This is a genomic window from Methylobacterium sp. CM6257 (assembly GCF_054611515.1).
This window is the reverse complement of the sequence record NZ_CM137735.1, coordinates 6758656-6813318: the sequence shown is the minus strand read 5'-3', so window position 1 is coordinate 6813318 and position 54663 is coordinate 6758656. Positions and strand designations below refer to the sequence as shown.

Genomic DNA, 54663 nt, shown 5'->3' with positions numbered 1-54663 from the left:
CTCCTGCAAGGCGACCTTGTGAACCTGATCGGCAGGTTCGACCAAGCGCCCCGCAGCGGCCCCGTCGACATCGGAAACCTCACGTCTCAACTTGCGCTTCTCAGAGTAGAAGCTGTTCCGCATAATCGTGAAGGTCCACGCCTTCAGGTTGGTGCCCGCACGATAGTGATCCTGGCTCTGCCAAGCCCTGAGAAACGTCTCTTGGACGAGATCGTCTGCCTGGTCCGCCCTCTGGGTGATCGAATGTGCAAACCGTCTCAGGTCGGGAAGCAGGCGCAGGAGGTCGTCGCGGAACCTGTCCGGACTCAGCACCTGCGGCCGGTCCGAAGACGCCTCAAGCTGGGATACGAGCGTCAGGAGTCGTCTCGGCAGCTGCGCGCGAAGGCTCGGCGCGTACAGGCTGCGCAGGCAGGCACCGATGGTGCCGTGGAGTGCGCGCGGAAGGGGCGGGCGGTTGTCGGCCCTGATGGAGCGCGACGTTGAAATCCCATCATCGCCCCGTGGCGACCGAGTACCCGGACGGAACGGCATGCGGTGCTCGATCCCGATCTAGCCAGCTGGGGCCATACAGCGAGTCCATAATAAGTATTTACTGTACGACCATCAAGGCCTGCGACGCCGCGGCAAGCTCGGTGACTGGACGCGCGAATGTCTGGCGCCGGTCATCAATACCTCGCCTCGGCTGGCGGGCCGCTTGCAAACGCGACCGGATCATCGAGGCCGGGGCAAGCCGCCGCTGAGCGTCTCGCATTCCAGCGCGCTGGGCTCAGCAGGGCATGGCGCGCAGTCAGAGGACCGCCAAGCCACCCTCCTGATGCGCTACGGACCCGAGATGATTGCGAAGCCTCCGAGCAGGTGGGCCGCCGGAACGTGGCCTGGAATCAGGGGCGACCCGACCGGCCGATGTGCGCGCCTCACCCTGTGAGCGCCTGCAGACTCGTGTCGATCTCACCAACCTCCTGCGCGGCGACGATCATGCTGGACGAGATCTCCTGTGTGACGGCGCTCTGCTCTTCGACAGCCGAGGCGGTCGCCGTGACCATCTCGCGAACCGAGCCGATCGCCTGCACGATCGACGTCAGGGCACCCACGACCTCGTCTGAAATCCCCTGCATCCCCAGGATGTCCTGAGCGATCCGCCCGGTCGCTTGCGTCACCTGGGTGGACAGGTTCTTCACCTCGCCTGCCACGACAGCGAAGCCGCGTCCGGCTTCTCCCGCCCGGGCTGCCTCGATCGTGGCGTTGAGCGCGAGCAGGTTGATCTGCTGACCGACGCTTTGAATGAGCTGCACGACCCCGCTCATCGAACGCGCCGCATCGTGGAGCTTCGCGGTCAGGCCGTCTGCGTGGGTGGCCTGATCGTGAATGGCGTCGGCGTCCGACCGGGAGCGAGCCAGGCTCTGCGCTATCTCACCGATGGACGCGCTCAGCTCCTCGGCGGCCGACGCCACGGTCTGCACGTTCATCAGGGTGCGACCCGAGGCATCCGCCGCGGCCCGCTGCGCGGCCGTCTTGGCGGTGATGTCGGTGGCGTATTTTACGACCTTGAACGGCCTGCCATCCGCATCGAGGATCGGGTTGTAACTGGCCTGGATCCAGATGGGTCGACCACCCTTGCCGATCCGCTTGAACACGCCTGCCTGAAACTCGCCGCGCCGCAGCGCCTGCCAGAGCTGCTGGTATTCGGACGAGGCCGCATGATCCGGCTCGACGAAGGTCCGATGGTGTTTGCCGCGGATCTCGTCGAAGCGGTAGCCAATCACGCTCAGAAAGTTCTCGTTGGCGTCCAGCACGGTGCCGTCGAGCCCGAAGTGGATAACGCCCTGCGAGCGGTTGATGGCCGCGATCTGTCCCGCCACGTCAGCGCGACGCAGCTTCTCGTGCGTGATATCGGTGGCGAACTTCACAACCTTACAGGCCTTGCCCTGGTCATCGCAGATCGGGTTGTAGATGGCCTGCAGCCAGATCTCCCGACCGCCCTTGGCGATGCGCTTGTACTCGGCGCCTTGGAACTCGCCACGCGCCAGGCCGGCCCAGAAGTCGCGGTAGGCTTGGCTCTCGCGCTCCGCGGGATCGACAAAAAGGCTGTGATGGCGGCCTCGGATCTCCTCAAGGGTGTAGCCCACCACACTGAGGAAATTTGTGTTTGCAGCGAGGATTGTGCCATCGACGGCAAACTCGATGGAGGCCCGCGAGCGCTCGATGGCACTGAGTATCGCGTCCTGTTCGACGCTGCGCTGCTGATGCGCGGTCACGTCGGTCGCGAGCTGGACGACCTTGGTGACACGACCAGCGCGGTCGCGCACCGGGCAGTAACTGACCTGTAGCCAGATTGTGGCGCCCTGTTTGGTCAGATGGCGGGCGCAGGCTTCCCGATCTTCGCCGCGCGTCACGGCATCCCAGAGCTCACGGTACTCTCGGCTGTCCCGGTCCCCAGGAGGCAGGACCCCGCCAGCTGGAAGCCCTCTCAGCTCTTCCAACGTATAGCTGAGCAGATCGAGATAGCGGGCGTTCGCGCTCAGAATGGTACCGGCGAGGGTCAGCTCCGCGACCCCCTGCGCGCGGGCCATGGCATCGCGCACGGCGCGATCGCCGCGAGAGAACAACGACATTCATCATCCCAAGAGCGGCGTTGCCATTGATACCACGTCCCGTCTGGTCGCCGGGACCGGAGAGCCGCGCTGCCGCTTGGCGGTCTGCTGTTGCGCAAAATGGCCAACCAGCTCTTAAAATTCCTCTAATGCCATCGACCGACAATATATGTTGTTTTATTTTCGTAGCAGCTGCACCCCGGGAGCGGCAGTATCGTGGCCAATAAATACTATATCATTCGCCTCAAGAGCAGATTTTAGCGCCGATATGGTGGCGTCGCTGCTAGGAAGCCGACAATCTTCCGCCTCAAATCGCTTGATTGTGTTCGGCGAGAGCGCCGCCTCCACGGCAAGCCTGCTGACCGACCAGCCCAACAAGGCTCGCGCAGCGCGCACCTGGATTCCCGTGATCAGGGGCGGTGGCGCGAGATCACCCTTGGCCGCTTCTGCGCTCACCGAAGCCTTCCCTGGAGTCGTGACAAGGTCCCGCAACCAGAACTCGTCGACCACAACCTGCGCCAATCGCGCGAGAAGCTGCGCTTCCTTTGTGCTGAACGTGCGTGGCTTCGTGTCGATGATGCACAGGGAGCCGAGCCTTACTCCCGGCAGCAGGGTGAGCGGCGCGCCCGCATAGAAGCGGATGAACGGGTGTCCCGTGACGAGGGGGTTGGATGCGAATGCGGCCTCAGCCTGTGCGTCGGGCACAACAAACACGCTGTCGTGCAGAACCGTGTAGTTGCAGAACGCCAGTTCGCGTGGCGTGCTCTGTGCGTCCAAGCCGCACTTGGCCTTGAACCACTGCCGCTCGTCATCGAGCAGGGAGATCAGGGCGATCGGCGCGTTGAAGAGCTTCTGGGCCGCGCGCACGATGCGGTCAAAGGCCGGCTCAGGCGGCGTATCCATGATCTGCAGCCGGTCGAGTGCAGCTGCGCGCTGGCATGCGTTCCGCCGCGGTGGAACAGACATGGGTTGGGCTTGTGTCATAATCCGGATTGGTCACCCCGCCCTGAGCGATGGCTCCGTGCCGGAGGCCATCAACTGAGCGCGAATGGTGAGACGCGGCAACCGGCGGTGTGGCGCCTGCCCCACCGCGCGCCATCAACTATTCTAAGTTTACACGCCTGGGGGTGAAATGGCCGAGGCCGCATGGCAGCAATGCAGGGTTGGGCTTCGGTTGGGACCGACATCATCCGAATCGTCGGAGACAAGGCGAGCCCGAAGGCTGCCGTCACTGGCGCAAGCCCATCAGCCGCGCTCGGCGTTCGTGGTTCTATACGGGAATGGCGCGCCCGAAAGGATTCGAACCTCTGACCCCCAGATTCGTAGTCTGGTGCTCTATCCAGCTGAGCTACGGGCGCCTGACACGTCGGCGGGGTCTTGGCCCGCCGGTGTGAAGGGGCTTCTAGAGGCTCGGATCGGGCTTGGCAAGACACCCCCGGCAACGACTTCATCAATCCGCGCGGAGAGCCAGAGACGGAGCGGCTACCGTGTCTGCGCGCTCGCCTGGACGCGCTCTTCCGCGGCCCGGATCGCGTCCGGGGTGCCCACGTGGAGCCACTGGCCGTCGAGGCGCATGCCGAACAGCCGGCCCGCCGCAATCGCCCGGTCGAACAGGAGATTGAGCGAGAAGGCGCCCTCCGGCGTGTCGGCGAACAGGGCCGGGGTCAGGATCGCCACACCCGCGTAGATGAAGGGCGCGACTTCGCGCTCGCCCCGGCGTTCCAGGCGTCCGTCGGGGTCCATCACGAAGTCGCCCGCACCGTCGTAGCCGAGGCTGGTGGCGGTCGGCGCCACCAGCAGCAGGCAATCCATCCGGCTCTCGTCCCAGGTGTCGATCAGCCGGCGCAGGTTGGAGGCCGGCCCTTCGAGCCAGAACGAGTCCGAGTTCAGCACCACGAAGGCTTGGTCGCCCAGCAAGGGCAGCGCCTTGCGGATGCCCCCGCCCGTCTCCAGCAGCGCCGCGCGCTCGTCGGAGAGGACAATCGCCGGCCCGCCTGTCCTGCGGGCGAGATGCCCCTCGATCAGGTCGGCGAGATAGTGGACGTTGACCACAGCCGTGCCGACCCCCGCCTCGGCGGCCCGGTCGAGGGCGTGGTCGAGGAGGGCTTTGCCGGCCACCTCCACAAGGGGTTTGGGCACCGTGGCGGTCACCGGCCGCATGCGCTTGCCCAGGCCCGCAGCCAGAACGAAGGCGCGGCTCACGGCGGGGGCAGGCTCGCTCATGCGGTCAGGGATCCGTGGTCAGGGTTCGGGAGCGGGGGCGACGAGGCCAGGCAGGTGTTCCGCGTGCCAGGCGCGCAGACCGGCCAGCGCCGGATGGGCGAGATTGCGGGTGAGATAGCCCTCGATCCGCGGCAGATGGGCCAGATAGCCGGGCTTGCCGTCGCGCCGGTCGAGTCGGGCGAAGATACCGAGGATCTTGGTGGCGCGCTGGGCGGCGAGCAGCGCGTAGGCGGTGGCGAAGGCGCCGACATCGAAGGCCGGGTCCCGGCCCCGGCGCTCGCGGGCGTAGAGGCCGAGCAGCCGCAACTCGAACTCGGCGCTGGCATCGACCCGCGCATCCTGCAGCAGGGAGGCGACGTCGTAGGCCGGGTGGCCCATCACGGCATCCTGAAAGTCGATCAGACCGACCCGCTCCAGCCCGTCGCGCTCGGGCAACCAGATCAGGTTGGGCGAGTGGTAGTCGCGCAGGGTCCAAGTGGGCCGGTCCGGCACCGCTCCCTGCAGAGCTGCCCGCCACAGATCCACGAACTCCGCCCGCGCCGCATCGGACAGCGTGACATTTCGGATCGCGGGGGCGTACCATTCGGGCATCAGCTCCGCCTCGAACAGCAGCGCCTCCATGTCGTAGGCGGGCAGGACATGCTCGATCCCGTCCGCTACCGGCAAGACCGAGGGCAACGGCGTGGCGTGGAGCTTGGCGAGCAGGCGCACGGCCTCAGAATAGCGCTCAGGTCGCGGAGCGCCGGCCTCGACCACCGGCTCGCTGCCGAGATCCTCCAGGATCAGCAGGCCCTCGGAGAGATCCTCGCCGTAAATCTTCGGCGCCGAGAAGCCCAGCGCCCGCAGCCCCCGGTCGAGGGCCACGAAGGCGTGGACGCTCTCAGCCAGATGCACGATCGCACTGTAGGGTTTGCCGTCGCGCACCGGCGGCCCGTCGGGCCGGGGCGGCGCGATCATCAGCACGGCGCTGGTGCCGTCGGGCTTCGTCAGGCGCTCGTAGGCGCGGGACGAGGCATCCCCCTGCATCAGCGTGCGCTCGGCGAGATCCCAGCCGCTGCGGTCGAGGAGCCGGCGCACCGCCCGGGCCCGATCAAGGCGGGCGCGCATGCCGCCAGTGCCGTCGATCCGGGCAAGCCGCGCACCGGGGCCGAATTCCGCCCGCAGAGACAGGTCGATGGTGAGCACCGGGCCGTCGCGGGGCGGCATCCGGTCGGGCCATTCCACCAGCGTGATCGCCCCCTCGGCCATCTCGTCGAAGCCGAGTTCCACCAATTCGTCGGGATCGCGCAGCCGGTAGAGGTCGGCGTGGACGATCGCGCGACCGTCGCGGGCCGTGTAAGGCTGGATCAGCGTGAAGGTCGGGCTCGGCACCTCCAGAACCGGGTCGCCTGCCAGTTCCCGGATGATCGCCCGGGCGAGCGTCGTCTTGCCGCCGCCGAGCCCCCCCGACAACGCCACGACGTCGCCCGGGAGCAAGAACTCGGACAGGAACAGGCCGAGATCCTCGGTGGCCGTCTCCTCCGGAAGCACGAATTCCCAGGGGCCCGGCAGCGCGGATGCGCCCGCCCCCCCGCTGGCCTTCTGCTCGTCCCGATCGTCCCCGCCCAAAGCCCGCCTCCGAGACCAGAGGGCGCATGGTCCGGAAACACGCCACGGATGCAAGCGTTTCCAGCCGCGGTTGTGCGCTTCCCGGCCGTCCGGTGCACCGAAACCACGCTCGCGGAGCCCTTCAGCCGTCGCCCGGGAGGCTCAGGCCGAGGCGACGGTGGCGAAGACCGGCGGCGCGCAGCACCACGCCCAGGCATCCCAGGCGGCCCGGGCAAGGACCTCCGGCCGCGCCATCGGACGGCCGGCATGCTGATGGCCCCGGCCGAAGGCGCAATCATCGCGGCCAGGGCTTGCGCCTCGGCGCGCCGGTCTTGAGGAGCCTCCGAGATCGCCGCTGCAGTGGCGGCGCGCGGCACCCGTCATCAGCGACTTCGCGGCCTCCGGAGCGCGGCGGCGTTCGAACCGGCTCAGCCGCGCGGAATCCCGTGCGCCTTGATGCGCGAGGCGAGCGTCGTCGGGCGCACGCCGAGCATCTCGGCCGCGCCTCCGGGCCCGGAGATCCGGCCGCCTGCCAGCGCCAGGGCCGAGACGATCTCGGCGCGGTCGCGGGCACGGCGCTCGGCCTCCGTGGGCGGGCGACCGCCGGGATCGACAGCTGTGGCAACCGGGTCGGCACCCGGGACCGGCTCCCCGTCCGGCAGATCGAGGCGCAGCCGCCCCCGGGCGCTGAGGATCACGGCCCGCTCGATCACGTTCTCCAGCTCGCGGACGTTGCCGGGCCAGCCATAGCGGCAGAGGCGGCGGACATCGCCCTCCGACAGGCGCGGCTCCGGGACGTTGAGGCGGCGCGCGGCCACCTTCAGAAGGTGCTGAGCGATGGGCGGGATGTCCTCGGCACGCTCGCGCAGAGGCCGCGCCTGGATCGGGAAGACGTTGAGGCGGAAATAGAGATCCTCGCGGAAGCGCCCGCCACGGACCTCCGCGCGCAGGTCCCGGTTGGTGGCCGCCACCACCCGCACGTCGACTGCGCGGGTGCGCGCCTCGCCGACCCGCTCGAAGGAGCGCTCCTGCAGCACGCGCAGGAGCTTGCCCTGGAGATCGAGGGGGATCTCGCCGACCTCGTCGAGGAACAGCGTGCCACCGTCGGCGAGTTCGAATCGGCCAACCCGGTCGCGGAGCGCCCCGGTGAAACTGCCCTTGGCGTGGCCGAAGAACTCGCTCTCGAACAGCTCGCGCGGGATCGCCGCACAGTTCACCCGGATCATCGGGCGAGCGCTACGCCGGCTCGACTCGTGGATCGCCCGGGCGATCAGCTCCTTGCCGGTGCCGGATTCGCCGGTGATCAGCACGGTGGCGTCCGTCCCGGCCACGAGCTCGACCTGCCGAAGGGTCGCCGCGATGGCCGGCGAGCGGCCGATGATGCCCTGGTGCTGGCGCTCGGCCCGGATTTCCTCCTTCAGGTACGCATTCTCCAGCTCGAGGCGCTCCCGGAGGGAATCGACCTCCGCAAGCGCGCTCGTCAGGCGGGCCTCGGCCTCCCGGCGCTGGCTGATGTCGCGGAACACGATGACGGCGCCGAGCAGGCGCCCCCGGTCGCGGATCGGCGTCGAGGTGTACTCGACCGGGAAGGAGGTCCCGTCGGCGCGCCAGAAGACCTCGTGATCGACCTGGTGCACGGTCCCGTCCCGGAACGCCGCGTAGATCGGGCAGTCGCGATGGGGGTAGCGGCTGCCGTCCGGGCGGGTGTGGTGCACGGCGGCGTGCATGTCCCGGCCGACGAGGTCGGCGGCCTCGCAGCCGAGCATGCGCGCGGCGGCCGGGTTGACGAAGGTGGTCACGCCCTCCGCGTTGACGCCGTAGATCCCCTCCCCGGCCGCGCGCAGGATCAGCTGGTTGCCCCGCTCGATGTCGCGGAAGATGCGCTCCACGCGCTGCCACTCGGAGAGGCCCGCGCGCATGTGGGCCTCAGCCTCGCCGTCGACCTGGCGGCGGTGGAGCGTGTCCGGGTCCGCCAGGGTCACGAGGAGGCGCATCGCGTCGCCCGGGAGCGGGAAGGCCGCGACCTCGACCCGCAGGTCGCGGCCGGCCGCGTCGCGCGGCGACAGCGTCCGCGTCCACCAATGCCCCCTGGCCAGAGCGGCCTCGGTGAAGACCGTGAGCGCCGGGAGCTGGCCCGGGAACAGCGCGCTCGCCCGCGCGCCGCGCAGCGCCGGGCGCCCGTAGCCGAGGAGACGCACCGCCGCCGGATTGGCGTCCGCGACGCGGTCCTCCTCGGGCGCCAGGACCAGCATGGGATCGGGGCTCGCCTCGAAGACCGGCCCGAACGTGCCGGCCGCCCCAGGCTCACGAAATGTCATCATCCGCTCACGATATCTCGTTTCCGGCGAAATGTCGTGAGCGCCGCGGGTGGCGCCAACCTATTGCCCAGTCGCGCGATTTATCCGGGACCCCGGCTGGCATACCCCTTGCCGAGATAGACTGTCCGCCTGTCGGCCGGCGCCGCTCCCGAAGGCACGCCGCGACGATGCCCGGCGGATGTCCGCGTCCGGACGCGACCGTCCCCCCCTCACCGGTCGCGATCCGGACGCGCACCTCGCATCGGGTGGGTGGGGCCGCGGAGCGCGCGGCCTCACCGGGCCCATCGCAGATCGAACTCCGGGAGCCGACGATGAAGCGCGAAGACCTCACCGAGAAGCTGCTCGACATCAAGCGCGAGAAGGGCTGGAGCTGGAAGCACATCCACGAGGCGATCGGTGGCCTGTCGCCGTTCCTGATCACCGCGGCCTGCCTGGGCCAGATGAAGCTGCCGAAGGCCCAGGCCAAGCGGGCGGCCGAGCTCTTCGGCCTCACCGCCGCGGAGGAGCGGATGCTCAACGAGCCGCCCTACCGCGGCTCGATCCCGTCGATGCCGCCCACCGACCCGCTGATCTACCGGTTCTACGAGCTGGTGATGGTCTACGGCACGACCTTCAAGGAGCTGATCCAGGAGGAGTTCGGCGACGGCATCATGTCGGCGATCGACTTCAACATGGACATGGCTCGCGAGGCCAACAACAAGGGCGACCGCGTGCGGCTGACCATGTCGGGCAAGTTCCTGCCCTACAAGTACTACGGCAACGACGACGACACCCCGGAATACGGCCTCAAGGAGGGGTGAGCGTCGAAGAGGGCCCGACACTCCGGAACGCACTCTCAACCTGAGACGACGGGCGATCGGAGATCGCCCGGCCTCGAAGGAGCCCTCCGGAAGGCGCGCGATCCCTGGAGGGCTCCTTCGAGGGCTTCGCTCCGCTTCGCCACCTCAGGATGAGGGCGTGGACCGGACAGGCCGCAGGCCGATCCGTCCCGGAGAAGCGGCCGCGCCGGGCCGCAATCCACGCGTTGCGACCGGATCCCGTTTCAGGCCGTCGCCGGCCGGCCCTCCGGCTCCAGGTAATCCTGCACCGGCTGCGCCGGGCCGCCGCGCATCAGCACGTAAAGGAACGGCACCAGCAGCAGGGTCGCGGGCGTCGCGAAGGCGATGCCGCCCATCACGGCGCGGGCGAGCGCGGCGTTCTGCTCGCCGCCCTCGCCGGTGCCGAGCGCCATCGGGACCAACCCTAAGAACATCGCCGAGGCGGTCATCAGCACCGGCCGCAGCCGCGTCTCGCCCGCCGTGATCGCGGCCTCCAGAGCGCCGCAGCCCGTCGCCTCCCGGTGCTCCTTGGCGAAGGTGACGAGCAGGATCGAATTCGCCGAGGCGATGCCCACCGACATGATCGCCCCGAAGATCGACGGGATCGAGAAGGTCGTGCCGGTGACGAACAGCGCGAAGGTGATGCCGCAGAACGCCATCGGCAGGGCGGCGATCACCACGAACGGGTCGCCCCAGCTCTGATAGTTCACCGCCATCAGCAGGTAGACGGCGATCAGCGCGATGCCGAGGCCGATCTCCAGGCGGAAGAAGGCCGAGCGCATGTTCTCGATCTGCCCGCGGACCGTGATCTTGTCGGGCGCCTCCAGGTTCTTCTGCTCGTCCTGGACGATCGCGTCGATCTCGCGGGCGACCGAGCCCAGGTCCCGGTCCTGCACCGAGGCGTAGATGTCGAAGGTCGGCTGGATGTTGACGTGGCTGATCATGGTCTGCGTCGGCACGCGCCGCAGGTCCGCGAGGCTGGAGAGCAGGGTCAGCACGCCGGGGCCGGAGCCGGAGGTCGCGGCGGCGCGCACGAACATCGGCGTGTTGCGCAGGTCGGTGAGCGAGCTGTTGCGGTATTCGGGCGTCTGCACCCAGAGCTGGTAGGGAATGCCGGTCTTCGGATCGGGCCAGAAGTTCGGCGTGACCTGGTAGCTGCCGGACAGCGAGATGTTCATGTTCTGCGCCACCTGCTGCTCGGTGAGCCCGAGTTCGGAGGCGAGGCGCCGGTCGACGTCGACGTAGAATTGCGGCGCGTTGACGATCTGCTGCAGGTGCACGTCGACGAGGCCCTTCGTGTGCTTCAGCCGCTGGACGATGCGCTGGGCGACCTCGAGGTCTTTCTCCTTGTGCCGGCCGGAGACCTGCACGTCGATCGGCGTGATGACGCCGAAGTTCAGGATCTGGGTGATCATGTCGGCGGGCTGGAAATACACGGTCACGTCGGGGAAGCGCTTCATCAGCACGGCGCGCAGGCGCTTCGTGTAGCCCGCCACCGAGCCGTGCCCCTCCTTCAGGCTGATGAGCATCTGCCCGTCATTGTAGGAGACGAACGAGCCGTCCGAGAACGCGAAGTTGTAGTTGCTGGACGGCAGGCCGATGTTCTGGAGGATCTGGTCGACCTCACATGCCGGGATCACCTCGCGGACGGTGTCCTCGACCTCGGCGAAGACCTGCCGGGCGGTCTCGATGCGCATGCCGGTGCGCGTGCGCAGATGCATGGTCATCTGGCTCGCCTCGATCTGCGGGAAGTAGTCCTGGCCGACGAAGACGAACAGCACGCCGGTCATGCCGAGCACGCCGCCGACGGCGCCCAGGGTGACGATGCGGTGGCGCAGCACCGCGTGGAGCAGGCCGACATAGCCGCGGTGGAACCGCGCGAAGCCGCGCTCGAAGGCGCCGTGGATCCGGCCGGCAAGCCGCAGCGCGGGGGCGCCGACGAGGCCAACGGCCCTGGCGATCCGGCCCCGCCGGGGGGCCTCGTGCTGCGCCCGGTGCGCGTCCCGGTCCTTGGCGTGCTTCTGCCGGTATTCCGGCGCCACGATCACGTCGATCATGAGCGGCACCAGGGTCCGCGACAGCAGGTAGGAGGTCAGCATCGCGAACACCACCGCGAGCGCCTGCGGGGTGAACAGGTATTTCGGCGTGTCGGTGAGCGCGAACACCGCGGTGAACGCCGCGCAGATCGCCAGCGTCGAGATCAGCGCCGGCTTGGCGATGCCGGCGGCGCCGTGGACCACGCTCTCGCGGAATTCCTCGCCCTCCTCGAACAGCCGGTAGGTGTTCTCGATCGCCACCGTGGCGTCGTCCACCAGGATGCCGACCGCGAGCGCGAGGCCGCCCAGCGTCATCACGTTGATGGTCTCGCCGAGCGCCGCCAGCACGGCGAGCGAGGTCATGACGCAGAGCGGGATCGAGATCAGCACGATGATCGTCGAGCGCCAGGAGCCGAGGAACAGCAGGATGGCGAGGCCCGTCAGGGCCGCCGCGGTCAGCGCCTCGTGCAGCACGCCCTCGATGGCGTTCGAGACGAAGACCGACTGGTCGAACAGCGGCTTGATCGACAGCCCCTCGGGCGCGGCGGCGCGGATCGTCGGCATCGCCGCCTTGACGTTGTTGACCACGTTGAGGGTCGAGGCGTTGCCGTTCTTGATGATCTGCATCAGCACGGCCTGCTGGCCGTCGGCGCTGACCACGTTGACCTGCGGCGGGCCGCCGTCGCGGACATAGGCGACGTCGCGCACCAGCACGGGCTGGCCGGCCACCACCTTGATCGGCGCGAGGTTCAGGGTCTCGATCGACGGCGGGGTGGCGTTGAGCTGGACCGGGTATTGCTGCTCGCCGATCTTGGCGAGCCCGGACGGCACGGTCAGGTTCTGGGCCGTCATGGCGTTGGTGACGTCGAGCGGCGTCAGGCCGAGCGCCTGGAGGGCGTTGAGGTCGAGGTCGACCATGATCTGCCGGGGCGCGCCACCGAAGGGCGACGGCAGGGTCGAGCCGGGCACCTGCGCGAGCGTCTGGCGGATCCGGTACTGGGCGTAGTCGTAGACCTCGTTGAGGCTCTGCTTGGCCGAGGTCAGGGCGAGCTGGATCACCGGCACCGAGGAGGCGGAGTAGCGCACGATCACCGGCGGCTGCGTGCCGGGAGGCATCACGGCGCGGATCGAGTTGGTCGAGGAGACCACCTGGGCGATGGCGAGATCGAGGCTGACGGTGGGCTCGAAGTAGATCCGCTGCACCGCCGTGCCCTGGAGCGTCGTCGACTCCATGCGGCGGATGTTGTTGACGTTGTTGGAGATGCCGTACTCGGCGTAGGTCGTGATGCGCTGTTCCATCTCCGGCGCCGAGAGGCCGGTATAGGTCCAGACCACGACGACGACCGGGATGTCGACGACCGGCAGCACGTCCTTGGGCGTGACGAGGATGGCGCCGACGCCGCCGAGCATCATCAGCACCGCGAGCACGTAGGTCGTGATCCGGAACTTGAGCGCGTAGAGGACGAGGCCCATGCGGTCTCCGCCGGCCGGCCACGGGCCGGCAACTCCGCGTTGTGTACCGGTTCACCGGCTAAACCCGGACTGTTTCGCTATCACGTCCGGTCAGGCAAGGGGCGGGCCGCGACGCCGCAGGGCGGGGGCTTTGTCGCGCACGGGTCCATCAACCCCACCGGGACCTCAGGATGAGGTCGGGAACGGGACAGGCGTCCATCGGGCGGTCGGCGCGGCCGGGCGTGTGCGCTTCATCAGGCACTCGGGGTGTTCCCACCCGCGTCCTCATCCTGAGGTGCCCGCGCCAGCGGGTCGCGAAGGAGGGTTCCAGGGAGCGCGCAGCTGGCTGGACGGCTCCTTCGAGGCGGCCGCTGCGCGCCCGCACCTCAGGATGAGGGCGCGGGTCGGAAAAGCCGGCGCGGTGTTGCCGCGCCCGCCGGAGCGGCGCGGCCCCGGCCTGTCACCGCAGCAGCGCGCACTTGTCGACCTGCAGCGCCGCCGCGATCTCGTCGAGCGCCTTGTGTTCGACCGCGCTGATGCCGTCGAAATCGGCCACGTCGGCGCCGATCAGGAAGACGTCCTGGCGCTGCTCGATCGGCCGCTCCGCGATGGCGCCGACGAGGCGCAGGTTCTCCAGGCGCCCGGCCCGGGTCTTGGCCCGGGCGATGGCCTCGTAGAGCTCCTGTTCGACCCGGAGGGTGTCGTAAGATTTCTCGAGGATCGGGTTGGCGCGGATGCCGGTGATCGCCGATTCGATCTCCTCCTCGGCCACGTCACCGTCGGCCACGATGACGTTGGCCGCCGACGAGACTGCCGCCTGCAGGAAGACCGCGTCGCCCGCATACGACATGATCGTGCGGCCGAACCGAAGGATGGCGTCCTGGAAAATGCTCATGCCGACCTCCCGTCGGGTCGGAAATGGCAGACATTGTGGCCGCCGAGTCAAGATGCGGCCGAGCTTGGCTCGGGGATGCCGGTCTCAAGTGGCAGGCTCGTGGCCCGGCCAGTCCCGCCCGAGATGGGCCGCCACGCGGGCCGGATCGTCGCCGACCGCCTTCACGGCGGCCTCGACCTGCTCCACCGGGACCATGAACCGGCGCGCCCAGTAGGCCCGCTCCCAGGCATGGGCGACGTTCACGGCCCTGGGTTCGATCGGATCCTGCAGGCTCTCGTCTGTCATAGGCCCTCCGCGTCTCACCAGGGCCGGCCGGCCCTCCGGCGTGGAGAACGCCGGCCGGGCCGGATCGGGTCCGCGTTCAGTCTCCGCGTAGCCGCCTTCGCGGCGCCCTTCAGCAGCAGCGGAACCCCGAGGTGTTGCCGACCCCGAAGCGGGCGTTCTCCCGGTTGCGGAAGAACTCGACCTCGGTCATCGGCGCCCGGTCGGGATGGGTGCGGCGGACATGCTCGGCATAGGCCGCGTAATCCCCCTGCCCCACCATAAGCCGGGCGCCGTCGCAGACGCATTTGGACAGGGTCCGGATCCGGTCCCGCAGGTTCGACGACTGCAGCATGGGACCTCCTACTCCGCCGCGACCATGCGCGGCTCCGTCTCCAGGGCGGTCCAGCGATCCGCGCGCCACGCCTTCAGGCAGGCGGCGATGCCGAAGCCCGCGATGGCGACGACGAGGCCGATGAACAAAGCCGCCAGCGCCGCATCGATCCGGTCGTTGAGGATGATCTGCCCCATCTGGTCGGCGTTCTTGGCCGGCGCCAGCACCTTCCCCTCCGCAGCGGCGGCCGCGTAGCGCTGGGCATGGGCCAGAAACCCGATCTTCGGATCGGCGGAGAAGATCTTCTGCCAGCCGGCCGTGAGGGTGCAGATGCACAGCCACGCGGTGGGGATGATGGTCACGAACGCGTAGCGCTCGCGCTTCATCTTGAAGATCACCACCGTGCAGAGCGTCAGGGCCACCGCGGCCAGCATCTGGTTCGAGATGCCGAAGAGCGGCCACAGGGTGTTGATGCCGCCGAGCGGGTCGGTCACGCCCTGGTAGAGGAAGTAGCCCCAGGCGCCCACCGAGATGGCGGTCGCCGCGATGCTCGGCCCCCAGGCCGTCGTGTGCTTGAACGCCGGCACCGCCAGCCCGACGAGATCCTGCACCATGAACCGGCAGGCGCGGGTGCCCGCGTCCACCGCCGTGAGGATGAACAGGGCCTCGAACAGGATCGCGAAGTGGTACCAGAAGGCCATCATCGCCTTGCCGCCCACGGCCGAGGAGATGATGTGGGCCATGCCGACCGCCAGCGTCGGGGCGCCGCCCGCGCGGGAGATGATCGTGTGCTCGCCGACGTCGGCGGCGGTCTGGGTGATGATTTCGGGCGTCGTGGTGAAGCCGAGCTTGGTCACCGCGGCGGCCGCGGTCTCCGGCGTCGTGCCGACCAGGGCGGCGGGCGAGTTCATGGTGAAGTAGACGCCCGGGTCGATCACGCAGGCCGAGACCAGCGCCATGATCGCCACGAAGGATTCCATCAGCATGCCGCCGTAGCCGATGAAGCGGGCATCCGCCTCGCTGGCGATGAGCTTCGGGGTGGTGCCCGACGAGATCAGGGCATGGAAGCCCGAGACCGAGCCGCACGCGATGGTGATGAACAGGAACGGGAACAGGCTGCCCGCCCAGACCGGGCCGGTGCCGTCGACGAACTTGGTGATCGCCGGCATCTGCATGTGCGGCGCCACGAAGGCGATGCCGAGCGCCAGCCCGACGATGGTGCCGATCTTGAGGAAGGTCGACAGGTAGTCGCGCGGGGCGAGCAGCAGCCAGACCGGCAGGATCGAGGCGACGAAGCCGTAGCCGATCAGCATCCAGCAGAGCTGCGGGCCCGTGAAGGTGAAGGCCGGTCCCCAGACCGGGCTCGCCGCCACCGAGCCGCCGGCGACGATGGCCAGCATCAGCAGGACGAAGCCGAGGATCGAGACCTCACCGATCTTGCCCGGCCGGATGTAGCGGGAATAGACGCCCATCAGCATGGCGATCGGGATCGTCGACATCACCGTGAAGGTGCCCCAGGGGCTCTCGGCGAGCGCCTTGACGACGATGAGCGCCAGCACGGCGAGCAGGATCACCATGATCAGGAAGGTGCCGAACAGGGCGATGATGCCCGGCACGGTGCCGAGCTCGGCCCGGATCAGCTCGCCGAGCGACCGGCCGTCCCGGCGCATCGACACGAACAGGACCATGAAGTCCTGGACCGCGCCGGCCAGCACCACGCCGGCCAGGATCCAGAGCATGCCGGGCAGGTAGCCCATCTGGGCGGCAAGCACCGGGCCGACCAGCGGGCCCGCGCCCGCGATCGCCGCGAAATGGTGGCCGAACAGGACGCCGCGATTGGTCGGCACGTAGTCGAGCCCGTCATTGTGACGCACCGCCGGCGTCACACGCCGCGGGTCGAGCCGCATCACTTTGTCGGCGATGAACTTTGCATAGTAGCGATAGGCGATGAGGTAGACGCAGACGGAGGCGACCACGATCCAGAGGGCGTTGATGGTCTCGCCCCGCTGGCTCGCCACGATCGCCAGCGCCGCGGCGCCGAGCGCCCCCACGAGGGCCCAGGGCCCATGCCTGCCGATCGCCGTACCCATGTTCTCCTCCCAGAACGCCGCCTCTGGCTCGGGCGGCTCTTCAGCCGCCGGCCGGAATTCGTGGATCCCATGCGACAGGTCCAGTTTATCCTATCGGCCTCCCGTTGACGCAAGCGATCTGAGCTGTGATGCAGCGCTCCGGACCGCACGATGACCGCAGCGTGTAACAGCGGACATTCGTCACGGACCTGTTCTCTTTGCCGGGCCGGACCATGGAAACCCGACGCCGCTCGCCGCTGATGTGGCTCCTGCTGCTGCCCTTCCTGGGGCTCCTGTGGGTTCCATTCTACAACCAGCACGATCCGATGCTGTTCGGGTTCCCGTTCTTCTACTGGTACCAGCTGGCCTGGGTGCCGCTGACCTCGCTGATCCTCTACGTCGTCTACCGGGCCGTGCGCGATGACCGCTGATCTCGATATCCCGGCCCTGTCGGTCTTCGTCTTCTTCTTCCTGCTCGTGACCGTGATGGGCTTTGTCGCCGCCCGCTGGCGCCGGCCCGAGACGCTCGCCCATCTCGACGAGTGGGGCCTGGGCGGCCGCAAGTTCGGCACTTGGATCACGTGGTTCCTGATCGGCGGCGACTTCTACACCGCCTATACGGTCATCGCCGTGCCGGCGCTGGTCTACGCGGTGGGCGCCTACGGGTTCTTTGCCCTGCCCTACACGATCATCGTCTACCCGTTCGTCTTCGCGGTGATGCCGGTCCTGTGGCAGGCCGCCAAGGACAAGGGCTACGTCACGGCCGGCGACGTCGTGTACGGCACCTACGGCTCGCGGAGCCTGGAGCTCGCCGTTGCGCTGACCGGCGTGATCGCCACCATGCCCTACATCGCGCTCCAGCTCATCGGCATGGAGGTGGCGATCAAGGCGTTGGGGCTGCACGGCGAGATCCCGCTGATCATCGCCTTCCTGGTGCTGGCCTTTTACACCTACTCGTCGGGCCTGCGGGCACCGGCGCTCATCGCCTTCGTCAAGGACATCATGATCTACGTCGTGGTGCTGGTGGCGGTGGCGATCGTGCCGTCGAAGCTCGGCGGCTACGGCGCGGTGTTCGACGCGGCCGACGCCGCCTTCAAGGCGAAGGGCTCAGGCGGCATCCTGCTCAGCCCGGCCCAGATCCTGCCCTACGCGTCGCTCGCGCTGGGCTCGGCGCTCGCGGCCTTCATGTACCCGCACACCCTGACCGGGATCTTCGCCTCGTCGGGCGGCAACACGATCCGCAAGAACGCGGTGCTGCTGCCGGCCTACACGCTGCTGCTCGGGCTCCTGGCACTGCTCGGCTACATGGGCCACGCCGCGGGCCTCAAGGTGACGAGCAACAACGATGTCGTCCCGGCCCTGTTCAAGACCCTGTTCCCGAGCTGGTTCGCGGGCTTCGCCTTCGCGGCGATCGCCATCGGCGCCCTGGTGCCGGCCGCGGTGATGTCGATCGGCGCGGCCAACCTGTTCTCGCGCAACGTCTGGAAGGCCTACGTCAACCCGAACGTGACCCCGTCCGGCGAGGCGCAGGTCGCCAAGATCACCTCGATGCTGGTCAAGATCGGCGCGCTGGTGGCCATCCTGGTCCTGCCGACGCAGTTCGCCCTCGACCTGCAGCTGCTCGGCGGCCTGTGGATCCTGCAGACTCTGCCGGCCCTGATCTTCGGGCTCTACGTCTCGTGGTTCCGCGCGCCGGCGCTGCTGGCCGGCTGGGGGGTAGGCTTCATCGCCGGCAGCATCATTGCGTGGTCGGACGGCCTGAAGCCCCTGCACACCCTCGCCTTCGGCGACACGAAGCTCACGCTCTATACGGGCCTCCTGGCCCTCGCGGTGAACATCGTCGTGGCCGTGGTCGTGAACGCGGCGCTGGCCCTCGGCCGCCCGGCCCCGGCGACCGCGGCCGGCCGCTGAGCCACGGTTTGGGATTGCGCCGGAGCGATCCGGCGCGCGTGAGGAGAGCACAATGGCGAAGGTCGCATTCCTGGGTCTCGGCGTGATGGGCGGCCCGATGGCCGGCCACCTCGCCAAGAAGGGTGGCCACGACGTCACCGTCTACAACCGCACCACCCCCAAGGCCGAGGCCTGGGTGAAGACCTATGGCGGCGCCCATGCGCCCACGCCCCGGCAGGCCGCCGAGGGCGCCGAGATCGTGTTCGCCTGCGTGGGCAACGACGACGACCTGCGCAGCGTCGTGCTGGGCGACGACGGGGCGCTGGCCGGCATGAAGCCCGGCGCGGTGTTCGTGGACCACACCACGGCGTCGGCCGAGGTCGCCCGGGAGCTGGCCGCAGCGGCCGAGGCCAAGGGGCTCGGCTTCATCGACGCCCCGGTCTCCGGCGGCCAGGCCGGCGCCGAGAACGGCGTGCTCACCGTGATGTGCGGCGGCGATCCGGCGACCTACGCCAAGGTCGAGGGTGCGATCGGGTCCTTCGCCCGCGCCTGCCGCCTCATGGGCCCGGCAGGCTCCGGCCAGCTCACCAAGATGGTCAACCAGATCTGCATAGCCGGCCTGGTCCAGGGCCTGTCGGAAGGCGTCCACTTTGCCAAGCGCGCCGGGCTCGACGTGGAGGCGGTGCTCGACGTGATCTCCAAGGGCGCCGCCGGCTCCTGGCAGATGGAGAACCGCGGCAAGACCATGAACCAGGGCAAGTTCGACTTCGGCTTCGCGGTCGACTGGATGCGCAAGGATCTGGGCATCCTGCTGGACGAGGCCCGCCGCAACGGCGCCAAGCTCCCGGTCTCGGCGCTCGTGGACCAGTTCTACGCCGAGGTGCAGGCCATGGGCGGCGGCCGCTGGGACACGTCCAGCCTCGTGGCGCGGCTGGAACGCTGAGAGGCAAGGGCTTCCGAGACACGACCTGCCCCTCTCCCGTGCGGGAGAGGGAACCCGCGCCAGTCGCGGCAACAAGTGAGCCTGATCCGCCCGACGGATCGGGCAATCCCATCAAGGCAGGGCGGCGCCCTCCGCGGCCTCTGGATCGAGCCAGCGCCACTCCATCCCCATCTGGTGGCGGAACCACGTGAACTGGCGCTTGGCATAGGCCCGGGTATCCGCCTGTCCCCGGGCGATGGCCGCCTCCAGGTCGATCGCACCGTCGAGATAGGCGATCAGGCCCGGCACGCCGTGGGCGCGCATCACCGGCAGCATCGGGTCGAGTCTTCGCGCGCGCAGGCGGGCGACCTCATCCAGCGCGCCCTCCGCGATCATGGCCCGGAAGCGGGCGTCGATGCGGGCGCGCAGCACCGCGCGGTCGGGCGCGAGGAAGATTTTCTTGAGGGCCCAGCCCGCCAGCGGGCCGGGAACGGGATCGCCGTAGAAGCTGGCGATCGGCCGCCCCGTCGCGCGAAAAATCTCCAGGGCGCGCATCACCCGCATCCGGTCGCTCGGGCGCAGGCGGGTCGCCCCCTCCGGGTCGCAGCGGGCGAGGTCGGCGTGCAGCGCCTCGGTCGGGCGCCCCTCGGCCTCGGCACGGACCTGCGCGCGCACCGCCTCCGGCACCGGTGGCAGCTCCGAAAAGCCCTGCTCCAGCGCCCGGAAATACAGGCCGGTGCCGCCGACGAAGACCGGCAGCCGCCCGTCGAGCGTCCCCAGCAGCGTCGCGGCATCGCGCGCGAACTGCCCGACGGAGTAGTTCACGGCGCCGTCGACATGGCCGTAGAGCCGGTGGGGCACCCGCGCCTCCTCCTCCGGGTCGGGCCGGGCGGTGAGGCGCCGCAGATCCGCGTAGATCTGCATGGAATCGGTGTTGATCACCACGCCGTCGTGGCGCAGCGCCAGCCGGGTGGCGAGCGCCGACTTGCCCGAGGCGGTGGGCCCTGCGATGAGGATCGCCGCCGGGCGCCCCCCGGCTTCCTCCCGGTCTGGCGGCAAGGCGTAACTCCACGATGCTGGTCGCGGTCCTGATAGCAAACCCGGATCGGCCGTCCATCACCGACGCGGTGCTGGCCGAGACGCGCGCCGTGCTGCGGACGGCGCACCAGCCGCGGATCCTGCACGGGGAGGTCGCGGCGGAGCTTCTGGTATCGGGCGAGCCCGCGGCCGCGGCCTCTCTCACGGAGAAGCTGCGCGCAGCGCTCGCAGGCGAGCCGATCGACCTCGCCGTGCTGCCCGCCGGCGCGCACCGGCGCAAGCGCCTGTTCCTGGCCGACATGGACTCGACCATGATCGAGCAGGAATGCATCGACGAGCTCGCCGGGACGCTCGGCCTCAAGGATCACGTCGCGGCGATCACCGAGCGGGCGATGCGCGGCGAGATCGCCTTCGAGCCGGCTCTGCGCGAGCGCGTGGCGCTCCTGAAGGACATCCCAGTCGGGGCGGTCGATGGTCTGATCGCCGAGCGCCTCAGCCTCACGCCGGGTGGTCCCACGCTGGTGCGGACGATGCGGGCGCACGGCGCCCATACCTGCCTGGTCTCGGGGGGATTCACCCTGTTCACTGGCCCGATCGCCGGAAAGATCGGCTTCCATGAGCATCGATCCAACGTGCTGGACATCGTGGGAGAGCGCCTCACCGGCACCGTGGCGGATCCGATCGTCGGCAAGGCCGAAAAGCGCGCGACGCTGATCGAGCTGCGGGAAACGCTTGGCCTCGGCCACGTGGACACGCTGGCGGTCGGCGACGGCGCGAACGACCTCGACATGCTGACCGAGGCCGGTCTCGGCGTGGCGTTCCGGGCGAAGCCCGCGGTGGCCGCTGCCGCCCATGTCCGGATCGAGCACGGGGACCTCACCGCGCTCCTGTACCTGCAGGGCTACGCAGCGGCGGAGTTCGTGGGGTGAACGACGGCCTTCAGTGCAGGATGCGGGTCAGGACGATGACCGCTCCGAGAACGGCCAGCGTCTGGAAGCCGAGAGCCGCACCGCCTCGCGGCACCAATGTGTCGGCCCGCGGCGCTCGCTCTGACTGCGCGAAGACCGCCGCTCCGCGTGGAGCGACGGCCGTCGATCTCGCGGGTGACGCGTCTCAGTCCAGCCCGATCGCCACGAAGCGCACGTCGCCCGTGGCGCCCGCGACCAGCAGCAGCACCGACTTGCGCCCCTCCTTCTTCAGGGCGTCGACGCGCTTGGTGACGTCGGCCGGGGTGCTCACCGCCTCCTGGCCGACCTCGACGATCACCTCGCCCGGCTGGATCCGCTTGTCGGCGGCGGTCGAGTTCGGATCGACCCGGGTGACGACCACGCCCTTCACCGTGTCCTTGATGGAGTATTTCCGGCGCAGCTCGTCGGTCATGCCGGAGAGGTTGAGACCGAGCGCCTGGCGGGTCGCGCTCTCGGGCTCGGGCTGGCGCAGATTGGCGAACTGCGGCTTGTCGCTGTCCTCCAGGCGGCCGAGGGTGACGGGCTTCGTCACCTCCTCGCCCTTGCGGACGACCACCACGTCGACCTTCTGGCCCACGGGCGTCGAGGCCACGATCCGCGGCAGGTCGCCGGAGGCCTTCACGGGGGCGCCGTTGAACTTGACGATGACGTCGCCGACCTCGATTCCCGCAGTCCTGGCCGGCCCCTTCTCGTCGACGCCGGCCACCAGGGCGCCCCGCGCCCCGCCCTTCAGGTTGAGCGCCTCGGCGGTGGCGTCGTCGACGTTCTGGATGCGGACGCCGAGCCAGCCGCGCCGGACCTCGCCGTAATCGCGGAGCTGGTCGATCACGGGCTTCGCCGTGCCCGAAGGAACCGCGAAGCCGATGCCCACGGAGCCGCCGGTGGGCGACAGGATCGCGGTGTTGATGCCGATCACCTCGCCGTCCATGTTGAACAGCGGACCGCCCGAGTTGCCCTTGTTGATGGCCGCGTCGGTCTGGATGTAGTTGTCGTAGGGTCCCGACTCGATGTTCCGGCCCCGGGCCGAGACGATGCCGGCCGAGACCGAGCCGCCGAGCCCGAACGGGTTGCCGATGGCGATGACCCAGTCGCCGGGCCGCATCTTGTCGGAATCGCCGAACGGCACCGCCTTGAGCGGGTGATCGGCCGTCGGCTTCACCCGCAGCACGGCGAGGTCGATCTTCGAATCCTTGCCGACGATCTCGGCCTTCAACTTGGTGCCGTCGTGCAGGATGACCTGGATGTCGTTGGCGTCGCCGATGACGTGGTTGTTGGTCACCACGATGCCCGAGGCGTCGATGATGAAGCCGGAGCCCAGGGAGTTCGACTTGCGCTGCTGGCGCGGCATGTCGTTGTCGCCACCCTTGCCGCCGCGACGGTTGAAGAACTCCTCGAACAGGTCTTCGAACGGCGTGCCCGGCGGCACCTGCGGCATGGTGCGGCTGCCGCGGGCCTCGACCGTCGTCGAGGCGGAGATGTTCACCACCGCGTCAGTGACCTGCTCGGCGAGGTCGGCGAGAGAGGCCGGCCCCTTGGCGAAGGCCGGAACCGGCAGGGTCGCGGTCGCCACGGAGGCGCCGACGAGGATCGCCGCCATGAACGCACGGGCGCGGGAGCGTGGCTGCGCCGTGGCGCGGCCGATGGGCGCCGCTGGGGCGCTCGCGACGGGGTACATGATCGACCTCTTCAGAACGCGTTTCCGGCCCCGCAGGCCGCCGACCGGGGATCGGCAGCCCGCAGGTTTTCTCGCAAGGTAGTCCCCGGGCGCCGGGGCGCCAACACGCGCCCGGTCAGGGCGCCGCCCCGGCCGTGGACCCGGTGGTGGCGCTCGGATCGGCGGGCCCGCGGGGTGCACGCGGCGCCGAGGCGGCCGCCTTGCCCTGCGGATCGCTGAAGTAGCGGAAGAAGTCCGAGCTGGGGCTGATCACCAGCCGCGTGTCGGAGCCCTTCAGCCCAGCCTCGTAGGCCTGCATGGAGCGGTAGAAGCTGAAGAAGTCCGCATCCTTGCCGAACGCGTCGGCGAGAATCCGGTTCTTGTCGGCGTCGCCCTGGCCGCGCAGCTGCTCGGATTTCTGGGTCGCCTCGGCGAGAATCACCGTCACCTCGCGATCGGCCTTGGCGCGGATCGTGGCAGCGATCTGGTCGCCGTTGGCGCGGATATCGGCTGCCTCGCGCTCGCGCTCGGTCTTCATCCGCCGGTAGACCGCAGCCGAGTTCTGCGCGGGAAGGTCGACGCGGGTCATGCGCAGGTCGACGATCTCGATGCCAAGCGCCTTGGCCTGCCGGTTCACGTCCTCCTGGATCTGGTGCATCAGCTGGCCGCGCTCGGTCTTCACGATGGCGTCGCGGGTCGAGCGGGCAAGCACGTTGCGCAGGCTGGAATTGGTGAAGCTCGCGAGCCTTTGGTTGGCCAGCCCGATATTGCCCACCGCCTGGTAGAAGCGCAGCGGATCGAGGATCCGGTAGCGGGCGAACGCGTCCACCTCCAGGTTCTGCCGGTCGGCGGTGAGCACCGTCTGCACCGGCAGGTCGAGGTCGAGCACGCGCTTGTCGAAGATCACGACGTTCTCGGCGAACGGGATCTTGAAGTAGAGGCCGGGCTTGTCCTCGCCGGTGGCGTTGAGCACGGCGCGCACGCGGCCAAACTGCAGCACCAGCGCCTGCTGCATCTGGCCGACGGTGAAGATGGAGGCGTAGAGCCCGATCGCGACGATCGCCGCGATCACGATCAGGCCGGTGCGGAGCGCCTGTTTCATCGGCCGGCTCCCGTCTGGTTCTGGGCGCGGGCGCCGAACTCGGAGAGCGGCAGGACCGGCAGCACGCCGGCCGCCGCGGCCGAACCGGGCTGCGTCCCGTTCTGATCGATGATCACCTTGTTCACGGAGCCCAGAACCTTCTCCATCGTCTCCAGGAAGATCCGCTCGCGGCTGACGGCGGGGGCGGCCTTGTAGGAGGCGTAGACCTCGCTGAAGCGCGCCGCCTGGCCGGTGGCGTCGGCGGTCGCCTTGGTCCGGTAGGCCTCGGCTGCCTGGACGATCTGGGACGCCTTGCCCCGCGCCTGCGGCACCTCGCGACTGGCGTAGGTCTTGGCCTCGTTCTGCGCCGTGTCGGCGTCCTGCTGGGCGGCGTTCACGTCGATGAAGGCGGGGCGCACCTCCGGCGGCGGGTTGACCGAGACGAGCTGCACCACCTCGATGCGCACGCCGGCGCCGTACTCGTCGAGCGCCTTCTGGACCATCTCCTTCACCTCCTGGGCGATGCTCGACTGCTCGTTGGTGAGGATCGCCTGGATGTTGCGGCGGCCGATCACCTCACGCATCGCGCTCTCGGAGATCGCCTTGATGGTGCCCTCCGGGTTCTGGAGGTTGAACACGAAGTCGGAGGCCTTCAGCGGGTTGACCCGCCACTGCACCTCGAAGTCGAGATCCACGATATTCTCGTCGCCGGTGAGCATCAGGCTCTCGTCCGGCACGTCGCGGTTGCGGCCCTGGCCGCCGGGGCCGGCGCGGAAACCGATCTGGATCGAGTTCTGGGAGCCGACATCCGGCTTGACGACGCCGCCGATCGGATAGGGGAAGTTGTAGCGCAGGCCCTCGCCCTTGGTGCCGACATAGCGGCCGAAGATCGTCTCGATGCCGACCTGACGGGGGTAGACGGTGTAGAATCCGGTGGCGAGCCAGACCGCGACGGCGAGCGCCGCGATCACCGCGGCGCTGCGGCCGCCGCCGACGCCCGTCGAGCCGCCGCCGCCGTAGCCGCCGGAGCCCCCGCCGCCCGGGATCAGGCCGCGCAGGCGGTCCTGCCCGCGCCGGAGCAAGTCCTCAAGGTTCGGCGGGGTCTTGCCGCCGTTGCCCCAGGGGCCGCCACCGTTGCCGCCGGGCCGGCCCCAGGGCCCCCCGCCGCCGCTCTGATTGCTCCAAGGCATCCTAGCCGTCGTCTCCTGCCTGTCCGCGCCCGACCCACACCCCGGCCGGCGCTCCCTGCCTGAACGGCCACGCTCGGCCCCCTAGTCCCGTCCGTCCGGAACGGCCGCCCTGCGACACAGTCCGGTTGACGGGCTAAGCGCCTGCCCGCACGCATCTTCCCGCAGGATGCGGGCGCCCGCCGTGGGGATGCGCACCTTACAGGCACCTGCGGGCGTGTGCCCCATGCTGTCAAGGCTGGCAGGTGGGCACGCGCGGCGCGGAAGGCAAATGCGGCGGCGCGCCTCAGCGGACGCGCTCCCAATCGACGAACGCGAAGGCGTGCTCGTCGCGCGGACCGGCCGGATGCGGCTCGCGGAACGTCTCCCGGAAGCGCGCACGATCAAAAGCCGGGAACCGCACGTCGCCCTCCGGCTCCGCCTCGACCTCCGTCAGGTGGAGCCGGTCGGCCTGCGGAAGTGCGAGTGCGTAGATCTCGGCGCCGCCCACCACCATCAGCTCCGTCCCGGCCGCCGCCAGCGCGGCGTCCCAGTCGTGGACGGTCTCGGCGCCCTCCGCCCGGAAGCCGCGGTCCCGGGTGAGCACCAGGGTGCGACGCCCCGGCAAGGGCCGGCCGATCGAGTCCCAGGTCCGCCGGCCCATCAGCATCGGCTTGCCCATGGTCAGGGCCTTGAAGCGCTTGAGATCGCTCGAGAGATGCCAGGCCAGCCCGTTGTCGCGGCCGATCACGCCGTTGCGGGCGACTGCGGCGACCAGTGAGACGGTCGGGCTCATACCGCCACCGGGGCCGCGATGGCCGGGTGCGGGTCGTAACCCTCGACGGAGACGTCCTCGTACCGGAAGGCGAAGAGGTCGCGCACCGCGGGGTTCAGCCGCAGCCGCGGCAGCGGGCGCGGGGCGCGGGCCAGCAGGGCGCGCGTCTGCTCCAGGTGGTTCCGGTAGAGATGCGCGTCGCCGAAGGTGTGGACGAAATCGCCGACCCCGAGGCCGGTCACCTGGGCGATCATGTGGGTCAGGAGGGCGTAGCTCGCGATGTTGAAGGGCACGCCGAGGAAGGCGTCCGCCGAGCGCTGGTAGAGCTGGCAGGAGAGGCGCCCCTCGCTCACGTAGAACTGGAACAGGCAGTGGCAGGGGGCGAGCGCCATCCGGTCGAGGTCCGCCGGATTCCAGGCTGAGACGATCAGCCTGCGGGAATCGGGGTTGCGCCGGATCTCGTCCAGCACCCAGGCGATCTGGTCGACGGCGCCGCCCCCGGGCTTCGCCCAGGAGCGCCATTGCTTGCCGTAGACCGGGCCGAGATCGCCGTGTTCGTCGGCCCATTCGTCCCAGATTGTCACGCCGTTCGCCCGCAGGGCGGCCACGTTGGTGTCGCCCGCCAGGAACCAGAGCAGCTCGTGGATGATCGAGCGCAGGTGCAGCCGCTTCGTGGTGACCAGCGGGAAGCCGGCCGACAGGTCGAAGCGCATCTGGTGGCCGAACACCGAGAGCGTCCCGGTGCCGGTGCGGTCATCCTTGGCGGCACCCTCGTCGAGGATGCGCCGGAGCAGGTCGTGATAGGCGTCCATCGGGCACTCCTGCGCCCCAGAGTGGCGGCCGGCAAGTTCGCAGCCGGTATATGGCCCCCGCGGGCTCGCGTCTCGATGCGGGACGGGCGCGTGGCTCAGGCCGGCCAGAGCAGATAGGTCACGAGGGCGAGGTTCGACCAGCCGTGAAGCGCGATGCCGGGCCACAGCCGGCCGGTGCGCCAGCGCAGCCAGCCGAGCGCGACGGCCAGCGGCAGGAGCGAGACTGGCCTGGCGAGCCCCCAGGACGAGACATGGGCGGCCGCGAAGATGATCGCGGTGACCAGGATCGCCCCCGCGGGTCCCAGCGCCGCGTGGGCGCGGGCGAAGGCCTCGCCGCGCAGCAGCAGTTCCTCGGCCACGGGTGCCAGGATCGCCAGATAGGCGAGCCATGCCGCGACCGCGGCTTGGCTCATGAACGGGGACAGCCGCACATGCTGACCGAAGCTCGCCCCGAACATCTCCGCCGTCCCGGTGACCCAGGTGATGTGCAGCACCGGCCAGACCAGGAGAATCGCCAGGAGCGCGACCGGCCGCATCCCGTTCGGGCGCTCACGGTCGAGGGCGAGGCGGCGGCGCCACCCGGACCGGTCGCGCCACCACGCGCCGCCGAGCACGAGAAGGGCGAGGAAGACCTGGCGCAGGGCATCGACCGCGAAGGTCCGGTGGGCGAGTTCCACCGGGCCGAGGAACGGCCGCCGCTCGGGCGCCAGGAACGGGTCGATGCCGTCCCACAGGTCGAAGCCGACGCGCACGACCACGAGGGAGAGCAGGCTCGCGGCGCCCAGGTAGAGGACGACGAGGCCGACCAGGGCGCCCAGCCGCCAGATCACCGACCCGATCCGATCGGCAAGGCTCCGGTCGAGGAGAGTCCCGTCGAGAAGGGGCGCCCCGTCGGGCGCGATGGCGCGCGACTGCGCGCTTCCGGCAACAGCCTGGACCGGAGACTCGCCGTGCGGCAGCCGCGCGATACGATCGGGCTTCAAAACCGGACCGATCCCCTCTATATCTCGGGAGCCGGTCGCGAGGCCGGCTATGGCGATAAACGTTCTTCGCAATAAACCTATCGGACCCGGGGGCGGTACCCGGCGCCTCCACCCGAGCCCAGGACATGCTGCCGCAAGGTGCATGATCGGAACCTGGGCTTTGGCGGGGGCGAAATAGGATCGACGAGGGCGTAAAGGTTGAGCTTTCGCTCGGCATGGTTCCGCCGTTATCGGGCCATTGCAATAGTTGCCAACGACAACTTTGCTCCGGTGGCGGTGGCCGCGTAAGCGGTCCCCAATACCGACCTAAAGTCCTAGCGGGTAGCACCGCATAGGCGGGGTTCGGAGGCACCTGGCAACAGAAGCCTCCACTTCAATTCCTCGGTCCGGCCATCCGCGGCGGGGCGCCGGGCAGACCGGGCTAGAGCGCGACCGCAGATGGCAGACGACCTGATCCGCTACGACCTCCTGGTACAGGACGCCCTGCGCGGCGTGGTGCGCAAGGTGCTGACCGACGCGGCCCGAGAAGGGCTGATGGGCGAGCATCATTTCTACGTCTCGTTCCGGACGGAGGCGCCGGGGGTCAGGATGTCGCAGGCCCTGCGCGAGAAGTACCCGCAGGACATGACCATCGTCCTGCAGCACCAGTTCTGGGATCTTAACGTCACCGAGCACGCTTTCGAGGTCGGTCTGTCCTTCTCGGGCGTGCCGGAGCGGCTGCTGGTGCCGTTCGATGCACTCTCCGGCTTTTTCGACCCGTCCGTGCAGTTCGGCCTGAAATTCGATCTCAGCGAGGCCGGCGAGGCTCCCGAGGAGGCGAACGCCGCCCCGGCCAAGCCCGGCCCGCGCGGAGCGGGATCCGAGCCCGGGGAGGTCCGGCCGAAGGGCTCCGGACTCGCCGCGATCGGCTCGGGCACCCCGAAGGTGCTGCCGGCACCGGCGGCCCAAGGTGAGAAGTCCGGCGGCAAGCCGGACGAGAAGGCGCCCCGCCCCGCCGCCAAGAAGGAGGGCGAGGAGGGGAGCGCCGAGGTCGTGAGCCTGGACGCCTTCCGGAAGAAGAGCTGACAGGGCGGGGCCGTCAGCCCCGCACCTCGACCTCCATGCGCAGGCCGTGCTCCGGCCGCAGGGTCACGCGGTGGAGCGGCGTGACCGGCGGGTGATCGTCCGGCAGCCGGAATCGCACCGCCCGGACGATCTGCGCCAGCACGATCACCGCTTCCTGAATCGAGAAGCTGTGACCAATGCAGACCCGCGGCCCCGCCCCGAACGGCAGGTAGGCGAAACGCGGGATCGCGTCCCGGTGCTCGGGCAGGAATCGCTCGGGCACGAAGGCCTCCGGATCCTCCCAGAGCAGATGGTGCCGGTGCAGCACCCAGGGTGCCACCATCACCAGCGAGCCCCGCGGCACCTTAATCCGGCCGAACCGGTCGTCCCGGACCGCCTGCCGGCTGAGGAACGGGACCGGCGGGAACAGCCGCATCGCCTCCTCGATCGCCGCCCGGGTGAAGGGCAGGCGTTCCAGGGAGAAATCCCCCGGCCCGGCGGCGTCGACCTCGGCCTCGACCCGGGCCCGCGCGGCGGGATCCTGCGACAGGCAGTAGAGCGTCCAGGTCAGCGAATTGGCGGTCGTCTCGTGGCCGGCGGCGATGAAGGTCACGATATTGGCCTTCACGGCGAGGTCCGAGAGGCCGTTGCCCGTCTCGGGATCCTGCGCGGCCAGGAGCAGCGTGAGCAGGTCGCGCGGCGCCTCGCCCTGTTCCATCAGCGCCTTGCGCCGGGCGATCAGTTCGTCGACCACCTCGGCGAAGAACCGCCCCGCCGGCCGCGCCCGGAGGCGCCCGATCCGCGGCACGAAATCGGGCACGCCGAACACGTCGAGCGGATCGATCGGACCCACCGCCTCCAGGAAGCGGGTGATGGCGCGGCCCAGCGCATCGGGGTCGCTCGGCAAACCTTGCGTGAAGATCGTCCGCTCCAGCACGTCCAGGGTGACGCGGGTCATCTCCAGCGCCACGTCGACCTGCTTGCCGTCCCGGCGGAGGAGTCGCCGCCCCAGGCGGGCGCCGGCGGCGTTCATGGCCGCCGCGAAGCCCTGGACATTGCGCGCGCTGAAGATCGGCGCCAGCGTCCGGCGCTGGAGCCGCCACTCGTCCCCTTCGGCGCTGAGCAGGCCGTTGCCCAGTCCCGGCGCCAGGACACGGCGCTGGAGGTCGTCTTTGCGGTAGCCTTCGGCGTTCTCGATGAGCAGGTAGCGGATCAGCGCCGGGTCGCTCACCACGGTGATCCGGCCCATCGCGCCTTCGGCCGCCACGACCGGCAGCTTGAAATGCGCGTCCATCCAGGTGGTGATCGGGTTCTTCCGGGCCGCGCGCAGGAACGCGAACAGGCCCAGCGGCTCATGCAGCGGCGGCGGCACGGGCGGGCGGAACCGGGTGGCTGGCTCGGTCAGGTCGATCGTGGCGCTCATCGGCTCCTTCCGGCGGGAACAGAGCCCCGCCCTTGTCGGTGCGCCGGGGAAAACCGGCATCGCGATTCACCCGCGCCTCATTTAAGTAGGCACCGCACTGCACCAGACGTAGAGGCCACGATGTCGCCCACCGAGACCGGAACCGCCACCCGCACCGAGTCCGACACATTCGGGCCGATCGAGGTCCCGGCGCATCGCTACTGGGGTGCGCAGACCCAGCGCTCGATCCAGAACTTCAAGATCGGCACCGACCGGATGCCGGCGCCGCTGGTGCACGCGCTGGGCGTCGTGAAGCAGGCCGCCGCCCTGGTGAACAAGGATCTCGGCGCCCTCGATCCGAAGCTCGCGGACGCCATCGCGGCCTCGGCCGCCGAGGTCGTCGAGGGCCGCTACGATGACGAGTTCCCCCTGGTCATCTACCAGACCGGCTCGGGTACCCAGTCGAACATGAACGCCAACGAGGTCATCGCGAGCCTCGCCAACGAGCGGCTGGGCGGCCAGCGCGGCGGCAAGTCGCCGGTCCACCCGAACGACCATTGCAACCGCGGCCAATCCTCCAACGACACCTTCCCCACCGCCATGCACATCGCGGTGGCGCGGGAGATCCAGGGACGCCTGCTGCCGGCGCTGAGCCATCTGCACGCGGCGCTGGACGCCAAGGCCAAGGCGTTCGACTCGATCGTGAAGATCGGCCGCACCCACCTGCAGGACGCGACGCCAGTCTCGCTGGGCCAGGAATTCTCCGGCTACGCCGCGCAGGTTGCGCTCGGCGGATCGCGCGTCGCCGCGACCCTGCCGGGCGTGCTGGCTCTCGCCCAGGGCGGCACCGCGGTCGGCACCGGCCTCAACGCCCATCCGGAATTCGCCGAGCGCTTCGCCGCCAAGGTCGCCGAGCTGACGGGCCTCCCCTTCACCTCCGCCGAGAACAAGTTCGAGGCGCTCGCGACCCACGACGCGCTGGTATTCACGCAGGGCGCGCTCGCGGCGCTCGCCGCCGGCCTGTTCAAGATCGCCCAGGACATCCGCTTCCTCGGCTCGGGCCCGCGCTCCGGCCTCGGCGAGCTGTCGCTCCCCGAGAACGAGCCCGGCTCCTCGATCATGCCCGGCAAGGTCAATCCGACCCAGTGCGAGGCCCTGACGATGGTCTGCGCCCAGGTGATCGGAAACGGCACCACGGTGAGCTTCGCCGGCTCTCAGGGCAATTTCGAGCTCAACGTCTTCAAGCCGGTGATCGCCAATGCGGTGCTGCAGTCGGTCCGGCTGCTGGCTGACGCGGCGGTGAGCTTCACCGACAATTGCGTCGTCGGCATCAAGGCCAACGAGGACAAGATCGCCGACCTGATGAGCCGCTCGCTCATGCTGGTGACCGCGCTCGCCCCCTCCATCGGCTACGACAAGGCCGCCGAGATCGCCAAGACGGCGCACAAGAACGGCACGACCCTCAAGGAGGAGGCCCTGCGCCTCGGCTACGTCACCGCGGAGGAGTTCGAGCGCGTAGTCCGTCCGGAGACGATGCTGGCGCCGTCCGCTTGATTCTTTCGCAACTCGACCGGCGCGCGAGACCTGCGCCGGCCGTCGCTGCCGGGAGGCGATCCATGGCCGAGATCATCAACCTGCGCCAGGTCCGCAAGGCGAAGGCGCGGGCCGAGGCCGACGCGAAGGCCGAAACCAACCGGATCGCCTTCGGACAGCCGAAGAAGGCCAAAACGCTCCAGCAGCGCCGCAAGGCCCTGGAAGCCGAGCGCCACGAGGGCCACCGCCTCGAGCGGCGCGAACCGGATCCCGATCCGAACGCATGACCGCTTCCGCATGAGCGCGGGCATCACCAAACGCTCCGTGATGATCGCCGGCCACCGCACCAGCGTCTCCTTGGAAGATCCGTTCTGGGCGGCGCTGCGGGAGATCGCGGAGGCGCGGGGTCAGTCGGTCCAGGCGCTTGTCGGCGCGATCGATGCCGGGCGCGGCGGGCAGAACCTGTCCTCGGCGATCCGCGTGTTCGTCCTGGGTGCGGTGCGCGCGATCCCGGAAACGTGAGCGCGTCCGGCCTGTCCGCTCCCCCGCTTCTGCATAGGTTGTGACGGTCGCGTGACAAAACCACGCAGGAAGAGTCGCTCATGGCCAATCGCGAACCGCTGCTCAGACCCGTCCCGATCGCCGAGCTGCGCCCGACGCAGATGACGGTGGGCTACCGGGAGGTGGCGGAGAAGCGGCGGCGCTGGCGGGAATACGACGGCGAGAAGAAGAAGGCCTTCCTCGGCGCCCACATGATCCCGACGCTGCTCGGGCCGAAGAAGCACCACTACATCATCGATCACCACCACCTGTCCCGCGCCCTGCACGAGGAGGGGGTCGAGAGCGTTCTCGTCACCGTGGTGGCCGACCTTCATTATCTGGACAAGGAAGCGTTCTGGACGGTCTGCGATCACAAGTCCTGGGTGCATCCCTACGACGCCGAGGGCGTGCGCCAGAACTTCAAGGGCATCCCGAAATCGGTCGATGCCCTGGTGGACGACCCCTATCGCAGCCTCGCCGGCGAGTTGCGCCGGGCCGGCGGCTTCGCCAAGGACACGACGCCCTTCAGCGAGTTCCTGTGGGCCGATTTCCTGCGGCGGAACATCAAGGAGAAGCGCATCGAGACCGACTTCTCCGCCGCCCTGGAGAAGGCCATGGCGCTCGCCAAGTCCAAGGACGCCGAGTACCTGCCCGGCTGGTGCGGGCCGGTGACGCGCTGAGTCAGATCCCCCAGTAGGGCGCCGCGTCGTAGTAGCGGTGGATCTGCTCCTCCCAGGCTCCGTCGGCGGTGGGATCGGTGCCCTCTGGGGTGCGGGCGGGCGCGGCGCGCAGCTGCGCCTCCGTGATGTCGACCACGTAGGCGTCCTGCTGCGGCTCGAAGCGGAGCACCGACCAGGGAAGCGTGTAGAAATCCTCGCCGAGCCCCAGGAAACCGCCGAAGCTCATCACCGCGTAGGCGACGCGGCCGGAGGCCTTGTCGAGCATCAGCCGCTCGATCCGGCCGACGCGGGTCCCGTCCGGCCGGCGCACATCCGTCCCGATGACCCGGTCGCTGGCGATCAGGCGGCGGGGCTGCCTGGCTGCGGATTGTTCCACGGCGGGCTGACCGGTCGCCGTCATCGTCGCCTCCCGGGCCATCTTGGGCTATCTGCCTGAAAAACGCCCCGGCGCTGGGCGACGTTCCGGGCCGGGCCTGCCTGCCCTTTCCCTGCCGGACGAACAGCTCCCCGCATGCCGATGCCGCGCCTTGCCCAGAGCCTCGCGCTCGCCGCCCTGATCCTGCCCGCCGCCGCGCACGCCCAGGATCGCGGCAGCCTGAATCCGAAGCCCCTGCCGCCGCTGGAGCATCCGGACGCGCCCTCGACACCCGCCAAGGCGCTGTTCGGGCGCGTTACCCGCGCGGCCGCGGGTCCGGCCCGCATCTACGGCTTCTACGCCAAGGGCTGCTTTTCCGGGGGCGAGGCGCTGCCGCTGGACGGGCCGAACTGGCAGGTCATGCGCCCGTCCCGCAACCGGATGTGGGGCACGCCCTATCTCGTCCACTTCCTGGAGCGGTTGTCGCAGAAGGCCACCCGGGTCGGCTGGTCGGGCCTGCTCGTGGGGGACATGGCCCAGCCCCGGGGCGGCCCGATGATCACCGGCCACGCCTCACACCAGATCGGAATCGACGCCGACGTCTGGCTGACGCCGATGCCCGATCACCGCATGAGCCGGGCGGAGCGGGAGGAGACCTCGGCCACCGACATGGTCCGCCCCGACCGCCTCGACATCGACCCCGACGTCTGGACGCCCGCGCACCTGCAGCTGATCAAGCTCACGGCCGAGCAGCCGGAGGTGGAGCGCATCTTCGTGAACGCGGCAATCAAGAAGGCGCTCTGCCGCGAGGCCGGAGGCAACCACTGGCTGACCAAGGTCCGGCCGATGTACGGACACAACTACCACTACCATATCCGGCTGGCCTGCCCGGCCGGCCAGGAGGAGTGTCAGTCCCAGGCCCCGCCTCCCCCCGGGGATGGCTGCGACGATCTCGGTTACTGGTTCTCGGACAGGGTGCTCCACCCGAAGCCCCCGAAGGTGCCGCCGAAGCCGAAGCCCGCCATGACCATGGCGGCGCTGCCGGCCGCCTGCCGGGCGGTGCTGAAGGCACCCTGATCATCCCGGCGGGCGCTGTTCGGCGGGCCGGCGGAGTGTTAACGCCCCGGGATGCCCCGCTGGCTCTTCCTCCTCCTCGCCACAGCCCTCGCCCTCTCGGTGCTGGGCAGCGTGCTCATCGTGCTCCGCAGCCCGAACAGGACCCCGTCCCTGGGGGGCAACGCCCTCACCCCCGCGGCGCCGGGCGCGCAGAAGCGGCCCGGCGGCAATCCGTAACCGTCAGGCGGCGACGCCGGTCCCCACCGGGCAGCTGACGCCAGTGCCGCCCAGGCCGCAATAGCCGGCCGGATTCTTGGCGAGGTACTGCTGATGGTAGGCTTCCGCGAAGTAGAAGTGCTCCAGCGGCTTGATCTCCGTGGTGATGTCCGGAAAGCCGCGCGCGCGCAGCGCCTCGGCATAGGCCGCGCGCACCGCCCGGGCGGTGGCCTCCTGATCGGGGCCGTTCGTGTAGATTCCTGAGCGGTACTGCGTACCGACATCGTTGCCCTGGCGCATGCCCTGGGTTGGGTCGTGGCTCTCGAAGAAGGTCCGCAGCACCGTTTCGAGCGGCAGAACCGCGGGATCCAAGGCCACCAGCACCACCTCGTTGTGGCCGGTCTGGCCGGTGCAGACTTCCTCGTAGGTCGGGTTGGGCGTGTAGCCGCCGGCATAGCCCACCGCCGTGACGTACACGCCCTGCGGCAATTGCCAGAATCGGCGCTCGGCGCCCCAGAAGCAGCCCAGCCCGAGCACGATCGTCTCGGTGCCTGGCGGATAGGGACCCTTGAGCGGGTTGCCGTTGACGAAGTGCGTCTCGGCCGTCGGGATCGGCGTCGGGCGCCCCGGGAGGGCCTCGGCAGGGGTCGGCATCTCGGGGCGCTTGCGGAACGAAAACATCGGCTTGCCTTCCGGTCTCGGGGCTCGTCCCGAATATGGGGTCGGCGCCGCCGCCTAGAAAGCGGCCGGCGCCGCTCGGGCTGCTCCGACCGCACGAAACCGCGGAGCGGGACTGGACCTCGCGCGTGATTTCCGGCTTGTACGGCACGAGAATGCGGCCCGCGTGTCGCGGTGTGAGGGCTGAGCCGTATGGAGACGGGCTGGACCACCACGAGCCACGTGCTGGACAACCTGAAGGCGGAGTCCCACCCGGGCGATCCGTTCGCCGCCGCGGTGCGGGCGACGCGAATGCCGATGATCATCACGGACCCGCGCCAGTTCGACAACCCCATCGTCTTCGCCAACGACAGCTTCCTGAAGCTCACCGGCTACACGCGGCTGGAGGTGACCGGGCGCAACTGCCGCTTCCTGCAGGGGCCGGACACCGATCCGGCGGCCGTGGACCGGATCCGCGACGCGATCCGCCAGGAAGTCGATGTCCGGGTCGACCTGCTCAACTACCGCAGGGACGGCTCGACCTTTCACAACGCCCTCTATGTCGGGCCGGTGCGGGATGCCAAGGGCAAGGTGGTCTACTTCTTCGCCTCCCAGCTCGACGTGAGCGAGCACTACGCGCTCACGACCGAGATTGATCGGCTGAAGGGCGAACTCGCCGACGTGAGAGCCAAGCTCGCCGGCCGCTAGAATCCGACGCCGCGCGCCGGCCCGCGCTCAGGGTTTCGTCAGGAAGCCGATCGGCTCCCGGCCCGGCTGGCCGAGCCAGAGCAGGACCGCGCCGAGACCGAGCCCGATCAGCGAAGCCGGCGCCAGGGTGAGCGGCAGGCCCAGGATGTGCCAGAGCCAGGGCGCCGCCCCCTCCACGCTGCCCTGCAGGGCGCCGGCCTTGTCCTTGAACAGGGTGGCGATCACGTCGGAGAGCGGCGTCATCCGCAGGCCGTTATTGGCGATCGAGCGGGCGCCGTCATAGACCAGCGCGACGAAACCGCCGGCCATCAGCAGAAAGCCCAGGACGCGGGCCAGGAAGCGGAACATCGCGGGATCTTCTGAGCCATGCCTGCGCGCCCCTTGAGGGCGCCCGCCACGGGAGTATGGGTCCGGGCCGCCCGGTGCAAGCGCCCGCACCGCCCCGTTGCCGAGCCGGGGAGCCCGTGCCACAGGGTCGCCCGGCGGCGGCAGGCCGTCGGGGGACGGTCAGTCTTGCACGCGCGCGCGGAGAACCTCGGCCTCGTGATCTTCGATTGCGACGGCGTCCTGGTCGACAGCGAACCACTGAGCCTCGCCTGCCTCACGGCCGGGCTCAACCGGATCGGCGTGGATATCGACCTCGCGACCGTGCGGACGCGCTTCACCGGCACCTCCATGGTGTCGATCATGGCGCATATCGCCCGCGACTACGGCATCACGCCCCCCGCGGGCTTCGTCGAGGCGGTCAAGGCGGAGACCCTAGCGCTGTTCGACGCGGAGCTGAGAGCGATGCGCGGCGTCGCCGAGGCGGTCGCCGCCCTGGATCTGCCGATCTGCGTCGCGTCGAGCAGCGACCCGGTGCGGCTGCGCCATTCCCTGGGCCTGACCGGGCTGCTGCCTCTGTTCGGCGGCCACGTCTTCTCCGCGACGCAGGTGGAGCGGGGTAAGCCCTTCCCCGACCTGTTCCTGTTCGCCGCCGAGCGCATGGGCGCGGCGCCCGCCGCGTGCCTGGTGATCGAGGACAGCGTGCCCGGGGTCACGGCCGCCCGGAATGCCGGCATGCGGGTCGCGGGCTTCACCGGCGGCGGCCATTGGGGCCACGACCCCGCGGGCGCCGACCTCGTGCAGGCGGGCGCCGCCCGGATCTTCTCGGACTTCTCCGACCTCGCCGCGGTGATCGTCGGCGCCTGAACGATCCCGCCTCTCCGGGACGCGAACGGGATCGGCTTCCTGCCAAGCGGGGCTTGAAATTCGGAAGCCCGTTCCGTTGACGGGCCGGGGCCCCGCGTCCATCTTTGTGGGTGCCGGTGCGGCAGGCGACCCGAGTGCCCCCCCCGCTACGGCCGCGGTGATTTGAGAAGCGTAGCTTGCGCCGCGTCATCAAACGCTAAAGCACTGCGACGGCCATCGCGCCGCGCGGTCCTTCAGTCTGGAGGACGTCAATGTCGAGTCGACCAAGACCCTTTCGACATCTGCTCCTGAACGCGAACGGCTCCCAAGCCCAACGTTGGCGCTGTCGACGCTAGCCCGTCGATCTCCGCAGCCGTCATCGCGATCCGGCCCGGCTTCACGCCGGCCAAGGGAGTCCAAAGTCCCATGCACCGTCTCCACGCAGAACGCACGCCCGAAGACCGTCTGGAATCCATCCCGATCGCCTCTGACCCGCTGCCGGGCTCCGTCCCGTCGGTGGTCCGCGCGGAGCCGGCGCGGGTGATCGAGATCGGCGAGGTCACCGCCGGGATCGCCGTGCCGGAGGGGCGCGGCGTCCGGTTCTTCTCCTCGGCACGCGATTTCGATGGCCTCGACGGCGCGGTGTTTCGCACGGCCGAGCAGGCGGCCCGCGCCGCCCGCGAGCGTGTCCGCGCCCGGGCCCGGTCGGCCGCGTCCCGGCCGCAGCCGCGTCGCCGCCGCGCCTGAACCGGGCGCTACTTGCTGCACTCCTCGCGGGTTCGCTTCATCGCCTCCGCAAACCCGCCGAGCGCGTACTCGTCGCTCGTCGGGTGTCCGCGCAGCGATGTGGTCTTGATCACAAGCTTCGGGTTGCGGGCACTCATCTCCGAGACGACCCGGGCCTCCTCGGCCGGATTCTGCAGCCACGCGTTCCCGTCCTTGACCACCAGGCCGTAGCGGCTCGTACCGAGATTGAGGCTCGGATCGGTGGGCGCGGCCGCCGAGCCGGGCTTGATCTGGGACGCTGCGGGCTTCGACGGGAAGCCCAGCATCACCGCCACCTCGTTCTGGACGTTCTCGCCTTTGCGGACGCTCACGAACAGGTAGGCGGTGTCGCGCTTCAGAGTCTTGGGCGAGCGCGTCTGCGGCTGGGCGATGGCGTAGCAGAGCTTGTTGCGGCCATCGCCGTTCACGAACACGTTCCAGTCGCCGAAGATCGCCACCGGCGTGGCCTGCTGCATCCCGGGCGGCGTGGCCGACTTCTTCTCGGCGTGCTTCGCCCGCTCGCGCCCGTGCCGGCGCCCGCGCCTGGCCGGAGTCGCATCGCTGACACCCGCATCGGGCGCCGCCTCCTGCGCCTGGGCGGCCGTCGCAAACAGGCAGGGTCCGCCGACCAGCCCCCCGAGGAGAGCCGTGGCGAACCCGGATGCGAACAGGGCGAGGGCTCCGACAGGGAGCAGGCGGGAGACGCGGACCATCTTCACTTCCTGACGACGGGCGGCTCCGTCAGGAGCCGGACCGGGGTTCGGGATTAGTGAAGCTTGCGTAAAGCGTCGGCAAGATGGCGGCGCGGCCCCAGGCCGAATCCACGCCGGTCCGTTCAGACGGCCCGTGCTTCCGTCGCCAGAGTCGCGATCACCGCAGCCGGGACGGAGACGGGCTCCGACACGGCCGTCTGAAGGGCGACCGGGGCCGCGACGGCGTTCGGCTGGGACGGCGCGGCGCGCTTGCGGGGCGGGTCGTTATAGGGCGTGTTGTAGCCCTTGCGGACGGCGGCCCAGTACGAATCCCGCGTCAGGCCCGAACCGGTCAAAGCGGCGTCGATCATCGCCGTGGCCCGAGCCGCGAGCTCGGACACCTCCTCCGGCTTCAGCCAACTCTCGACAGGCATCATGGGAACTCCGATCCACACAGCCGAGCTTCTAACGGGCCGGACTTAGCCAGGGGGTGAACGCACCGGCCGATGGATGGTTGCAACGCACAATTCTGTGGCCAAGCCTGCGGCCACGTTGGCACCCGGCCCCGTCGGGCGGGGCCAAACTGTGGATAACGGCCGCGATGCCGATCAGGCGAGCCGCTCGATCCAAGCCTGCGCCTGGGCCCGGACCCTGTCGGGCGCGGTACCGCCGTAGCTGGTGCGGCTCGCCACCGAGTTCTCGACGCCCAGCACCGCGTAGACCGCGTCCGTGATGCGCGGCTCGGCCTCCTGCATCTCGGGCAGCGACAGCTCCTCCAGCCCCACCCCCTTGGCGGAGGCGACGCCCACGAGTCGGCCCGTGACGTGGTGCGCCTGCCGGAACGGCAGGCCGAGCTCGCGCACCAGCCAGTCGGCGAGGTCGGTGGCGGTGGCGTAGCCGGAGCCGGCGGCCCGGGCCAGCACCTCGGCGTTGGGCTCCAAGTCCCTCACCATGCCGGTCATGGCGGCGAGGCACAGGGAGAGCGCCTGAAGGGCGTCGAACGTGCCCTCCTTGTCCTCCTGCATGTCCTTCGAATAGGCGAGCGGCAGCCCCTTCATCACGATCAGCAGGCCGGTGAGCGCGCCGATGATCCGGCCGGATTTGGCCCGCACCAGCTCGGCGGCGTCAGGGTTGCGCTTCTGCGGCATGATCGACGAGCCGGTGGTGAACCCGTCCGACAGGCGGACGAAGTTGAACTGGGCCGAGGTCCAGACCACCAGCTCCTCGGCGAAGCGCGACAGGTGCACGGCGCAGATCGAGGCCGCCGCGAGCGCCTCCAGGGCGAAGTCGCGGTCGGCCACCGAATCCAGGGAGTTGGCGGTCGGCCGGTCGAAGCCGAGCGCCGCCGCGGTGGCGTGCCGGTCGATTGGGAAGGAGGTTCCGGCGAGCGCCGCGGCACCCAGCGGGCACTCGTTGAGCCGCGCCCGCGCGTCGCGGAAACGGCTCCGGTCGCGGGCCAGCATCTCGACATAGGCGAGGCAATGGTGGCCGAAGGTCACCGGCTGGGCCGACTGGAGGTGGGTGAAGCCCGGCATCACGGTGCCGGCATGCTGGAGCGCCTTGTCGGCCAGCGCCCGCTGCAGGTCGGCGGCCTGCTGGTCCAGGGAGTCGAGGGTGTCGCGCACCCAGAGCTTCATGTCGGTGGCGACCTGATCGTTGCGCGAGCGCGCCGTGTGCAGGCGGCCGGCGGCCGGGCCGACGATCTCGGTCAGCCGGCTCTCCACCGACATGTGGATGTCCTCGAGCTCGCGCTTGAACACGAAGCTGCCGGCCTCGATCTCGTCGCGCACGGACTTGAGCCCGGCCTCGATTGCGGCCACATCCTCCGCCGGCAGGATGCCGGCCTGGCCGAGCATCGCCACATGCGCCAGCGAGCCGCGGATGTCCTGGGGCGCAAGCCGCTTGTCGAACCCGATGGAGGCGTTGATCTCCTCCATGATCTCCGCCGGGCCGCTCGCGAAGCGGCCGCCCCACATCCGGTTGCTCATGTCGATCCTTCCGCGCCCTGACCGTTCCGAGGCTCGTGCCTGATGCCCGGCCGCACACCCATCCTGGCCGGCGCTGGCGTCGCCGCGCTCGCCGTCCTCGGCCTCGCCCTATACGGGAGCGGTCTCCTGCCCGGCAACACGGGTGGCACGCTCGGGCCCTGCGCCGGCTCCAAGCCGGCGCTGGCCCGGGTCGACGCGGCCGCGAAGGGCGAGGTCGCCGCCATGCAGGCGCCGTCGCAGGCGCGGCCCGCGCCCGACATCCGGTTCAAGGGGCCGGACGGTGCCGAGACCGGCCTCGCCGATCTCAAGGGCCGGCTGCTGCTGGTCAATCTCTGGGCGACATGGTGCGCCCCCTGCAAGGCCGAGATGCCGGCGCTCGATCGGCTCCAGGCACAGCTCGGCGGGTCTGATTTCGCCGTGGTGGCGATCAACGTCGATACCCGCAACCTCGAGAAGCCGCCGGAATGGCTGAAACAGGCCGGCATCCACGATCTCGCCTTCTATTCCGATCCCGGCGGGCGGGTCCTCCCGGTGGTCCAGCGGGACACCCAGTCGCCGGGCCTGCCGACCACGATGCTGGTCGACGCGCAGGGCTGCACCATCGGAGTGATGAAGGGGCCGGCCGCCTGGTCAAGCCCGGACGGGCTGGCGCTGATCCGCGCGGCGCTGGGGCGGACGTCGTAAGGGTTTCGGCCCCGGCCGCTTGCTCCAGCTCACGATGCGGGGCAAGCCCCCGCCGATGACGTCACCCCAGCCTTCCGACCGCGCACTGCCGATTCGGGTCCGGCGTCCCGTCTCGGTCATCCGGACCATGCTCGCCAGCGAGGCGGCGGGCGGGCTGATCCTGATGGGCGCGGCGGCTCTGGCGCTCGTGGTGGCCAACGGGCCCTTCGCCGAAGCCTACGCGCACGCTCTCCACGCCGAACTCGGGCCGATGAGCCTGCAGCATTGGATCAACGACGGCCTGATGGCCGGGTTCTTCCTGCTGGTCGGGCTGGAGATCAAGCGCGAGGCGCTCGACGGGCGGCTGCGCACCTGGCCCGACCGGGTGCTGCCGGGCTTCGCCGCCCTCGGCGGCATGGCGGTGCCGGCCGGGGTCTACGCGCTCGCCAATCTCGGCGCCCCGACCCTGCGGGGCTGGGCGATCCCGGCGGCCACCGACATCGCCTTCGCGCTGGGGGTCCTGGCGCTCCTCGGATCCCGCGTGCCGGTCTCCCTAAAGATCTTCCTCAGCGCGGTGGCCATCGTCGACGACCTCGGCGCTGTGGTGGTGATCGCCCTGTTCTACAGCTCCGGGCTCGACGCCACGATGCTGGGCCTCGCCGCCCTGGTGCTCGCCGCCCTCTACGGCCTGAACCGAACGGGCATCGCGTGGCTTCCGGCTTATGGGCTGCTCGGCCTCGTGCTCTGGGTCCTCGTGCTGCGCTCCGGGATCCACGCCACGATCGCGGGCGTGCTGCTGGCGCTCACGATCCCGATCCGCGTCAGCCCCGGCCGACCGGAGGACGCGCACTCGCCGCTCCACCGGCTGGAGCACGCCCTCGCGCCCTGGATCACCTACGGGGTGGTGCCGGTCTTCGGCTTCGCCAATGCCGGCGTGGACCTCTCCGGCCTGACGCCCGGAGCCCTGCTCCAGCCGGTGACGCTCGGCATCGCGGCGGGCCTGTTCCTCGGCAAGCAGGCCGGGGTGTTCGCGAGCCTGCGGCTGGCCATCGCGCTCGGGTGGGCCAAGCGCCCGGCCGGGGCCGGCTGGGGGCAGGTCTACGGCGTCGCGGTGCTCTGCGGCATCGGCTTCACCATGAGTCTGTTCATCGGCGGCCTCGCCTTCGCGGATCCGGAGCACGAGACCGCCGTCAAGCTCGGGGTGCTCGCGGGCTCGGCCCTGTCTGGGCTCGCCGGCGCGGCGATCCTCCTCCTCGCCAAACCTCGCGGCGCCGCAGCCTAGAGCCTGTTTGACCCCGGCTTCCCGACCCTCGCCTTCATCCTGAGGTGCCGCGCGGCAGCCTCGGAGGAGCCGTCCAGAGATCGCGCGGCTGGAGCCCTCCTTCGAGGCCTCCCCTGCGCTGCGGTGCCTCAGGATGAGGGTGAGACTGGGAGAACCGCCGTCTGCGGCGCGCGAGACGGCCCCGTCTCGCACGTCCCGGTATCCGCTGCGCGCGAAAATGCGCTACCCCGCTTCCGCATGCGCTTCTATCTCGGCCTCGCCACCACCTTCCACGACCCGGCCCTCGCCCTGGTCGGCCCCGACGGCACCCTGCTCTTCGCCGAGGCCGCCGAGCGCTTCCTCCAGTACAAGCGGGCGCCGAACTGCGAGCCGGACGCCCCGGCCCGGATGGCCACGCTGCTGAGGGACTATGTCCCGCCGGGCTCCGAGCTCGTCGTCGCCTCCACCTGGGGGCCGCAGTTCACCGACTTCCTGCGCGGCCAGGCTGGGACCGGGGCCTTCGACCTGATGGCGCTTTCTGCCCATACCACCGCGCTCAACCGCTCCTTCGTGCCCGAGCAGGCGGAACGGGTGTTCATCGCCGACCTCCACGGCGCGCAGGAGCGGGTCGGCCATGGAACGCTGCTCGCCCTCAACCAGGAGGCGCGGATTACCGGCGAAGCGCCGCGCGCGACCATCGCCGGGCAGCGGCGCTACCCGCACCATCTCTGCCACGCGGCCTACGGCCTCTGGGGCAGCCCGTTCGACGAGGCCACCGCCCTGGTGGTCGACGGGATGGGCGAGACCGGCGCGGCGGCGATCTACCGGCTGGCGGGCGGCCGGATCACGGAGCTGCGCCGCCATCGCGGGCGCGGGTCGCTGGGGTTCCTGTACGGGCTGATCACCGACCTCGCCGGCTTCGACCAGGTGAAGGGCGAGGAGTGGAAGATCATGGGGCTCGCCCCCTACGGCCGCCCCGACCCGGACCTCGCCGCGCTGCTCGGCCGGCTCTGCACGGTCGAGGGTGGGCGCCTGCACTACGCCGACGCGGAGACGGTCCGGGCGGTGGCCGCAGAGATCCGCGCATGCCGCCCCGCGGACGCCCTGGAGAACGGCTGGGCCGACCTCGCCCGCTGCGGCCAGGACTTGTTTTGCGGGCTGATGGACGTGCTGGTGTCGGAGGCCGCGGCGCTCGGCCCCTCCGAAAACCTCGTGCTTTGCGGCGGCTGCGGGCTGAATTCCTCCTACAACGGCCGGGTGCTCGGCCGCTCCGGGTTCACGCGGCTGCACGTGCCCTCGGCCCCGGCCGACGACGGCAACGCCGTGGGCGCCGCCTGGCTCGCCTACGCGGAGGACCATCCGGACTGGGCGGGGCCGCCTCCGGCGCGATGCCCGCTCACGCCCTATCTCGGCTCCCGGGTCTCGACGCTCCCGATGGAGCGCTTGGCCGAGCAGGAGCCCCGCGCGCGGCGTCTCGGCCACGCGGAGGTGACCCGCGCGGCAGCGCGGATCCTGGCCGAGGGCGGCCTCGTCGGCTGGGTGCAGGGCCGGGCCGAGTTCGGCCCGCGGGCGCTCGGCAACCGCTCGATCCTGGCCGATCCCCGCCCCGAGGGCGCCAAGGACGCGCTCAACGCCAAGGTGAAGTATCGGGAGGCGTTCCGGCCCTTCGCGCCCTCGATCCTGGCGGAGGCCGGGCCGGACTGGTTCGAGGACTACGCCGACAGCCCCTACATGGAGCGCACCCTGGTCTGGCGCGCGGCGGTCCGTGCCCGCGTGCCGGCCGTGGTCCACGCGGACGGTACCGGCCGGCTCCAGAGCGTCACGGCGGAGCGAAATCCGGCCTACGCGGCCCTGCTCGGCGCCTTCGCGGAGATCACCGGCGTTCCGATCCTGCTCAACACCAGCTTCAACGTGATGGGCAAGCCGATCCTCCACGGCGCGGAGGACGCGATCCTGATGTTCTACACCACAGGCCTCGATGCCCTCGTGGTCGAGGATTGGCTGGTGGTGAAATGACAAGCGCCGCGCCCCGGAGGGACACGGCGCCGATCTCGCAAGCTCCGCGACGGATTACTCGCAGACCTCGACGCGGCGGTAGGTGAACTCGCCGCCGCCGAGCCATTCCTTGCGGCGCTCGTAGTGGCAGATCGGGCCGCGGCGCTCGCGCACCACCACGGTCTCGGGCTCCTCGACCACCACGCGGCGCGGGCGGTACTCCGGCGGCGGAGGCGGGGGCGGGTTGGCGCCGTTGACCAGGGCGCTGCCCACCACGCCGCCGACGACGCCGGCCGCCAAGCCGCCGACGATAGCCCCCGTCTGGTCGCGGGCGGTGGCCGGGGCGACGGCCCCGAGCACCAGGGTCGCGGCGAGGGCGGCGGCCCCGGCGCGGATCATCGTGAAGGAACCGTTCAAGGACACGCGAAACATCTCCCGTTCGTGTTGGGGATGATCCAACACCGGGAGGATTAAAAATCCCCGAAGCGGCGCACCGTCATGGCGTGCCGGATACGGCCTCACGATGGTCCACGACAGGATCCTGCACCCCCGGGTGCTCGGGTCGTCCCACCCATCATCCCACCCCCGACCTCATCCTGAGGTGCTGGAGCGCAGCGGAGGCCTCGAAGGAGGCCTCCAGGGATCACGCGCCGTCCGGAGGACTCCTTTGAGGCTGCTGCGCAGCACCTCAGGATGAGGGCGAGGGTGGAACGGCCGTACTCCCGCGTCAAAGCCCGGCATCGCCATCGTGTCGTGGACCGTGCGCCCTCACGACGTCCGGAGCCCGCGAGCGGAGGCGTGCATGGCCCGCCTCCGCCGAACGGCTATTTCGCCTTGTCGGCGATGCCCTTCAGGCCAGCCTCATAGACGCCCGCGATGGCCTCTTCCGCCTTCGCATCGGGGGCGCCCTTGGCCTTGAACGTGCCCTTCCACGTCACCTTGGAGCCGTTGCCAGCCTTCGCGACCATGATCGTCGAGTGATAATCCGTGACGGGCAGCGGGCCTTCCAGGATCGTGTAGGTGTAGCCCATCGTCTTGTCGTCGCGGGACTCTTCCTCCTCGACGATCGTCCCGCCGCCCTTCAGGGTGAGCGTGCGGATCTCCTTGCCGCCCTTCTTGGACAGGACGCATTTCTCGATCACCGGATGCCAGTCGCCAATCCCGCAGAACCCGCCGATGGTCTTCCACACGGTTTCGGGTGAGGCGGCGACATCGACCGATTTGGTCACTTCGAGGGCCCAGGCCGGCCCGATCGCCCCGACGCAGATTGCGGCGGCCGCCAACAGCACACGCTTCATCAGACGCTCCCTAGCGCTCGACGCTCGATTCGCGGCGTACGAGTCAGGGCCAAACCAAGCGTGGCAATTGCAGGTTGCAAGATGGACTTTAGTCCAAATCGACTTTGCTCCAAGCTTGGCCGCGTGTCAGAGCAGCCCGTCGAGGCTCTCGACAACCACGGAGGGTGGGAGGTCGGGATACTCGTCCGGCAGCCCCTTGCGGTTGACCCAGGCGGTCCGGAACCCGAAGGCCCCTGCCCCCGCCACGTCCCAGCGGTTCGAGGAGCAGAACAGCACGTCCCCCTCCCCGACGGCCAGCCGGGTCAGGGCGATCCGGTAGGCGTCGGGATGCGTCTTGAACACCTGCGCGTCGTCCACCGAGAGGACCGCATCGAGGTGGTCGGCGAGGCCCGCGGAGGCCACGGCCCGGTCGACCATGGCGGCGTTGCCGTTGGTGAGGATCGCGGTGCGGATCCCGCGCTTGCGCAGGGCCGCCAGCACGCCCGGGACCTCCGGATAGGCGTCGAGGTCGCGGTAGGCGTCGAGGAGCCGCTCGCGCAGCCCGGGATCGACTTGCGGATGGACGGCCAGCGCGTAATCGAGGGCCCGGACGGTGAGATCCCAGAAGGCGGCGTAGCGGCCCATCAGCGACAGGGTCCAGCTGTATTCCAGCTGCTTGTTGCGCCAGACCTCGGAGAGATGGGCCGCGTCCGGTCCGACCGTCTCGGCGTAGCGCTGGACTGCGGCGTTCACATCGAACAGCGTGCCGTAGGCGTCGAACACCGCGGCCTTCACGCCCGCCAGTGGTCCCCTTGCGTCGGTCATGGCGCTCCTCACTGGGTGCTCTCGTCCGATCTGGGGCCGAGACGCGCCGCGGCGAGTCCGGCCCGTTCTCCTCAAGCCCGGCGCAGGCGCAGGCCGAACAGGTGCAGCAGGCCCACCAGCAGGCCACCGTAGACCACGGCCCCAGCCACCCCGAGAAGCGCCAGGACGACGAGTTCGCGCCCGTGCGGCAGGGCCGGCACCAGCGCCTGGGCGAGATCCTGGCCGTAGACGGCGACGCCGGCGAGCCCCAGGCAGGCGAGCAGGACGCCCGCGACGGTGAGGCCCAGGGTGCGTCCCGGCGCCGTCCAGTTCCGGCGCTTGGCCAGGACGAGCAGCAGCAGCAGGTTGACCCACTGGCTCACCGCGGTGGCGAGGGCCAATCCGGTGACGCCATAGGGGCCGGTGAGCCAGAGCTTCAGGGCGACGTTGACTAGGATCGCGGTGAGCGAAGCCCAGAGCGGGGTCTTGGTGTCCTGGCGGGCGTAGAAGCTCGCCACGGCACTGCGCACCAGCACCACGGCCGGGAGCGCGAAGCCGTAAGCCGCCAGCACTGCGGCGGCCCGGGCCGAATCCTCCGCGCTGAAGGCGCCACGCTGGAACAGCGCCGCCATAATCAGGCTCGGGATGGTCAGGAACGCCACGGTGAACGGCGCCGACAGCGCGAGTGAGAAGCCGGCCGCCCGGTTCTGCGCCGCGTGCGCGCCGGCGACATCCCCGGCGGCGATCCGCCGGCTCATCTCGGGCAGCAGCACGGTGCCGGCCGCGATGGCGATGACGCCGAAGGGCAGCTGGTAGAGCCGGTCGGCGTAGTAGAGCGCCGAGACCGCCCCGGTGGGCAGCCAGCTCGCGATGATCGTGTCGGCGAAGGCCGCGATCTGGAACCCCGCGGAGCCGATCACCGCCGGGCCGAGCACCGCGAAGAACCGCTTGAGGGCCGGGTCCGCACGCGGCACGGCGAGACCCGGCATCACGCGGGCCCGGCGGCATCCCCACCACAGCAATCCGAACTGGAGCACGCCCGAGACGGCGACGCCCCAGGCGGCCGCGTAGGCGGCGTTCGGGAACAGGAAGCTCAGGCCCAGGGCGGCCAGCATGGCGAGGTTGAGCAGCACCGGCGCCCCGGCGGCTACCGCGAAATGCCGGTGGGCGTTGAGGATGCCCGACAGCAGCGTCACCAGCGTCATGAACAGCAGGTACGGAAAGGTGATGCGGGTCAGCGCCACCGCGAGCCGGAAGCGCTCGCCATCCTCGGCAAAGCCGGGCGCGAGCGCGTGAACCACCCAGGGCATCGCCGGCAGGGCAAGGTTCAGCAGCACGAGCTGCACGATCAGCATCAGGGTGAAGACGCGGTCGGCGAAGCGGTGCGCCTCTCCGGGCGCGCCCGCCTCGGCGAGCCCCGCATAGGCCGGCACGAAGGCGGTGTTGAACGCGCCCTCGCCGAAGATCGCGCGGAAATGGTTCGGCAGCCGGAAGGCGACCACGAACGCGTCAGCCACCGGCCCGGCGCCCATCACGGCGGCCATCACCACGTCGCGGGCGAAGCCGGTGACGCGCGAGACCAGCGTCCAGCCGCCGACGGACAGGATGGAGCGGATCATGGGATTGCACGCCGCCCGGAGGAGCCCAGCCCACTCCGCAGGGAAGGCAGGGCGCGTCGTGGAAACGGTGCGGGTGTCGATCGACGGGAAATGGCCGGACCCTTTTGCACCGGGTCATCCGGCGACGGGCACATCAAGAGCCGGTTTCAGCGGCCACCTCAAGGGTGCCGCGGACACAGGGCCCGCGGCACCGGCGGAGATGCCTCAGCGGATCGCCTCGGCGTACATCTTCTCCACGTGCTCCCAATTCACGAGGTTCTCGATGAACGCCTTGAGGTAGTCGGGCCGGCGGTTACGGTAGTCGATGTAATAGGAGTGCTCCCACACGTCGACGCCGAGGATCGGCTTGGCGCCGTGGACCAGCGGGTTCTCGCCGTTCGGGGTCTTCATGATCACGAGCTTGCCGTCCTTGACGGCCAGCCACGCCCAGCCCGAACCGAACTGGCCGACGCCCGCCTGGATGAAGTCCGCCTTGAACTTCTCGGAGCCGCCGAGATCCTCGTCGATCTTCTTGGCCAGCGCGCCGGGGATGGCGCCGCCGCCGTTCGGCTTCATCCACTGCCAGAAGTGGATGTGATTGTAGTGCTGGCCGGCATTGTTGAAGAGCGGCTGATTCGTGTTGTAGGCGGCCTTGACGATCTCCTCGACGCTCTTGCCCTGGAGATCCGTACCCTCGAGCAGCTTGTTGCCCGTATCGACATAGGCCTTGTGGTGCTTGTCGTGGTGGAACTCGAGGGTTTCCTTCGACATGTACGGCCCGAGCGCGTCGTAGGCGTAGGGCAGTTCCGGCAGGGTGAAGGTCATCGCGTCTGTCTCCGCTTAAGCAGGGGGCGGCCTCGTCCCCGGCGGGGGCTCCCGAGTCGAGAGCCCGCTAGGTAAGTCGGTGGCCGCGGGACGGCAACGCCGTTCCGGGCCGGCTGCGCGCGAAGTTCGGGGGATATCGGTCCCGGGGCGGCGCGGCCGGGCCGGCGTGAGCCGCGTGCCGACAATCGAAATAACCCGGTATCCCGAACAATCTCGCTGCATGGTTTTGCAATATGACGGCAAGGCCTTACTGTGCGCGACGCCTTGTGAGCGCCGGCGATGAGCCGGCTCGTGCCAGAGAGAAACATGATCGCTGCGCTGTTCGCGCTCGCCGCCGCCATGATCATCGGGGGCTGCGCCGCCGTGATCCAGGGCTTCCCGTATGTGCGTCTGGAGAGCGGGCTCGCGATGGTGATCGCGGGTGCGGTGGCGGCCTCGTCGGGCGCGGTCCTGGCCGGGCTCGGCGTGCTGGCGCTCGTCGTCCGGCGGGTCGAGCGGGCGATCGAGCAGATCCCGGCGCCCGCCTCGCGGGACACCGCCGTCTCAGCCGCGCCGGCACCGGCACCGGCCGACGAGAGCCGGACCCGCTTGCCGCCGGTCCTGCCCGCCGCCCCTGCCTTCATCGTACCGCCTGTGGTCGAGCCGCCCTTCGATCCCGAGCGGCCCCGGATCGAGCCGAGCCTGGGGCTCCGGACGGAGACGGCCTCGATCCCGGCCGCGGAGCCGACGGGAACCGAGGCGCCGAAGCCAATCCGGACCGAGCCGGACCTGACGGTCCCGGCGCCGCCCGCCGTGGCGCAGGAGCCGAGCGTCCAGCCCGAGCCGGAAGCGCCGCAGCCCGCAGGCGGGATCTCTCCCGAGGACGATCTGTTCGCCGCCCCCGAGGCGGCTTCGGAGCCGAAGGAGGAGGCGCCGCCACTGCGTCCGAGCCTCGACACGGCGCCCGAGCCCGAGCCCGCCCCGGAGCCGGCCGCGCGCAACGTGGTCGGGCGCTACGCCTCGGGCGGCAACACCTACGTGATGTTCGAGGACGGCTCGATCGAGGCGGAGACGCCGCAGGGTCGCTTCACCTTTGCCTCGCTCGACGAGCTGAAGGCCTTCGTGGACGGCGGCGGCGAATCCGGGACCCGCGGCGCGGCCTGACGGCCGCCGGCCCGCGGATCATAGGAGCGGGTTGAGGCTGTCATTGCGCGGCGGGATCGGGGCCCGCATGGTCAGGGAGAAGCCTCCGGGCGCGTAGTCGGTCGTCACCTCAGCCTGGACCTGGGTGATCAGGACACGCTGCAGCAGGCGCGAGCCGAAACCCTGGCGGTTCGGCGGCTGGACCGGCGGGCCACCGGTCTCGCGCCAGGAAAAGCGCAGGAGCCCGGCCGGTCCGCCGGGCTCCAGGGACCATTCCACCGCCACCCGCCCGGTGCGGTTCGAGAGCGCCCCGTACTTGGCGGCGTTGGTGGTGAGTTCGTGGATCGCCATGCCGATCGGCACCGCGATCTCGGACGGGAGGTCGATCGCCGGCCCCTCCAGGCTGATGCGGCCCTCGGCGCCGCCCTCCACGGTGACTTCGGCGTAGGGCCTCAGCTCGTTGAGCAGGAGGTTCGCCAGCGAGGCCGTCTGCCACGTGTCCTCTGTGAGCACCGAATGGGTGTGGGCCAGGGATTTGATCCGCCCGACGAAGGCCTCGTAGAAGCTCTCGATGCTCGATGCCGTCCGCGCCGTGGAGCCCACGATGGCCTGGACGGTGGCCAGCGTGTTCTTCACCCGGTGGTGCAACTCGCGGATCAGCAGACTCTGGCGCTCCTCCGCCAAGCGCCGGTCGGTCACGTCCGCCACCACGCCGATCAGCCGGCGGGGCAGGCGGCCGGGCGCGTCCCGCTCGAACCGGCCGGCCATGTCGATCGTGCGCCAGGCCCCGTCCGACTTGCGCCGGATGCGGCCGCTGACGTGCAGGATCCAGTCCTCCCGCAACGCCTTCGAGATCGCCTGGCGGACCGCGGCGCGGTCATCCGGATGAAGGATGTCGTTGAGGAACTCGTCCTTGCCGATGGTGCCGTCTTCGGGCGCGTGCCCGAAGATCTCATACATGTACTCGTTCTCCCAGATCGCGTGGTCCTCGAGCATGTGCCACTCGAAGATGCCGAGCTTGGCGATCGTGGTCGCGACCCGCAGGCGCTGGTCGCGGGCCAGGATCTCGTCCCGCGCCTCCACCCGGGTGGTGATGTCCTGGATGACGCCGACCATGCTGGCGGGCCCGCCGTCGGGACCCGGAACGGCCTGACCCCGCACCCGCAGGATCACGGTGCGCCCCGCCACCATCGTGGGCGTGTCGAACTGATAGGGTTCGCCGGCTTCGGCCGCCTCGGCGATGATCGCGCTCAGACGCGCGAGTTCCACCTGCGACAGGCCGGTCTTGAGTTCCTCCCACGACACGGAGCGGCCCGGCGGCCGGCCCAGGATCCGCGCGGCGCGCCGCGACAGGGTGAGGAGACCCGTTGCCCGGTCCCAGCGCCACTCCCCGAGGCCGGCGGCCGCGAGCGCCTCGCGGTTCGCCTCGGAATGGGCCGCCGTGTCGACGTCCACGGGTTCGACCACCAGGGTCCGGCCGGCGCGCCGGACCCGCACGTCGAGGGCGTTCCCGTCCGCCCGGCGCCAGAACTGGAGGCCGTCCCGGAGGCCCTCCGGTCCTTCGTTCAGAAGCTCGGCGATCGCGCGGCCGGGCAGCGCGCCCGGCTCCCAGCCGACGAGATCGTGCAGGAAGCGGTTGGCGGCGACGATCTCGCTCTCGTCCGCCGACAGCACGACGAGGCCGATCGCGGCCTCGTCGAAGCCGGTGCGAAACGGGTCACCCGCCGCCGGGTCCTGCCCCACCCTCTCGTGCACTCGAACGAATCCTCGAACGCGCCGTGGCGCGCTCCCGCCGGAGATAGACCCCCTCCCCGGCGCGATCGGCAATCGCGACGGACGTTTACGATGGCGCCCGAGCGTGACTGTTGCAAGGCGTTCCCCGAAGGCTGCGGCGACCCGCTCCTCGGCGCCGGGAGCCCGCCTCGCCGGGACGACAGCCGGCCCGACGCCAGAGAGCGCCTCAAAACAAGAGCTTAGCGCGGCAGCCGTGCGAATTCCAGATAGGTCGGCCGCCGGCCCGCTTCCAGCGCCTTGGCCTCGTAGCGTGTGCCGGGCCAACCCGCGAAGGGCTGGATCCAATCCTGCGCGGTCCGGGCCGTCCATTCCAAGGTCGGGCAGCGGGCAGCCCGCGCCAACGTCCAGCCCGCGTAATCGTCGATATCGCTGGCGAACCGGAACAGGCCGCCATCCTTCAGGACCCGGCCGATCTCGGCGAGCGAGGCGTCCGACACGAAACGGCGCTTCCGCTGGCGCCGCTTGGGCCAGGGATCGGGATAAAGCAGGTAGACGCGGTCCAGGCAGGCATCCGGCAGCCGCGCCAGCAGCGCGGTCACGTCCTCGTCGCGGATGCGGATGTTGCGCAGGCCCCGCTCCTCGATCGCGGCGAGCAGCTTCACCACGCCGTTGACGAAGGGCTCAGCGCCGATGAAGCCGATACCGGGATGCGCCGCGGCCTGCGCCGCGAGGTGCTCCCCGCCCCCGAAGCCGATCTCCATCCAGACGGCGTCCGGCGGCCCCGGCATGGCCGGGAAGAGCGTGCGCGGATCGAGGGGCTGGCCATCCGGCGGCAGGGCGACCCGCAGGGCGGGCAGCATCTCGGCCAGCCGCCGCTCCTGCTGGCCGCGCAGGCGCTTGCCCTTGCGGCGCCCGAAGAAGGCGCGCTCCGGCTCATCGGCCGGGTGAGCGGAGCATCCGCTGGTATCAGACATGAGCACGGTGCGCTGTCGGCCACCGGCCCGCCGTTCGGGGATGAAGCGGGCGGGTGGACGACCTGTGTTCCGAAGGCCCGGACCCGCCGCGCGGGTCCGGGATGACGCGGCGCTGACGCGCCCTCAGGCGAGGGCCGACTTCAGCTTGTCGGCGAGGTCGGTGCGCTCCCAGGAGAAGCCGCCATCGGCCTCCGGGGCGCGGCCGAAATGGCCGTAAGCCGAGGTCCGCGCGTAGATCGGCTTGTTGAGGCCGAGCGCCGTGCGGATGCCGCGGGGCGAGAGGTCCATGGCATCCATCAGGACGGCCTCGAGCTTGGCCTCGTCCACGTTCCCGGTGCCGTGCAGGTCCACGTAGATCGAGAGGGGCTTCGACACGCCGATCGCGTAGGCGAGCTGGATCGTCGCCCGGCGGGCAAGGCCCGCGGCGACGACGTTCTTGGCCAGGTAGCGGGCCGCATAGGCCGCCGAGCGGTCGACCTTGGTCGGATCCTTGCCCGAGAAGGCACCACCGCCATGCGGCGCCGCGCCGCCGTAGGTATCCACGATGATCTTGCGGCCGGTCAGGCCGGCATCGCCGTCCGGGCCGCCGATCACGAACTTGCCGGTCGGGTTCACGTGCCAGGCGGTGCCCTCGTTCACCCAGCCCTCCGGGAGGGCCCTGCGGATGTAGGGCTCGACGATGGCGCGCACGTCGGCCGAATCGAGGGACTCGTCGAGGTGCTGGGTCGAGAGCACGATCTGCGTGACCTCGACCGGGCGGCCGTTCTCGTAGCGGACCGTCACCTGGCTCTTCGCGTCCGGGCCGAGCTTGGCAGCCTCGCCCTGCTTGGCCTTGCGGGCATCGGCGAGGTCCTTGAGGATCTTGTGCGCGTAGAAGATCGGCGCCGGCATCAGCTCGGGCGTCTCGTCGGCGGCGTAGCCGAACATGATCCCCTGGTCGCCCGCGCCCTCGTCCTTGTTGCCGGCCGCGTCCACGCCCTGGGCGATATCGGCCGACTGCGCATGCAGATGGATGGCGACGTCGTTGTTCTTCCAGTGGAAGCCCGACTGCTCGTAGCCGATGTCCTTCACGGCCTCGCGGGTCAGGGCCTCGAGATCCTTGAAGGTGACCGAGTCAGGCCCGCGCACCTCGCCGGCGATGACGATGCGGTTGGTGGTGGCGAGCGTCTCGACCCCGAGCCGCGCCTCCGGCATCACCGACAGGTACGCGTCGACCACGGTGTCCGAGATCCGGTCGCAGACCTTGTCCGGATGGCCTTCGGACACGGACTCGCTGGTGAAGAGGTAGTTGGAGCGCGGCATCGGACGGCCTCGATTCAAGAGGTACGCCGTCGCGATCGCGGCGTTTGACCCTTATGGGGCCGGGGTTCTGGCACCCGCTCGGACCACGGTCAAGGCGGATCACCGAACGAATCCGCTATAACGGACGATATGGATGAAAAAAAGGTCCGCCCGCGGCTGAGCCGCCGTCCTCTCTCAGCCGCCGAGCTTGCTCTCAAGGGCGCGGATCGCGTCGGCCACGTCGCGGCGCGCCTCCTCGGAGAAGTTCTCGGTGATGTGGCGCCCCACGGCCTCTGCCAGACCCTTAAGGCCGCCCTCGGCCAGGATGGACTGCTCCGGCTCGCTGAAGCCCGGAGCGATAAAGTCGTCGCTGCGCGGCATGCCTTTGAAGAAGTAATCCATCGGCACTCCGGTCATCCGGGAAAAGATGTCCAGGTGAACGGCGCTGAT

At 70.0% G+C, this 54663-nt stretch carries 53 protein-coding genes, 1 tRNA gene and 1 other RNA gene (2 of these 55 cut by a window edge); 20 read left to right on the top strand and 35 right to left on the bottom strand.

Features of this window, described 5'->3' with window-relative positions:
- From ACYCO6_RS33225 to ACYCO6_RS33195, 7 genes are all read right to left on the bottom strand, one after another.
- Positions 1–531, bottom strand: partial view of a sigma-70 family RNA polymerase sigma factor gene (locus ACYCO6_RS33225; protein ID WP_459767433.1) — the 5' portion only. It extends 177 nt beyond the left edge of the window; only the first 531 of its 708 coding nucleotides appear in the window; it begins with the start codon at positions 529–531; the stop codon falls past the left edge of the window.
- 383 nt (positions 532–914) lie between these two features.
- Positions 915–2612: a methyl-accepting chemotaxis protein gene (locus tag ACYCO6_RS33220; protein WP_459767431.1), complete on the bottom strand. Its 1698-nt coding sequence runs from the start codon at positions 2610–2612 to the stop codon at positions 915–917.
- 156 nt (positions 2613–2768) lie between these two features.
- Complete coding sequence (locus tag ACYCO6_RS33215; protein WP_459767429.1) at positions 2769–3557, bottom strand: GAF domain-containing protein; 789 nt, start codon at positions 3555–3557, stop codon at positions 2769–2771.
- Between the two features lie 315 nt (positions 3558–3872).
- Positions 3873–3949, bottom strand: a tRNA-Arg gene (locus tag ACYCO6_RS33210).
- Positions 3950–4073: 124 nt separating this feature from the next.
- Positions 4074–4814 carry a nucleotidyltransferase family protein gene (locus ACYCO6_RS33205; protein ID WP_459767427.1) on the bottom strand — a complete coding sequence of 247 codons (741 nt, stop codon included), beginning with the start codon at positions 4812–4814 and terminating at the stop codon, positions 4074–4076.
- Between the two features lie 18 nt (positions 4815–4832).
- Complete coding sequence (gene tsaE, locus ACYCO6_RS33200; RefSeq protein ID WP_459773833.1) at positions 4833–6365, bottom strand: tRNA (adenosine(37)-N6)-threonylcarbamoyltransferase complex ATPase subunit type 1 TsaE; 1533 nt, start codon at positions 6363–6365, stop codon at positions 4833–4835.
- Between the two features lie 464 nt (positions 6366–6829).
- Entirely contained in the window at positions 6830–8719 is a 1890-nt protein-coding gene (locus tag ACYCO6_RS33195; RefSeq protein ID WP_459773832.1) for a sigma-54 interaction domain-containing protein, read from the bottom strand.
- Positions 8720–9030: 311 nt separating this feature from the next.
- Here ACYCO6_RS33195 and cynS point away from each other — a divergent pair, with 311 nt between their 5' ends.
- Positions 9031–9519, top strand: a complete 489-nt coding sequence (cynS, locus tag ACYCO6_RS33190) for a cyanase (RefSeq protein ID WP_459767425.1) — start codon at positions 9031–9033, stop codon at positions 9517–9519.
- Positions 9520–9761: 242 nt separating this feature from the next.
- On the opposite strand, the gene ACYCO6_RS33185 is transcribed toward cynS, so the two are convergent.
- The 5 genes from ACYCO6_RS33185 to ACYCO6_RS33165 form a co-directional block, all read right to left on the bottom strand.
- Entirely contained in the window at positions 9762–13046 is a 3285-nt protein-coding gene (locus ACYCO6_RS33185) for an efflux RND transporter permease subunit (protein WP_459767423.1), read from the bottom strand.
- 439 nt (positions 13047–13485) lie between these two features.
- The gene (locus ACYCO6_RS33180; RefSeq protein ID WP_459767421.1) at positions 13486–13920 is read right to left on the bottom strand and encodes a tellurite resistance TerB family protein; all 435 of its coding nucleotides are present in this window, start codon (positions 13918–13920) and stop codon (positions 13486–13488) included.
- Between the two features lie 84 nt (positions 13921–14004).
- Positions 14005–14205, bottom strand: a complete 201-nt coding sequence (locus ACYCO6_RS33175; protein WP_459767419.1) for a DUF3606 domain-containing protein — start codon at positions 14203–14205, stop codon at positions 14005–14007.
- A gap of 109 nt (positions 14206–14314) precedes the next feature.
- The gene (locus ACYCO6_RS33170) at positions 14315–14536 is read right to left on the bottom strand and encodes a YbdD/YjiX family protein (RefSeq protein ID WP_459767417.1); all 222 of its coding nucleotides are present in this window, start codon (positions 14534–14536) and stop codon (positions 14315–14317) included.
- An 8-nt stretch (positions 14537–14544) separates the two neighbouring features.
- Positions 14545–16605, bottom strand: a complete 2061-nt coding sequence (locus ACYCO6_RS33165; protein WP_459767415.1) for a carbon starvation CstA family protein — start codon at positions 16603–16605, stop codon at positions 14545–14547.
- Positions 16606–16817: 212 nt separating this feature from the next.
- On the opposite strand from ACYCO6_RS33165, the gene ACYCO6_RS33160 reads away from it, so the two are divergent.
- Genes ACYCO6_RS33160 through ACYCO6_RS33150 form a run of 3 tightly spaced genes read left to right on the top strand, consistent with a single transcriptional unit; the run spans position 16818 to position 19417 of the window.
- A complete protein-coding gene (locus ACYCO6_RS33160; RefSeq protein ID WP_160536759.1) occupies positions 16818–17015 on the top strand; it encodes a DUF3311 domain-containing protein in 198 nt (65 codons plus the stop codon).
- The gene (mctP, locus tag ACYCO6_RS33155) at positions 17005–18495 is read left to right on the top strand and encodes a monocarboxylate uptake permease MctP (RefSeq protein WP_459767412.1); all 1491 of its coding nucleotides are present in this window, start codon (positions 17005–17007) and stop codon (positions 18493–18495) included. Before ACYCO6_RS33160 ends, mctP begins: the two co-directional genes overlap by 11 nt.
- Before the next feature lie 52 nt (positions 18496–18547).
- Positions 18548–19417 carry an NAD(P)-dependent oxidoreductase gene (locus tag ACYCO6_RS33150; protein ID WP_459767410.1) on the top strand — a complete coding sequence of 290 codons (870 nt, stop codon included), beginning with the start codon at positions 18548–18550 and terminating at the stop codon, positions 19415–19417.
- A gap of 111 nt (positions 19418–19528) precedes the next feature.
- Here ACYCO6_RS33150 and miaA read toward each other — a convergent pair whose 3' ends face one another.
- Positions 19529–20455: a tRNA (adenosine(37)-N6)-dimethylallyltransferase MiaA gene (gene miaA / locus ACYCO6_RS33145; protein ID WP_459767408.1), complete on the bottom strand. Its 927-nt coding sequence runs from the start codon at positions 20453–20455 to the stop codon at positions 19529–19531.
- Between the two features lie 14 nt (positions 20456–20469).
- On the opposite strand from miaA, the gene serB reads away from it, so the two are divergent.
- Complete coding sequence (serB, locus tag ACYCO6_RS33140) at positions 20470–21363, top strand: phosphoserine phosphatase SerB (RefSeq protein ID WP_459767406.1); 894 nt, start codon at positions 20470–20472, stop codon at positions 21361–21363.
- Positions 21364–21547: 184 nt separating this feature from the next.
- On the opposite strand, the gene ACYCO6_RS33135 is transcribed toward serB, so the two are convergent.
- The 6 genes from ACYCO6_RS33135 to ACYCO6_RS33110 form a co-directional block, all read right to left on the bottom strand.
- Positions 21548–23077 (bottom strand): DegQ family serine endoprotease, encoded by a 1530-nt coding sequence (locus ACYCO6_RS33135; protein ID WP_459767404.1) that lies wholly within the window; start codon positions 23075–23077, stop codon positions 21548–21550.
- Positions 23078–23192: 115 nt separating this feature from the next.
- Positions 23193–24158, bottom strand: coding sequence for a protease modulator HflC (gene hflC, locus ACYCO6_RS33130; protein WP_459767402.1), 966 nt, complete (start codon positions 24156–24158; stop codon positions 23193–23195).
- Complete coding sequence (gene hflK, locus ACYCO6_RS33125) at positions 24155–25327, bottom strand: FtsH protease activity modulator HflK (RefSeq protein ID WP_459767400.1); 1173 nt, start codon at positions 25325–25327, stop codon at positions 24155–24157. Before hflK ends, hflC begins: the two co-directional genes overlap by 4 nt.
- A gap of 283 nt (positions 25328–25610) precedes the next feature.
- Positions 25611–26099 (bottom strand): dihydrofolate reductase, encoded by a 489-nt coding sequence (locus tag ACYCO6_RS33120; protein ID WP_459767398.1) that lies wholly within the window; start codon positions 26097–26099, stop codon positions 25611–25613.
- Positions 26096–26890, bottom strand: coding sequence for a thymidylate synthase (locus ACYCO6_RS33115; RefSeq protein WP_459767396.1), 795 nt, complete (start codon positions 26888–26890; stop codon positions 26096–26098). The genes ACYCO6_RS33120 and ACYCO6_RS33115 overlap by 4 nt, the downstream gene beginning before the upstream one ends.
- A gap of 95 nt (positions 26891–26985) precedes the next feature.
- Positions 26986–27873 (bottom strand): CPBP family intramembrane glutamic endopeptidase, encoded by an 888-nt coding sequence (locus ACYCO6_RS33110; protein ID WP_459767394.1) that lies wholly within the window; start codon positions 27871–27873, stop codon positions 26986–26988.
- On the opposite strand from ACYCO6_RS33110, the gene ssrA reads away from it, so the two are divergent.
- Together ssrA and ACYCO6_RS33100 are read left to right on the top strand one after the other, a co-directional pair.
- Positions 27865–28246, top strand: a transfer-messenger RNA (tmRNA) gene (ssrA, locus tag ACYCO6_RS33105). The genes ACYCO6_RS33110 and ssrA overlap by 9 nt on opposite strands.
- Before the next feature lie 65 nt (positions 28247–28311).
- Entirely contained in the window at positions 28312–28938 is a 627-nt protein-coding gene (locus tag ACYCO6_RS33100; RefSeq protein WP_459767392.1) for an SspB family protein, read from the top strand.
- A 13-nt stretch (positions 28939–28951) separates the two neighbouring features.
- Here the strand turns inward: ACYCO6_RS33100 and ACYCO6_RS33095 are convergent, their stop codons facing one another.
- Positions 28952–30340 carry a cytochrome P450 gene (locus ACYCO6_RS33095; RefSeq protein ID WP_459767390.1) on the bottom strand — a complete coding sequence of 463 codons (1389 nt, stop codon included), beginning with the start codon at positions 30338–30340 and terminating at the stop codon, positions 28952–28954.
- A 120-nt stretch (positions 30341–30460) separates the two neighbouring features.
- Between ACYCO6_RS33095 and fumC the strand changes: the two genes are divergently transcribed.
- The 4 genes from fumC (at position 30461) to ACYCO6_RS33075 (ending at position 33072) form a co-directional block, all read left to right on the top strand.
- Positions 30461–31873, top strand: a complete 1413-nt coding sequence (fumC, locus tag ACYCO6_RS33090) for a class II fumarate hydratase (RefSeq protein ID WP_459767388.1) — start codon at positions 30461–30463, stop codon at positions 31871–31873.
- A gap of 62 nt (positions 31874–31935) precedes the next feature.
- The gene (locus tag ACYCO6_RS33085) at positions 31936–32139 is read left to right on the top strand and encodes a DUF4169 family protein (protein WP_459767386.1); all 204 of its coding nucleotides are present in this window, start codon (positions 31936–31938) and stop codon (positions 32137–32139) included.
- 10 nt (positions 32140–32149) lie between these two features.
- Positions 32150–32374, top strand: a complete 225-nt coding sequence (locus ACYCO6_RS33080) for a ribbon-helix-helix domain-containing protein (RefSeq protein WP_459767384.1) — start codon at positions 32150–32152, stop codon at positions 32372–32374.
- 80 nt (positions 32375–32454) lie between these two features.
- Complete coding sequence (locus ACYCO6_RS33075; protein ID WP_459767381.1) at positions 32455–33072, top strand: ParB-like protein; 618 nt, start codon at positions 32455–32457, stop codon at positions 33070–33072.
- A gap of 1 nt (position 33073) precedes the next feature.
- Here the strand turns inward: ACYCO6_RS33075 and ACYCO6_RS33070 are convergent, their stop codons facing one another.
- Entirely contained in the window at positions 33074–33472 is a 399-nt protein-coding gene (locus ACYCO6_RS33070) for a PRC-barrel domain-containing protein (RefSeq protein ID WP_459767379.1), read from the bottom strand.
- A 111-nt stretch (positions 33473–33583) separates the two neighbouring features.
- On the opposite strand from ACYCO6_RS33070, the gene mepA reads away from it, so the two are divergent.
- Positions 33584–34504 carry a penicillin-insensitive murein endopeptidase gene (gene mepA / locus ACYCO6_RS33065; protein ID WP_459767377.1) on the top strand — a complete coding sequence of 307 codons (921 nt, stop codon included), beginning with the start codon at positions 33584–33586 and terminating at the stop codon, positions 34502–34504.
- A 51-nt stretch (positions 34505–34555) separates the two neighbouring features.
- Entirely contained in the window at positions 34556–34720 is a 165-nt protein-coding gene (locus tag ACYCO6_RS33060; RefSeq protein ID WP_459767375.1) for a hypothetical protein, read from the top strand.
- 3 nt (positions 34721–34723) lie between these two features.
- Here the strand turns inward: ACYCO6_RS33060 and msrA are convergent, their stop codons facing one another.
- Positions 34724–35380 carry a peptide-methionine (S)-S-oxide reductase MsrA gene (msrA, locus tag ACYCO6_RS33055; protein WP_459767373.1) on the bottom strand — a complete coding sequence of 219 codons (657 nt, stop codon included), beginning with the start codon at positions 35378–35380 and terminating at the stop codon, positions 34724–34726.
- Between the two features lie 189 nt (positions 35381–35569).
- On the opposite strand from msrA, the gene ACYCO6_RS33050 reads away from it, so the two are divergent.
- The gene (locus ACYCO6_RS33050; RefSeq protein ID WP_459767371.1) at positions 35570–36064 is read left to right on the top strand and encodes a PAS domain-containing protein; all 495 of its coding nucleotides are present in this window, start codon (positions 35570–35572) and stop codon (positions 36062–36064) included.
- Between the two features lie 27 nt (positions 36065–36091).
- On the opposite strand, the gene ACYCO6_RS33045 is transcribed toward ACYCO6_RS33050, so the two are convergent.
- Positions 36092–36412 carry a PetM family of cytochrome b6f complex subunit 7 gene (locus ACYCO6_RS33045; protein ID WP_459767369.1) on the bottom strand — a complete coding sequence of 107 codons (321 nt, stop codon included), beginning with the start codon at positions 36410–36412 and terminating at the stop codon, positions 36092–36094.
- A gap of 165 nt (positions 36413–36577) precedes the next feature.
- On the opposite strand from ACYCO6_RS33045, the gene ACYCO6_RS33040 reads away from it, so the two are divergent.
- Positions 36578–37255 (top strand): HAD family hydrolase, encoded by a 678-nt coding sequence (locus ACYCO6_RS33040; protein ID WP_459767367.1) that lies wholly within the window; start codon positions 36578–36580, stop codon positions 37253–37255.
- Between the two features lie 405 nt (positions 37256–37660).
- On the top strand, positions 37661–37981 hold the full coding sequence (locus tag ACYCO6_RS33035) for a hypothetical protein (protein WP_459767365.1): 321 nt from the start codon (positions 37661–37663) through the stop codon (positions 37979–37981).
- An 8-nt stretch (positions 37982–37989) separates the two neighbouring features.
- On the opposite strand, the gene ACYCO6_RS33030 is transcribed toward ACYCO6_RS33035, so the two are convergent.
- From ACYCO6_RS33030 to argH, 3 genes are all read right to left on the bottom strand, one after another.
- Positions 37990–38712, bottom strand: a complete 723-nt coding sequence (locus tag ACYCO6_RS33030) for an invasion associated locus b family protein (protein ID WP_459767363.1) — start codon at positions 38710–38712, stop codon at positions 37990–37992.
- A 122-nt stretch (positions 38713–38834) separates the two neighbouring features.
- A complete protein-coding gene (locus tag ACYCO6_RS33025; protein WP_459767359.1) occupies positions 38835–39128 on the bottom strand; it encodes a hypothetical protein in 294 nt (97 codons plus the stop codon).
- Positions 39129–39299: 171 nt separating this feature from the next.
- Entirely contained in the window at positions 39300–40679 is a 1380-nt protein-coding gene (argH, locus tag ACYCO6_RS33020) for an argininosuccinate lyase (RefSeq protein WP_459767357.1), read from the bottom strand.
- Between the two features lie 42 nt (positions 40680–40721).
- Here argH and tlpA point away from each other — a divergent pair, with 42 nt between their 5' ends.
- The 3 genes from tlpA (at position 40722) to ACYCO6_RS33005 (ending at position 44619) form a co-directional block, all read left to right on the top strand.
- Positions 40722–41363: a thiol:disulfide interchange protein TlpA gene (gene tlpA / locus ACYCO6_RS33015; RefSeq protein ID WP_459767355.1), complete on the top strand. Its 642-nt coding sequence runs from the start codon at positions 40722–40724 to the stop codon at positions 41361–41363.
- Positions 41364–41418: 55 nt separating this feature from the next.
- Positions 41419–42624 (top strand): Na+/H+ antiporter NhaA, encoded by a 1206-nt coding sequence (gene nhaA / locus ACYCO6_RS33010; RefSeq protein ID WP_459767352.1) that lies wholly within the window; start codon positions 41419–41421, stop codon positions 42622–42624.
- A 237-nt stretch (positions 42625–42861) separates the two neighbouring features.
- Positions 42862–44619 carry a carbamoyltransferase family protein gene (locus ACYCO6_RS33005; RefSeq protein ID WP_459767349.1) on the top strand — a complete coding sequence of 586 codons (1758 nt, stop codon included), beginning with the start codon at positions 42862–42864 and terminating at the stop codon, positions 44617–44619.
- 54 nt (positions 44620–44673) lie between these two features.
- On the opposite strand, the gene ACYCO6_RS33000 is transcribed toward ACYCO6_RS33005, so the two are convergent.
- The 5 genes from ACYCO6_RS33000 to ACYCO6_RS32980 form a co-directional block, all read right to left on the bottom strand.
- Positions 44674–45030: a hypothetical protein gene (locus ACYCO6_RS33000; RefSeq protein ID WP_459767347.1), complete on the bottom strand. Its 357-nt coding sequence runs from the start codon at positions 45028–45030 to the stop codon at positions 44674–44676.
- Between the two features lie 392 nt (positions 45031–45422).
- Positions 45423–45896 carry an SRPBCC family protein gene (locus ACYCO6_RS32995; RefSeq protein ID WP_459767345.1) on the bottom strand — a complete coding sequence of 158 codons (474 nt, stop codon included), beginning with the start codon at positions 45894–45896 and terminating at the stop codon, positions 45423–45425.
- Positions 45897–46022: 126 nt separating this feature from the next.
- The gene (locus ACYCO6_RS32990) at positions 46023–46700 is read right to left on the bottom strand and encodes a haloacid dehalogenase type II (RefSeq protein ID WP_459767341.1); all 678 of its coding nucleotides are present in this window, start codon (positions 46698–46700) and stop codon (positions 46023–46025) included.
- A 71-nt stretch (positions 46701–46771) separates the two neighbouring features.
- The gene (murJ, locus tag ACYCO6_RS32985) at positions 46772–48298 is read right to left on the bottom strand and encodes a murein biosynthesis integral membrane protein MurJ (RefSeq protein ID WP_459767339.1); all 1527 of its coding nucleotides are present in this window, start codon (positions 48296–48298) and stop codon (positions 46772–46774) included.
- A 204-nt stretch (positions 48299–48502) separates the two neighbouring features.
- Positions 48503–49102 carry a superoxide dismutase gene (locus ACYCO6_RS32980; RefSeq protein WP_459767334.1) on the bottom strand — a complete coding sequence of 200 codons (600 nt, stop codon included), beginning with the start codon at positions 49100–49102 and terminating at the stop codon, positions 48503–48505.
- Between the two features lie 306 nt (positions 49103–49408).
- Here ACYCO6_RS32980 and ACYCO6_RS32975 point away from each other — a divergent pair, with 306 nt between their 5' ends.
- Entirely contained in the window at positions 49409–50245 is an 837-nt protein-coding gene (locus ACYCO6_RS32975) for a hypothetical protein (protein ID WP_459767331.1), read from the top strand.
- Between the two features lie 18 nt (positions 50246–50263).
- Here ACYCO6_RS32975 and ACYCO6_RS32970 read toward each other — a convergent pair whose 3' ends face one another.
- The 4 genes from ACYCO6_RS32970 to ACYCO6_RS32955 form a co-directional block, all read right to left on the bottom strand.
- Positions 50264–51979: a sensor histidine kinase gene (locus ACYCO6_RS32970; protein WP_459767329.1), complete on the bottom strand. Its 1716-nt coding sequence runs from the start codon at positions 51977–51979 to the stop codon at positions 50264–50266.
- 218 nt (positions 51980–52197) lie between these two features.
- Positions 52198–52932 (bottom strand): tRNA (guanine(46)-N(7))-methyltransferase TrmB, encoded by a 735-nt coding sequence (trmB, locus tag ACYCO6_RS32965; RefSeq protein WP_459767327.1) that lies wholly within the window; start codon positions 52930–52932, stop codon positions 52198–52200.
- 123 nt (positions 52933–53055) lie between these two features.
- Positions 53056–54234: a methionine adenosyltransferase gene (metK, locus tag ACYCO6_RS32960; protein WP_459767325.1), complete on the bottom strand. Its 1179-nt coding sequence runs from the start codon at positions 54232–54234 to the stop codon at positions 53056–53058.
- 174 nt (positions 54235–54408) lie between these two features.
- On the bottom strand, positions 54409–54663 hold the 3' portion of the coding sequence (locus ACYCO6_RS32955) for a helix-turn-helix domain-containing protein (protein ID WP_459773831.1). 153 nt of this gene lie beyond the right edge of the window; 255 of the gene's 408 nt are visible here — the last part of the coding sequence; the start codon falls outside the window, past its right edge; the stop codon is at positions 54409–54411.

Excerpts from the sequence above, each read along its gene's own strand:
- ACYCO6_RS33220 (WP_459767431.1), bottom strand. The coding sequence starts at position 2,612 with ATGTCGTTGTTCTCTCGCGGCGATCGCGCCGTGCGCGATGCCATGGCC.
- ACYCO6_RS33215 (WP_459767429.1), bottom strand. The coding sequence starts at position 3,557 with ATGTCTGTTCCACCGCGGCGGAACGCATGCCAGCGCGCAGCTGCACTC.
- ACYCO6_RS33205 (WP_459767427.1), bottom strand. The coding sequence starts at position 4,814 with ATGAGCGAGCCTGCCCCCGCCGTGAGCCGCGCCTTCGTTCTGGCTGCG.
- ACYCO6_RS33195 (WP_459773832.1), bottom strand. The coding sequence starts at position 8,719 with ATGACATTTCGTGAGCCTGGGGCGGCCGGCACGTTCGGGCCGGTCTTC.
- cynS (WP_459767425.1), top strand. The coding sequence starts at position 9,031 with ATGAAGCGCGAAGACCTCACCGAGAAGCTGCTCGACATCAAGCGCGAG.
- ACYCO6_RS33185 (WP_459767423.1), bottom strand. The coding sequence starts at position 13,046 with ATGGGCCTCGTCCTCTACGCGCTCAAGTTCCGGATCACGACCTACGTG.
- ACYCO6_RS33180 (WP_459767421.1), bottom strand. The coding sequence starts at position 13,920 with ATGAGCATTTTCCAGGACGCCATCCTTCGGTTCGGCCGCACGATCATG.
- ACYCO6_RS33175 (WP_459767419.1), bottom strand. The coding sequence starts at position 14,205 with ATGACAGACGAGAGCCTGCAGGATCCGATCGAACCCAGGGCCGTGAAC.
- ACYCO6_RS33170 (WP_459767417.1), bottom strand. The coding sequence starts at position 14,536 with ATGCTGCAGTCGTCGAACCTGCGGGACCGGATCCGGACCCTGTCCAAA.
- ACYCO6_RS33165 (WP_459767415.1), bottom strand. The coding sequence starts at position 16,605 with ATGGGTACGGCGATCGGCAGGCATGGGCCCTGGGCCCTCGTGGGGGCG.
- ACYCO6_RS33160 (WP_160536759.1), top strand. The coding sequence starts at position 16,818 with ATGGAAACCCGACGCCGCTCGCCGCTGATGTGGCTCCTGCTGCTGCCC.
- mctP (WP_459767412.1), top strand. The coding sequence starts at position 17,005 with ATGACCGCTGATCTCGATATCCCGGCCCTGTCGGTCTTCGTCTTCTTC.
- ACYCO6_RS33150 (WP_459767410.1), top strand. The coding sequence starts at position 18,548 with ATGGCGAAGGTCGCATTCCTGGGTCTCGGCGTGATGGGCGGCCCGATG.
- serB (WP_459767406.1), top strand. The coding sequence starts at position 20,470 with ATGCTGGTCGCGGTCCTGATAGCAAACCCGGATCGGCCGTCCATCACC.
- ACYCO6_RS33135 (WP_459767404.1), bottom strand. The coding sequence starts at position 23,077 with ATGTACCCCGTCGCGAGCGCCCCAGCGGCGCCCATCGGCCGCGCCACG.
- hflC (WP_459767402.1), bottom strand. The coding sequence starts at position 24,158 with ATGAAACAGGCGCTCCGCACCGGCCTGATCGTGATCGCGGCGATCGTC.
- hflK (WP_459767400.1), bottom strand. The coding sequence starts at position 25,327 with ATGCCTTGGAGCAATCAGAGCGGCGGCGGGGGGCCCTGGGGCCGGCCC.
- ACYCO6_RS33120 (WP_459767398.1), bottom strand. The coding sequence starts at position 26,099 with ATGAGCCCGACCGTCTCACTGGTCGCCGCAGTCGCCCGCAACGGCGTG.
- ACYCO6_RS33115 (WP_459767396.1), bottom strand. The coding sequence starts at position 26,890 with ATGGACGCCTATCACGACCTGCTCCGGCGCATCCTCGACGAGGGTGCC.
- ACYCO6_RS33100 (WP_459767392.1), top strand. The coding sequence starts at position 28,312 with ATGGCAGACGACCTGATCCGCTACGACCTCCTGGTACAGGACGCCCTG.
- ACYCO6_RS33095 (WP_459767390.1), bottom strand. The coding sequence starts at position 30,340 with ATGAGCGCCACGATCGACCTGACCGAGCCAGCCACCCGGTTCCGCCCG.
- fumC (WP_459767388.1), top strand. The coding sequence starts at position 30,461 with ATGTCGCCCACCGAGACCGGAACCGCCACCCGCACCGAGTCCGACACA.
- ACYCO6_RS33085 (WP_459767386.1), top strand. The coding sequence starts at position 31,936 with ATGGCCGAGATCATCAACCTGCGCCAGGTCCGCAAGGCGAAGGCGCGG.
- ACYCO6_RS33080 (WP_459767384.1), top strand. The coding sequence starts at position 32,150 with ATGAGCGCGGGCATCACCAAACGCTCCGTGATGATCGCCGGCCACCGC.
- ACYCO6_RS33075 (WP_459767381.1), top strand. The coding sequence starts at position 32,455 with ATGGCCAATCGCGAACCGCTGCTCAGACCCGTCCCGATCGCCGAGCTG.
- ACYCO6_RS33070 (WP_459767379.1), bottom strand. The coding sequence starts at position 33,472 with ATGACGGCGACCGGTCAGCCCGCCGTGGAACAATCCGCAGCCAGGCAG.
- mepA (WP_459767377.1), top strand. The coding sequence starts at position 33,584 with ATGCCGATGCCGCGCCTTGCCCAGAGCCTCGCGCTCGCCGCCCTGATC.
- ACYCO6_RS33060 (WP_459767375.1), top strand. The coding sequence starts at position 34,556 with ATGCCCCGCTGGCTCTTCCTCCTCCTCGCCACAGCCCTCGCCCTCTCG.
- msrA (WP_459767373.1), bottom strand. The coding sequence starts at position 35,380 with ATGTTTTCGTTCCGCAAGCGCCCCGAGATGCCGACCCCTGCCGAGGCC.
- ACYCO6_RS33050 (WP_459767371.1), top strand. The coding sequence starts at position 35,570 with ATGGAGACGGGCTGGACCACCACGAGCCACGTGCTGGACAACCTGAAG.
- ACYCO6_RS33045 (WP_459767369.1), bottom strand. The coding sequence starts at position 36,412 with ATGTTCCGCTTCCTGGCCCGCGTCCTGGGCTTTCTGCTGATGGCCGGC.
- ACYCO6_RS33035 (WP_459767365.1), top strand. The coding sequence starts at position 37,661 with ATGCACCGTCTCCACGCAGAACGCACGCCCGAAGACCGTCTGGAATCC.
- ACYCO6_RS33030 (WP_459767363.1), bottom strand. The coding sequence starts at position 38,712 with ATGGTCCGCGTCTCCCGCCTGCTCCCTGTCGGAGCCCTCGCCCTGTTC.
- ACYCO6_RS33025 (WP_459767359.1), bottom strand. The coding sequence starts at position 39,128 with ATGATGCCTGTCGAGAGTTGGCTGAAGCCGGAGGAGGTGTCCGAGCTC.
- argH (WP_459767357.1), bottom strand. The coding sequence starts at position 40,679 with ATGAGCAACCGGATGTGGGGCGGCCGCTTCGCGAGCGGCCCGGCGGAG.
- tlpA (WP_459767355.1), top strand. The coding sequence starts at position 40,722 with ATGCCCGGCCGCACACCCATCCTGGCCGGCGCTGGCGTCGCCGCGCTC.
- nhaA (WP_459767352.1), top strand. The coding sequence starts at position 41,419 with ATGACGTCACCCCAGCCTTCCGACCGCGCACTGCCGATTCGGGTCCGG.
- ACYCO6_RS33005 (WP_459767349.1), top strand. The coding sequence starts at position 42,862 with ATGCGCTTCTATCTCGGCCTCGCCACCACCTTCCACGACCCGGCCCTC.
- ACYCO6_RS33000 (WP_459767347.1), bottom strand. The coding sequence starts at position 45,030 with ATGTTTCGCGTGTCCTTGAACGGTTCCTTCACGATGATCCGCGCCGGG.
- ACYCO6_RS32995 (WP_459767345.1), bottom strand. The coding sequence starts at position 45,896 with ATGAAGCGTGTGCTGTTGGCGGCCGCCGCAATCTGCGTCGGGGCGATC.
- ACYCO6_RS32990 (WP_459767341.1), bottom strand. The coding sequence starts at position 46,700 with ATGACCGACGCAAGGGGACCACTGGCGGGCGTGAAGGCCGCGGTGTTC.
- murJ (WP_459767339.1), bottom strand. The coding sequence starts at position 48,298 with ATGATCCGCTCCATCCTGTCCGTCGGCGGCTGGACGCTGGTCTCGCGC.
- ACYCO6_RS32980 (WP_459767334.1), bottom strand. The coding sequence starts at position 49,102 with ATGACCTTCACCCTGCCGGAACTGCCCTACGCCTACGACGCGCTCGGG.
- ACYCO6_RS32975 (WP_459767331.1), top strand. The coding sequence starts at position 49,409 with ATGATCGCTGCGCTGTTCGCGCTCGCCGCCGCCATGATCATCGGGGGC.
- trmB (WP_459767327.1), bottom strand. The coding sequence starts at position 52,932 with ATGTCTGATACCAGCGGATGCTCCGCTCACCCGGCCGATGAGCCGGAG.
- metK (WP_459767325.1), bottom strand. The coding sequence starts at position 54,234 with ATGCCGCGCTCCAACTACCTCTTCACCAGCGAGTCCGTGTCCGAAGGC.